37 protein-coding genes, 3 tRNA genes and 2 pseudogenes (1 of these 42 running past the window's edge) are annotated in these 42,645 nt (G+C 71.1%); 24 read left to right on the top strand and 18 right to left on the bottom strand.

The annotated features are described in order from the left end of the window. Positions 1 to 306 precede the first annotated feature (306 nt). Positions 307 to 1,344, top strand: coding sequence for a rod shape-determining protein (locus tag ACFZDC_RS19840; protein ID WP_391325442.1), 1,038 nt, complete (start codon positions 307 to 309; stop codon positions 1,342 to 1,344). Positions 1,345 to 1,457: 113 nt separating this feature from the next. Here the strand turns inward: ACFZDC_RS19840 and ACFZDC_RS19835 are convergent, their stop codons facing one another. From ACFZDC_RS19835 to ACFZDC_RS19820, 4 genes and pseudogenes are all read right to left on the bottom strand, one after another. Then, positions 1,458 to 2,402, bottom strand: coding sequence for an anti-sigma factor RsbA family regulatory protein (locus ACFZDC_RS19835; protein ID WP_391325440.1), 945 nt, complete (start codon positions 2,400 to 2,402; stop codon positions 1,458 to 1,460). Continuing rightward, entirely contained in the window at positions 2,399 to 2,758 is a 360-nt protein-coding gene (locus ACFZDC_RS19830; RefSeq protein WP_391325656.1) for an STAS domain-containing protein, read from the bottom strand. The genes ACFZDC_RS19835 and ACFZDC_RS19830 overlap by 4 nt, the downstream gene beginning before the upstream one ends. Before the next feature lie 986 nt (positions 2,759 to 3,744). Continuing rightward, on the bottom strand, positions 3,745 to 5,052 hold the full coding sequence (locus tag ACFZDC_RS19825; protein WP_391325438.1) for a protein kinase: 1,308 nt from the start codon (positions 5,050 to 5,052) through the stop codon (positions 3,745 to 3,747). After that, positions 5,009 to 5,355, bottom strand: a pseudogene (locus tag ACFZDC_RS19820) (hypothetical protein). Before ACFZDC_RS19820 ends, ACFZDC_RS19825 begins: the two are co-directional and overlap by 44 nt. Positions 5,356 to 5,404: 49 nt before the next feature. On the opposite strand from ACFZDC_RS19820, the gene ACFZDC_RS19815 reads away from it, so the two are divergent. From ACFZDC_RS19815 to ACFZDC_RS19805, 3 genes are all read left to right on the top strand, one after another. Continuing rightward, positions 5,405 to 5,662, top strand: a complete 258-nt coding sequence (locus ACFZDC_RS19815) for a type II toxin-antitoxin system VapB family antitoxin (protein WP_391325436.1) — start codon at positions 5,405 to 5,407, stop codon at positions 5,660 to 5,662. Further along, entirely contained in the window at positions 5,659 to 6,072 is a 414-nt protein-coding gene (locus ACFZDC_RS19810) for a PIN domain-containing protein (protein ID WP_391325434.1), read from the top strand. The genes ACFZDC_RS19815 and ACFZDC_RS19810 overlap by 4 nt, the downstream gene beginning before the upstream one ends. 565 nt (positions 6,073 to 6,637) lie before the next feature. Then, the gene (locus ACFZDC_RS19805; RefSeq protein ID WP_391325432.1) at positions 6,638 to 6,847 is read left to right on the top strand and encodes a hypothetical protein; all 210 of its coding nucleotides are present in this window, start codon (positions 6,638 to 6,640) and stop codon (positions 6,845 to 6,847) included. A 66-nt stretch (positions 6,848 to 6,913) separates the two neighbouring features. Here ACFZDC_RS19805 and ACFZDC_RS19800 read toward each other — a convergent pair whose 3' ends face one another. After that, positions 6,914 to 7,567, bottom strand: a complete 654-nt coding sequence (locus ACFZDC_RS19800; RefSeq protein ID WP_391325430.1) for a TetR family transcriptional regulator — start codon at positions 7,565 to 7,567, stop codon at positions 6,914 to 6,916. Between the two features lie 60 nt (positions 7,568 to 7,627). Here ACFZDC_RS19800 and ACFZDC_RS19795 point away from each other — a divergent pair, with 60 nt between their 5' ends. The 4 genes from ACFZDC_RS19795 (at position 7,628) to ACFZDC_RS19780 (ending at position 11,698) form a co-directional block, all read left to right on the top strand. After that, positions 7,628 to 7,969 (top strand): DoxX family protein, encoded by a 342-nt coding sequence (locus tag ACFZDC_RS19795; protein WP_391325428.1) that lies wholly within the window; start codon positions 7,628 to 7,630, stop codon positions 7,967 to 7,969. Positions 7,970 to 8,225: 256 nt separating this feature from the next. Further along, positions 8,226 to 8,468: a type II toxin-antitoxin system prevent-host-death family antitoxin gene (locus ACFZDC_RS19790; RefSeq protein WP_391325426.1), complete on the top strand. Its 243-nt coding sequence runs from the start codon at positions 8,226 to 8,228 to the stop codon at positions 8,466 to 8,468. Next, a complete protein-coding gene (locus ACFZDC_RS19785) occupies positions 8,465 to 8,905 on the top strand; it encodes a PIN domain-containing protein (protein WP_391325424.1) in 441 nt (146 codons plus the stop codon). Before ACFZDC_RS19790 ends, ACFZDC_RS19785 begins: the two co-directional genes overlap by 4 nt. Positions 8,906 to 9,172: 267 nt before the next feature. Further along, entirely contained in the window at positions 9,173 to 11,698 is a 2,526-nt protein-coding gene (locus tag ACFZDC_RS19780; RefSeq protein WP_391325422.1) for a CHAT domain-containing protein, read from the top strand. A gap of 282 nt (positions 11,699 to 11,980) precedes the next feature. Here the strand turns inward: ACFZDC_RS19780 and ACFZDC_RS19775 are convergent, their stop codons facing one another. Beyond that, entirely contained in the window at positions 11,981 to 12,646 is a 666-nt protein-coding gene (locus ACFZDC_RS19775) for a DUF6338 family protein (protein ID WP_391325420.1), read from the bottom strand. Positions 12,647 to 12,973: 327 nt separating this feature from the next. Between ACFZDC_RS19775 and ACFZDC_RS19770 the strand changes: the two genes are divergently transcribed. Continuing rightward, entirely contained in the window at positions 12,974 to 13,177 is a 204-nt protein-coding gene (locus tag ACFZDC_RS19770) for a hypothetical protein (protein WP_391325418.1), read from the top strand. A gap of 163 nt (positions 13,178 to 13,340) precedes the next feature. Here ACFZDC_RS19770 and ACFZDC_RS19765 read toward each other — a convergent pair whose 3' ends face one another. Both ACFZDC_RS19765 and ACFZDC_RS19760 read right to left on the bottom strand, forming a co-directional pair. Beyond that, entirely contained in the window at positions 13,341 to 13,988 is a 648-nt protein-coding gene (locus tag ACFZDC_RS19765) for a hypothetical protein (protein ID WP_391325416.1), read from the bottom strand. After that, entirely contained in the window at positions 13,985 to 15,406 is a 1,422-nt protein-coding gene (locus tag ACFZDC_RS19760; RefSeq protein WP_391325414.1) for a hypothetical protein, read from the bottom strand. The genes ACFZDC_RS19765 and ACFZDC_RS19760 overlap by 4 nt, the downstream gene beginning before the upstream one ends. 866 nt (positions 15,407 to 16,272) lie before the next feature. On the opposite strand from ACFZDC_RS19760, the gene ACFZDC_RS19755 reads away from it, so the two are divergent. Beyond that, positions 16,273 to 16,542 carry a type II toxin-antitoxin system prevent-host-death family antitoxin gene (locus tag ACFZDC_RS19755; RefSeq protein ID WP_391325412.1) on the top strand — a complete coding sequence of 90 codons (270 nt, stop codon included), beginning with the start codon at positions 16,273 to 16,275 and terminating at the stop codon, positions 16,540 to 16,542. Further along, the gene (locus ACFZDC_RS19750) at positions 16,532 to 16,990 is read left to right on the top strand and encodes a type II toxin-antitoxin system VapC family toxin (RefSeq protein ID WP_361780015.1); all 459 of its coding nucleotides are present in this window, start codon (positions 16,532 to 16,534) and stop codon (positions 16,988 to 16,990) included. Before ACFZDC_RS19755 ends, ACFZDC_RS19750 begins: the two co-directional genes overlap by 11 nt. A gap of 390 nt (positions 16,991 to 17,380) precedes the next feature. On the opposite strand, the gene ACFZDC_RS19745 is transcribed toward ACFZDC_RS19750, so the two are convergent. The 3 genes from ACFZDC_RS19745 to ACFZDC_RS19735 form a co-directional block, all read right to left on the bottom strand. Then, positions 17,381 to 17,457, bottom strand: a tRNA-Ile gene (locus ACFZDC_RS19745). Between the two features lie 175 nt (positions 17,458 to 17,632). Beyond that, positions 17,633 to 17,705, bottom strand: a tRNA-Asn gene (locus ACFZDC_RS19740). Positions 17,706 to 17,711: 6 nt separating this feature from the next. After that, positions 17,712 to 17,784: transfer RNA gene (locus ACFZDC_RS19735), tRNA-Asn, on the bottom strand. A gap of 158 nt (positions 17,785 to 17,942) precedes the next feature. Between ACFZDC_RS19735 and ACFZDC_RS19730 the strand changes: the two genes are divergently transcribed. The 4 genes from ACFZDC_RS19730 (at position 17,943) to ACFZDC_RS19715 (ending at position 23,583) form a co-directional block, all read left to right on the top strand. Then, positions 17,943 to 18,248: a YtxH domain-containing protein gene (locus tag ACFZDC_RS19730; RefSeq protein WP_391325654.1), complete on the top strand. Its 306-nt coding sequence runs from the start codon at positions 17,943 to 17,945 to the stop codon at positions 18,246 to 18,248. A gap of 84 nt (positions 18,249 to 18,332) precedes the next feature. Beyond that, on the top strand, positions 18,333 to 19,790 hold the full coding sequence (locus ACFZDC_RS19725; RefSeq protein ID WP_391325410.1) for an FGGY family carbohydrate kinase: 1,458 nt from the start codon (positions 18,333 to 18,335) through the stop codon (positions 19,788 to 19,790). Positions 19,791 to 19,921: 131 nt separating this feature from the next. After that, the gene (locus ACFZDC_RS19720) at positions 19,922 to 21,655 is read left to right on the top strand and encodes an ABC transporter transmembrane domain-containing protein (RefSeq protein WP_391325408.1); all 1,734 of its coding nucleotides are present in this window, start codon (positions 19,922 to 19,924) and stop codon (positions 21,653 to 21,655) included. Then, positions 21,655 to 23,583, top strand: a complete 1,929-nt coding sequence (locus tag ACFZDC_RS19715; protein ID WP_391325406.1) for an ABC transporter transmembrane domain-containing protein — start codon at positions 21,655 to 21,657, stop codon at positions 23,581 to 23,583. Before ACFZDC_RS19720 ends, ACFZDC_RS19715 begins: the two co-directional genes overlap by 1 nt. Positions 23,584 to 23,620: 37 nt before the next feature. Here ACFZDC_RS19715 and ACFZDC_RS19710 read toward each other — a convergent pair whose 3' ends face one another. The 5 genes from ACFZDC_RS19710 to ACFZDC_RS19690 all read right to left on the bottom strand — a co-directional run bounded on the left by ACFZDC_RS19710 (position 23,621) and on the right by ACFZDC_RS19690 (position 30,751). Beyond that, on the bottom strand, positions 23,621 to 24,946 hold the full coding sequence (locus ACFZDC_RS19710; RefSeq protein ID WP_391325404.1) for a sigma-70 family RNA polymerase sigma factor: 1,326 nt from the start codon (positions 24,944 to 24,946) through the stop codon (positions 23,621 to 23,623). 160 nt (positions 24,947 to 25,106) lie between these two features. Continuing rightward, positions 25,107 to 27,014, bottom strand: coding sequence for a DNA primase (gene dnaG / locus ACFZDC_RS19705; protein ID WP_391325402.1), 1,908 nt, complete (start codon positions 27,012 to 27,014; stop codon positions 25,107 to 25,109). Positions 27,015 to 27,061: 47 nt separating this feature from the next. Beyond that, positions 27,062 to 28,327, bottom strand: coding sequence for an FAD-dependent oxidoreductase (locus tag ACFZDC_RS19700; RefSeq protein WP_391325400.1), 1,266 nt, complete (start codon positions 28,325 to 28,327; stop codon positions 27,062 to 27,064). A 104-nt stretch (positions 28,328 to 28,431) separates the two neighbouring features. Beyond that, positions 28,432 to 29,706 carry a deoxyguanosinetriphosphate triphosphohydrolase gene (locus tag ACFZDC_RS19695; protein ID WP_391325398.1) on the bottom strand — a complete coding sequence of 425 codons (1,275 nt, stop codon included), beginning with the start codon at positions 29,704 to 29,706 and terminating at the stop codon, positions 28,432 to 28,434. 175 nt (positions 29,707 to 29,881) lie between these two features. Continuing rightward, a complete protein-coding gene (locus ACFZDC_RS19690; protein WP_391325396.1) occupies positions 29,882 to 30,751 on the bottom strand; it encodes a CbiX/SirB N-terminal domain-containing protein in 870 nt (289 codons plus the stop codon). Between the two features lie 153 nt (positions 30,752 to 30,904). On the opposite strand from ACFZDC_RS19690, the pseudogene ACFZDC_RS19685 reads away from it, so the two are divergent. The 3 genes and pseudogenes from ACFZDC_RS19685 to ACFZDC_RS19675 all read left to right on the top strand — a co-directional run bounded on the left by ACFZDC_RS19685 (position 30,905) and on the right by ACFZDC_RS19675 (position 34,868). Beyond that, a pseudogene (locus ACFZDC_RS19685) lies at positions 30,905 to 31,580 on the top strand (vancomycin high temperature exclusion protein). 138 nt (positions 31,581 to 31,718) lie between these two features. Then, positions 31,719 to 33,980 (top strand): molybdopterin-dependent oxidoreductase, encoded by a 2,262-nt coding sequence (locus ACFZDC_RS19680; protein WP_391325394.1) that lies wholly within the window; start codon positions 31,719 to 31,721, stop codon positions 33,978 to 33,980. A 57-nt stretch (positions 33,981 to 34,037) separates the two neighbouring features. Next, positions 34,038 to 34,868 carry an arylamine N-acetyltransferase gene (locus ACFZDC_RS19675; protein ID WP_391325392.1) on the top strand — a complete coding sequence of 277 codons (831 nt, stop codon included), beginning with the start codon at positions 34,038 to 34,040 and terminating at the stop codon, positions 34,866 to 34,868. Here ACFZDC_RS19675 and ACFZDC_RS19670 read toward each other — a convergent pair whose 3' ends face one another. Then, positions 34,869 to 35,303: a gamma-glutamylcyclotransferase gene (locus tag ACFZDC_RS19670; protein ID WP_391325390.1), complete on the bottom strand. Its 435-nt coding sequence runs from the start codon at positions 35,301 to 35,303 to the stop codon at positions 34,869 to 34,871. A gap of 136 nt (positions 35,304 to 35,439) precedes the next feature. On the opposite strand from ACFZDC_RS19670, the gene ACFZDC_RS19665 reads away from it, so the two are divergent. Then, positions 35,440 to 37,089, top strand: coding sequence for a M4 family metallopeptidase (locus ACFZDC_RS19665; RefSeq protein WP_391325388.1), 1,650 nt, complete (start codon positions 35,440 to 35,442; stop codon positions 37,087 to 37,089). 62 nt (positions 37,090 to 37,151) lie between these two features. Here the strand turns inward: ACFZDC_RS19665 and ACFZDC_RS19660 are convergent, their stop codons facing one another. Next, positions 37,152 to 37,301 (bottom strand): hypothetical protein, encoded by a 150-nt coding sequence (locus ACFZDC_RS19660; protein WP_391325386.1) that lies wholly within the window; start codon positions 37,299 to 37,301, stop codon positions 37,152 to 37,154. Here ACFZDC_RS19660 and ACFZDC_RS19655 point away from each other — a divergent pair. From ACFZDC_RS19655 to nirB, 5 genes are all read left to right on the top strand, one after another. Then, positions 37,291 to 37,683, top strand: coding sequence for a TetR family transcriptional regulator (locus ACFZDC_RS19655; RefSeq protein ID WP_391325384.1), 393 nt, complete (start codon positions 37,291 to 37,293; stop codon positions 37,681 to 37,683). The two genes, ACFZDC_RS19660 and ACFZDC_RS19655, sit on opposite strands and share 11 nt — an antisense overlap. A 314-nt stretch (positions 37,684 to 37,997) precedes the next feature. Continuing rightward, positions 37,998 to 38,642: a hypothetical protein gene (locus ACFZDC_RS19650; protein ID WP_391325382.1), complete on the top strand. Its 645-nt coding sequence runs from the start codon at positions 37,998 to 38,000 to the stop codon at positions 38,640 to 38,642. Between the two features lie 152 nt (positions 38,643 to 38,794). Further along, positions 38,795 to 39,427 carry a class F sortase gene (locus ACFZDC_RS19645; RefSeq protein ID WP_391325380.1) on the top strand — a complete coding sequence of 211 codons (633 nt, stop codon included), beginning with the start codon at positions 38,795 to 38,797 and terminating at the stop codon, positions 39,425 to 39,427. A gap of 163 nt (positions 39,428 to 39,590) precedes the next feature. After that, complete coding sequence (locus ACFZDC_RS19640; RefSeq protein WP_391325378.1) at positions 39,591 to 40,805, top strand: FAD-dependent oxidoreductase; 1,215 nt, start codon at positions 39,591 to 39,593, stop codon at positions 40,803 to 40,805. Then, positions 40,806 to 42,645, top strand: partial view of a nitrite reductase large subunit NirB gene (nirB, locus tag ACFZDC_RS19635; RefSeq protein WP_391325376.1) — the 5' portion only. 770 nt of this gene lie beyond the right edge of the window; 1,840 of the gene's 2,610 nt are visible here — the first part of the coding sequence; the start codon lies at positions 40,806 to 40,808; its stop codon lies beyond the right edge, outside the window. It begins immediately after the preceding gene.

The raw sequence follows: 42,645 nt of genomic DNA, 5'->3' as shown, positions 1-42,645 counted from the left end.
CCTACCGTGCCGTGTCCCGGACGCTGATCGCCCACCAGTGGGTGCAGCTGGAGGCCGCCTCGGCGCACGGGCAGCCGCCGGCGCGGTTTCAGCGGGGCGGCGCCCTGCCCGACGACCGGGTGGTCGGCCCGGCCCCTGTGACACCCCGACACACCGCGTTTCCGCCGCAAACCCCCCATTCAGCGGCACCCCACCCGGCCCCCTCCAAAAGGCGCCCGCCCTGCGCCCCGCAGCAGGATGCAGACAGAGGAAGAGGCCCGCCAACCGGTCGGCCGCACAAGGACTGCGCACTCGGGAGGATCCGCCGTGACCGTCAGTCTGGAGCAGTTGCGCCGCTGCCACTTCGCCGTCGACCTGGGCGCGGCCCGCACCCGCGTGTATGTGAAGGGTGCCGGTCTCGTCGTCGACCAGCCCTCGACCGCGGCCGTGAACGCCCGCAACGGTGCGCTCATCGCGGTGGGCGACTTCGCGGAGAAGATGACGGGGCGGACGCCGGAGTACATCAGGGTCGTACGGCCCATCGCCGGTGGCACGGTGGTCGACATCGAGATGGCACAGCGCATGCTGCGGCACCTGCTCGGCGACAAGTTGCGCCGTACGCTGCGCCGCAAGCCCCGGCTGCGCGCGGCGGCCTGCACCCCGCACGACGCGGACCCGCTGGCCCAGCGGGCGACGATCGAGACGCTGGTGGGGCTGGGGGCGCGGCGGGTGGAGCTGGTGGACACGCTGATCGCCGCCGCCGTGGGGTGCGGGCTGCCAGTGGAGCGGCCGGAGGCCACCATGATCATGGTGTGCGGGGCGGCGGCCACGCAGGTCGCCGTGCTCTCCCTGGGGTCCATCGTCACCGCCGCCCGGATCCCGGTCGGCGGCGAGGCCGTCGACCACGCGATCGTGCAGCACCTGCGGCACGAGCACGAGCTGATGCTGCCCAGTCAGTCCGTACGGCCGCTGCAGATCGCCCTGTCCGGCAACGGGCTCACCCCGCACGGGCCGGCCTTGACGGAGATCCACGGCCGGGACGTGGCCACCGGGCTCGCCCGCAGCGTGCGCGTCAACACCGCCGCCGTGCGTGACGCCATCCAGACCCCGCTGACGGCCGTCCTGGACGGGATCGGCAAGGTGCTGCGCGAGTGCCCGCCCGACCTGGTGGCCGACCTCGCCGATCGTGGGATCATGATGGTCGGCGGCTCCGCCCTGCTGCCCGGCCTGGACCAGATGGTCCGCGAGGCGACCGGCGTTCCGGTGTACATCGCCGAACGGCCCGACGTGTGCGCCGTACAGGGTCTCGGCGACATGCTGGAGGGCCGCATCGACCCACTGCTCCTCGACCCGCTGGCCGCCTGAGGCAGCACGCGCAGAGCGGGCCCGGCACGCCGCCCGCCGTGGAGCAACTCCCCGGCGGACGCCGGCTGTTCGTCCGGAGCGGCAGGCCGGCGCCGCCGTGCGGACGCGGACCCTCAAGGCGTCACGTAGCTCCGGATGGTCGTACCGTCCGCACCGGTGTGCACCCGCACCAGGTCGGCCACGAGGTTGACCAGGAGCAGGCCCCGGCCGCCGCGCTGGTCGCGGGAGGCGGGGCGGCGGCCGGCCAGGGGGTCGGTCAGCCGGCCCTTGTCGCGTACCTCGCACAGCACGTACCCGCCCTCGGCCCACACCGTGAGCGTGCCCGTGCCGCCGCCGTGGACCACGCTGTTGGTGGTCAGCTCGGCCGTGATCAGGGTCAGGTCCTCCAGCCGCAGGCCGCTCAGGCCGAGCCGGGCGCCGTGCTCGGTGGCGAGGTGCCGGGCGGCGGAGAGGGAGTCGTCGTCGAAGGTGAGGCAGAGCACCCCGGAGTCGGCGTCCGGCGCGGGCGGCAGCGGCTCGTTGTAGCGGGCGACGACGCCCTCGGGGTCGTAGCCCGCGCTGGGGCGGTGCGCGGTGCCGCCCGGCGGGATGACGACCGGGTGGGTGGCGTGGGCGTCGGCGAGCGCCCGCTCGTCCAGGCGGGTGGTGTCGTAGGGGCAGAGAATCGTCACCTCGCGCCCCTGGAACGCCGCGTTGATCAGCGCCTCGTGCTGGGCGCAGGCGGGGTACTCGGCCGGGGTGCGGCCCGCCCAGACCGGCTCGCCGATGATGTGGACGCGCCGGCCGGGCGGCTGGGCGTCGGCGAAGGGGCGCAGTACGCCCGGGATGATCCGGCCGGGGTTGCGACCGGCCTCCCGCATGTCCAGGAACCGCACGGCGTCGGCATCGGCGCCCAGGGCGTCCCGGACGACCCGCAGGTTCTCGCCGGGTACGGCGACCGCGACCGGCTCCTCGGCGGCGAGGGCCAGGCGAACGAAGGGCACGGTGCCGGCGAGGTACTGCTCGGCGTCCGCGTAGAAGAGGGCGGGGTGCACGAAGGGTTCGGCCGTCGCGGTCATGGCGTCGACACCTCGACCGCCGGAAGTCCCGGCCACAGCAGACCCAGCATGCGGGGCAGAGCGGGGGGTGGCCGGTCCAGCACGAGCCGCCGCTCGCCGAACCGCCGGGCGGCGTCGGCGAGCGCGTCGGCGCCGGCCACGTCGACGAAGGTCAGTGCGGAAAGCTCCAAGTAATACACGTCCTCGCCCTCGCGAACGGCCTGCTCCAACGCGCGCTCCCAGATACCGCGCGTGGGCAGGCTCACCTCCCCCGCCGCCCGGACTCCGGTCCGTCCGGTCAGCGGGAACACCTCGAGCCACGGCACAGCGGGCCCCGGCACTACGGCCGCCCTCAGGGGCCGCACCGACTCCGGCACGCTCAATCCGTCTCCTGGTTGCACATGAACACGGGTGCCCAGTATGCGCCCCGCCTCTCCCCCGCCGGTGCGGAGGGGAGGGATGAACTCAGCGGCACGAGCACCGCACACCTGGCGGCCCGGACCCCGTCGTCGCGCCGGGCCGGGCAGGACCGGGCCCTCCTGGGCGGGCGGAGCGCTGGTCCACGGCTGCGCGGACACGCCGGTCGCGGTCCTTGGCCGCCCTCCCGGCAGGCGTCGCCGGGATGGGGCAGGCCGTGGCCGGGTGTCCTTCCCGGGCACGGTGGTCCGGGCGTCCTGGAGCACCGACCGTGTGCGGCCGCCTGTACGGCGTACCGGTCGCGTCCACGGGCCGGCGGCGCCGGGTCCTGGCACTGGTCGGCCCGGGCGCCGCCCAGCCGCCGGGCACCGCACCGCCCGTCGAGTCCGCGCCCGCGCCGCCCGTCGACTCCCCGCCCGCGCCGCCTCCGCGCCCTCGACTCGCGACCGGTGGTCGACCAGGCGCGGTCTCCTGACGGCCGCCCACGCCCACGCCCGCGGCCCCGGCCCGGCCTGGGACACACTGTGGGCAGCCTCCCCGCGGTCCCACACCGAACTGCGCGAGGTGGCGACGGCGGTCACCGCGAGCACCGCACCCGACGGCCCAGCCACCCGATGACCTGGGGACGGCCTGCGCCCCGCGGTGGCCCGCCGCACGCCGCCGCACGCCGGCCCGGCGACCGGCGATGATGATCAGTACGGCAGGATGCGCCCCGAAGGCGTCCTGCGATCGATCTCCTGCCCGCGCGGGGCGGCCGGCCGACGACTCACACGCACCCGGATCCGACGGTCCATGACGCCCTCCTCCTGCCGGCACCGCCCCGCGGCGGCTCCCCGTAGGAGGTCCGTGCCCAGGAGAGGGCATGTCCAAGCCAAGTCGGGACCAAGTGACGACGCAAGAGCGGCTATTGGCGAAACGGCTTGACGGACCCGGACCGACCGGTCCGCTAGCGGCGGGCCACGTCCCGCCCGAGGACGTGGTCCAGCTGTGCGATCCATTCGGCGAGCCGGGCCGACCGGCGTGCGTTCAGCTCGCAGTCGTACACGCTGCCGTCCCACAGCTGCACGGTCACCGTGAGCCGGGTGCCGCGCGAGGAGGGCGTACGCCGGACGACGGCGATCTCCGCCCACTCGAAGTCCGCGGCGACACCATCGATTTCGAGGATCACCCCGGCCGCGTTCACGACGACGCGAGCCTCGCCGTCGCCGAGCACGGCTTCCGGCGCACCGTACGGCACAGGCGGCCCGAACCCGTACGCCACCTGCGGCAAAGCCCCGGGCGCCGCCGGGAGATGCGGGGGTGCCGAGGGGGCCGGGGGGGTTGCGGCGAGGCGCGGGGGCGTCGAAGGGGTCGCCGGGAGATGCGGGGGCGTCGAGGAGGTCGCGGGAAGATGCGGGGGCGCCGGAGGCACCTGCTGCGGTGCCGGCCGGGCCGCGAGCGTCGGGGTGTACGACGGCGCACCCGGCCGGGCCGTGCCCGCCGGCTCCCCGGTGAGGCGGTCCAGCAGCTCGGTGGGCGTCGGCCGGGCCGCGGGGTCCTTCGCCAGGCACGCGGCCACCAGCTCCACCAGCCCGGCGGGTACGGCGGACACGTTCGGCGGCTCGTGGACGGAGCGGTACATCAGTCCCATCGGTGTGCCCTCGCCCCAGGCGCTTCCGCCGGCCGCGGCGACCAGGACGGCACCGAGGGCGAACACGTCGGCGGCGCCGGTCACATCGTGGCCGAGGGCCTGTTCGGGGGCGAGGAAGCCGGGCGTGCCGAAGGCGGTGCCGGTGGCGGTGAAGCGGGTGGACTCCACGGCCCGGGCGATACCGAAGTCGAGGACCCGTGGCCCGTCCTCGGCCATGATGATGTTGCCTGGCTTGAGATCGCGGTGCACCAGACCACAGGAGTGAATGGACTCCAGCGCCTCGGCGAGCGCGGCGGCCAGCGCCCGCAACCGCGGCTCGTCCATCGCGCCCTCGGCGGCGAGCCGCGCCGCGAGGGTCGGTCCGGGAATGTAGGCGGTCGCCAGCCACAGCGGATCACCGTCGACGTCCGCGTCCACCACCGGCGCGGTGTGGAACCCGCCGACCGCGCGGGCCGCCGCCACCTCACTGCGGAACCGCTCACGGAAGACCGGATCCGCCGCCAGCTCCGCCTTGGCGACCTTCAACGCGACGGCACGCCCCCCACGCGTCCGCGCGAGAAAGACGGTCCCCATCCCACCCTCACCGAGCTTCCGCTCGACGAGGTAGCCCCCTATGCGTTCCATGCGCACAGTATGGCGGCGGGTAAGTCACCGTGATCGGGAACCGCCCCACGATCCTGGTCGGAGCGGGTGAACGGTGGCGCCCCTTCCGGTGCGGCAACCACCACACCGTCGAGAGCCGGCACAGCGCATCCAGCTCCTCGGCAAGCTCGTCGCGGTGCGCCGGGCCCGTGGCGGAGTGGGAGGAACTCCGTCCTCGTGGGCTCACAGATGTGGAAGACACCGGCGGCAGTGATGCCCTTCGCACGGCCGGATCGCCCGGGGAGCGCAGGCGCCTCGGAACAAGCAATCCCCACCGCCAGGCATACCTGATCATATATATTGATATATAACGTCGTATACACAAGGGGGCGCCATGAGCCGCACCGTGATCGATCTCGACGACGAGGCACTGGAAGCCGCCGCCAAGGAGCTCGGCACCACGACCAAGCGCGACACCATCAACACCGCCCTGCGGGAGGTCACCGCCCGCTACCGGCGACTGCGCGCTCTTGGAGAAGCCCGCGAACTGGTCGCCGAAGGCGCCCTGGACATCGACATCCTCCTTGACAAGAGCAAGTACCGGCCCACCGGCGGGCCGGACGGTGTCCGCGACGCAGGAGCGGATCAGTGACTGTCGCCGACTACCTCATCGACACCTCCGCGCTCGCCCGCGTCCTCCTCGGCCGGACCACGGCCGAGTGGGACGACAGGATCGGCGCTGGACTCGTCGCACTCTGCGACATCACCGAACTCGAAGTCCTTCATTCCGCACGCTCGGCGGCAGACCGGGAACGCGTAAAGCGCACACTGGACGCCCACTACACCTGGTGCCCCATGCCCGACGGCGTCTTCCGACGCGCACGCGTCGTCCAGGAACTGCTCACCGCCAAGGGCGAGCATCGCAGTGCGGGGTCCGTGGACCTGCTGGTCGCCGCTGCCGCGGAAGAGGCGGGGCTGACCCTGCTTCACTACGACCGCGACTTCGAAACGATCGCCCGTACGACCGGACAGCCGGTACGGACGCTCGACCTCAAGGACTGATCGGTCCCAGGGACTGACAGACGCCATCCAGCACGCAGTGAGCGGGCGCTGGGGCCGCCCACCTACACATCTCGTGCCGGTCCAGGATGCTCATCAGCTCCGCCTGCGTTTCAGTTCCGTCCGCAGGCCGGCGAGATACCGAGATACACGGTGAATGCCTCCTCCGTCCCCGGCACACAATGACGGGCACGGGCCCCGGTCGGCTCCTTCGACCTCTCGACTGTGTGGCGGTGGGGCTGACTGTGCTGCGGCGGGCGAAGACGATTCCACACCAGCGAGCCGCGGCACGGGCCCGAGCTTCCCGACCGGAAGGGTGGCTGTCGGCGCTGACACGTCACGAACTCCTGGCGCTGGTGCGGGAGCAGATCACCGAGGACCGACAAACCGCTTCCGGAAAACGCCCGCCGTCAGACCGAGCGAGTACTCAGCCTGTCGGGAAGCCCTGCGTCGACTCCAGAGAGATCAACAAACTGTCAAACGCGGGCCCTCGGCCGGGAACGGTCAGTAATCCACACGGACCGGACGCTCACTTGCTAAACGTTCAGCCAGTTTCTACCCTGAGCCTATGGACGACGCCACGACGGAAGTACCTGACGCACCTCACAGCAACGTCCCGAGTGGCAACTGCTCCCCCGCCGTCGAGCCGCTGCCGGTGGACCGCTGGGACGCGCGGTTGCACGGGCTTCTGGCCACCGCTCCACGGAACCCGGGAGGCGGGGTGCCCCACATCACGGGCCGGCAGGTGCTGGTGGACGGCGGCCTGAGTGCGGTCTGACCGCGGTTCGGCAGCCATCCGGCCGGTGTGCGCGCAGACTCCCGCAGACGACCCCGGCCACCGGCGTCAGCCGGTCCTCCGGTCCGCAGCGAGTGCCAGCAGCACCATGTCGTGGGCCGCGCGGCCGATCTTCTCCAGACGGGCGCGCGAGGAGTCCAGCTGGAGCAGGACGCCGCGCGCCAGACTCTCCAGCAGGAATGCCTGCGCGCGGGGGTCCAGGTCGGAGCGGATGCTGCCGTCGGCGACGCCACGCCGGATGTCGTCCTCCACGCCGGTGCGGACCAAGTCGAGTTGGCCGCCCAGGGGCCCCTTGGCGGTGTGCCCCGGGCTGCCGACCGCCTCGACGAGCAGCACCAGCAGCGCACGCGCCCGGACACTGGGACCCGGCTCGGCCAGACTTGAGAAGTACTGCTCCAGCTTGGCCAGTACGGCCTCGAGCCCGGTCATCCGGTCGTATCCGGGGAGCGCCCGGAGCCGGTCGACAAAGACCTCGCGGATGTCGTTGATGACCGCCTCAACGAGCCCAGCCTTGGACTCGAAGTGGTAGTTGACCATGCCCCGACTGACCCCGGCCCGATCACCGACCTTCTTGACCGTGAGGCCGCGGTAGCCCTCCTCGGCGAGGATCCCCAGTGCCCCGTCCAGCAGTCTGCGCCGGGAAGCCTCCCGCTGGTCATCGCGCATCGTCGGGAGGGGGCCGGTCGTCGTGGGATCGGTCATCGCCCCAGCAGTATCCCATCCGCGACTGCCCCACTGCTCGAAAGGTGACCTGTGGACGTCTTGCGCAACATCCTGGCTGTAGCCCTCGGCCCGATATTTGTCTTCACCGGCGGGATCAAGATCTATGGGCTGCGCCGGTCCCTGCAGTACCGCGACCACTTCGGCATGTCGCCCTCGCTGTGGCGGGCGATCGGCGTGCTGGAAGCCGCGGGCGGCCTGGGGCTGCTTGGAGGGCTGGCGGCCCGGCCGCTTGGCATCGCGGCCGGCGCGGGACTGTGCGCGTTGATGTTGGGCGCCGTGCTGACGCATCTCCGGGCCAGGGATCCGATCGCCGTGGTGGCCTCTGCCTCAGGCGTTCTCCTGCTCACTTCGACGTCCCTCGTGTGCGGCATCGCCGCGTGACCCCCACGAACTGGACCGGCTGCGGTGGGGAAATGCCCCGCCGTGCGCAGGCCGCGTAGGCAAGCGGCTGCGCCAGCGTAGTGGTGGGCGCCGCCGCCGGCCTGGCTCTGCTGGTCACGTCGCGCACGGACGGCGCTTTGCGGGGCGGAGGCCGCATGCACCGCTGTGACAGCAGCACTCGCACTCCATCTGTTCCGCTGGACACCGATAAGCGGCACCCGCCGTCACCGAGAGCCAGGGTAGTAACATGTACTACATGGAGACCACTGCCCGCGAGTTCAACCAGAAGGCCTCGCAGATCCTCGCCGCCGCGGCCCGTGGCGAAACCGTCACGGTCACCAAGAACGGCACCCCGGTGGCTCGGGTCGTACCGATAAGCGACAGCGACATCCCCCCGTACCCGACCGACCCCATGGGTGACATCGACCTTCCCGACCTAGGCCTGCCCGATCTCACCGACGACGAGATCGAGGACACACTCAAGGGGATGGGCGCGTGACGATGATCGCCATCGCCGACACCAACGGCCTGTACCGCCTGCTCGACCCGAACCTCACCGGACACCAGGAGCACAGAAGGGCCCTGGCAGCGACCAGCCACCTGGTCATCTCCCCCCTGGTTCTGGCCGAACTGGACTACCTGATCGCGACACGCGCCGGAGCCCGCAAAGCTCTGGCGGCGGCCCGGTTCATCGAACGCAACGTAGCGACGCGCCGATTCGAGATACCGCCTGTCAGCACGCACCTGAGTGCGGCGATCGCGGTCGCAGAGGGGTATGCCGACGGCGGCAAAGGCATCGGGCTGACCGACGCCATGAACGTCGCCCTGGCCGCCGCCTACCGCACCGACGCCCTACTCACCACCGACCATCACTTCCGCATGGTCCGCCCCCTGACCGGCCATCCCGCCTTCCGGCTCCTACCCGACGACCTGTAGGCCGCACCGCTGGCGCGACACCCAGCACCAGCACAAGCCGATCACGTCGGTGTCGGCACTAAGCGTGGTTCGGCTCCAGTTGGGGAATACGTGGTACGGGGGCGGGATACCGGGCGGGATGTATGACTCCAGGGCTGGAAACGATCACCGATGGGGTCGGCCGGGTTCTGTCGAGGGGTCTGCCTGGTGCGGCTCGGACCGCAGAGGAGCGCGCTGCATGGGCACCGTCGCCAATTCTGCGTGCACGGGTCAGTATCAGTAAAGGAGATGCTGCTGATGATTGACCCAGGTTTGGCCGCCCAGGCGCGGCGGCTGCTCGCCGATCATCCGCAACAACTCTCCGATGATGAGTTCCTCTCCCAAGCCATTGAGCTCCACGATCTCATCGAGGACCCTCCCCCGGAGCAGCCGGCCTACGAGCCGGTCTTGTTGCGGCGCCGGATGACGGAGATCTGGTCGCGGTCCGGGCACACCGCGGCAGTGCCTGTTGAGTTCCGGTATCGGCTCTTCCATGCGGGGCACCTGGACGAACCTGGGCCGTTGCGGCAGCTGTGGGGTCACGTCTACTGCGGGACGGTCCAGTTCTATCGCGCGCTGAGCGGGGAGCGGTCGTGCCTGCAGTTGGCCGAGAGCCACTGTCGGGAGGCCCTCCTGATCCGGGGGCAGAACAGCGGGCGGCGGCACCCGAGCTGGACCGAGGCCAGGGACGAGAGCACGATGACGCTCGCGGCCATCCTGTGTTGCCTCTACGAGCAGGATCGTGAGCTCCTGGCCGCTGGCGGCCCGACGGCCCAGCGCATCCGCGCCTACGTCGACGAGGCGATCGAACACACCAAGCAGCCCCCGGCCACTCCCCAGGTGATCCACTGGTGGCGTGCCGTGCGTGCGCGTGCGCTTGTGTACCGCTGGTGCGACGCCGACCCCGCAGACCGTGATCCTCTCGACATCGACGGGGCGATCTCGCTGCTGGAGTCCGCTGCGGCCCAGCCGGGCAATGAGGGGCTCGGAAGCCAGAAGCTGCTTGCGGATGCCCTCATCGAGCGCCGCGGCCACGGCGACTTGGTGCGGGCCATTGACATACTTTCTGTGTGGATCGGCGAGGTACCAGCGGATATGGCTGCCGCAGGGAGGCAGAGCCTCGCCCAAGCCCGTATGTTCCTCGACGGCGACGATCACCTCTTCGACGCGTCATACAGGGACGCCCTCGCAACCGGTCGGCTGCGCATCGCGTGGGACACGAAGACGCAGCACGCTGGCTGGCTGCGGAAGATGGGCAGGACACGCGAAGCGGCACATGCCTACCTCGCTGCTTTCCGGGTGCTGCCCGGGCTCGTCGGGCTCCAGGGGGAGCGCCCGGACAAGGAGGCGGTTCTCTTCCACACCGGTCGGGCTGCGTCCACTGCCGCCACCGACCTGATCCGCTCCGGCAGCTCTGGCGATCTCATCGCCGCGGTCATGGTGCTGGAGGCATCCCGGGCGGTGATGCTCGGCGAGATGCTGGACCTGAACAGCCCACGAGCAGCACCGGGGGGCGGCCCGGAACAGGCTCGGCCGGCACAGCTGTCGGCCCATATCGCTGCCTTGGAGAACGCCGCCATCGGTGGGCAGCTCAACCCCCAGCAGGACCACCGGCTCGATCGCGCATACCACGAATACGCAGCACTCACCGGGAACAGCGCACACAGCCGACCGACGGTGGAGGTTGCGGGGCTGCCGACGTGGCGTACCGTGTGCTGGGCTGCGCGACCGGCGCCGCTGGTGTATCTGGCCGCCGGTGACAGCGGCGGTGGCGCGGTGATCGTTCCCCACGGCCCCTCCGACGAGAAACAGCCCATCGGGATCAGCCTCCCCCGTCTCGACCATCCGACCGTGCTCGAGCTGGTTGCCCTCCTCCGGCGGATGGACGAGATCGAGGGGCAGAACCTGGACCCGCAGACCGGCGAATCTCGGATTCAGATCATGACGCGTGTCCTGGAAACGCTGTGGGACTGCGCCATGGAGAAGGTCGTGGAGGAACTGGGCGGTGTGCGGCTGGCGGTTCTCCTCGCCGGTGGTCTTCTCGGCATGTTACCGCTGCATGCCGCTGGCAAGATGCCGCAGGATCGGCCGAAATCGTGGCGCTTCGCGCTCGACTCCGTAGCGTTCACCTACGCGCCGAGCATGGCGTCCGTGGCCTGGGCACGCACGCACCGCAAGGATCCGTCCCAGTGGAACAGCCTTTTCGTGCTTGCGCCCCCGGATGACCCAACCGATAAGCCAATGAAGCGGGAGGCCGAGTTCGAGGTCCTCAGCCAATTGGGCCTGGCCTACGAAAAGATCGACACGCTGGTGGACCTGGGGACGCTCACGCGGGCGTTGAGGCGCGATGTCTTCCACTTCGCCGGCCACGGCTCCCCGTCCACGACGGACCCGTTGTCCGGCGGCCTGTACCTCTCCGGGAAACAGACTCTCACGGTCGCATGGTTCCTCGAACAACCACCACACCCGGGCCGCGTAGCGGTGATCCTGGGATGCGAGACGGCCCTGATCGGGGACCATCTGCCGGAGGAGAGCGTGGGGCTGCCTGCGGCCCTGCTCCAGGCGGGGTTCACCGATGTCATGGCGACGCAGTGGAAGGCTGTGGGCGGAGTGTTGGCACGCCTGGTCGACGGGCTCTACCGTCGGTGGCGCAACCCGGGAATGCACCCCGCCATCGCTCTCGCCGGGATCCAGCGGGAGCTGTCCCGCACCGGCGACAACGGTCGGCGCCTGCACCCGTTGTACTGGGCGCCGTTCACGCACACCGGGGGATGACCACTCCACTCGCTGGCTGCCCGGGCCGTCTTGGCGCCGGACAGTCAGCGTCCCGTCACTGCGTGGCTGCGCCTTCGGAGGCGTCCAACTGAGGCTGGGGCGGAGCCTCGTGGGCTGGTGGCGGCGGTGTGGCCGCTGGGGGTGCCACGGCCGCCGGCGGAATGGAGGTCATCTCCGCAGCGGTCTTCTCGGACCGTCCGTGGCCACGGACGTCGCCATCGTCGTCGAAGCTGGCGAAGCCTGGCGCGCGGTCGTCGTCATCGCTGCTCGTGCTGTTCTGGGTCATGGTCCCGGCTCACTCCAAATCACTTCCATGAAACTGATCTCCTCCCTGGAGATCAGGATTCCGATGTTCCTCAGCTGCGGCCGCTGGTCCGTCCCGAGGACGAACAGGCCGTCGCCGTTACACATGGCCGTGTCGCAGAGGTAGAGATCCTGCGGCTCGGGATACCCGGAGGCGCGGGAGTCCAGGAGTCCCCGGGGGTCGCGCGCGAACGCTCCCAGGACCCAGCCGTTGCAACCAGCCGCCGTGTCCTTGAGCCGTAGCCGCAGCCATAGGCTCGGCTGGTGTCCGAACAAGGCATCCCAGGCCTGCGGCTCGCGCGTCTGCCCGTGGACGACAAGCGCCCAGCGCCGGTTCCTTCGGATACCCGCCCCGACCACGCTGCCCGCGAGAAGTGGAAGGACCAGGTAGGGCAGCGGTGCCCACCACAGCATCCACGGCACAGGGGACCGCGTCAGCCGTCCGTCCGCCCAGGCATCCTGGTAGAGCCACACCGTCAGCGGCGCCAGAACGAAGTGGAAGACAGCCGACACCGCAGCCACGCGCAGCGCGCGATCGGCGAGGCCAGCGCGCGTGATCCCCATCTCCCGCTCTGCGGCGAAGGTGTAGAGGGCCCCCGGAAGGACCGCGATCACCGTTACAGCCAGTGCCTCGAACGTGTTCACAACACGGCCCCCCGCTCTGGAGCCCCCTCCGACTCCGGCCACGCGTGCATTCGGCTCAACGTTACTGCCCTGGTGCTCCGCGCGAGGCCCGAATCCCGGACTACTGCTGATCAGCAGCGGGCCTGAACGTCCACCGGACACCGTCCCACCGGCCGTCCTACTCGACGGTTCCCCATGGTGTGCAGACGATCCCGCGAGGATCTCGGCAGATACATGCCGGTCAGTCAGATCCGCGGTTGTCGACTGTCGTCCGCATGAGCCTGCCACTGGCGATACGGATCCGCGACTGACAGTCCCCCAGCGGCCCAGAACGGGCATGTGCACTGCATGGGCTGGCTGACCGAGCACCAGCTCGACGGACTGCGGGCGATGCAACGGGTGGAGTGGGACCGCCGCCGCAAGCTCATCGAGAATCTCCAGCGCGTGTACTGGGAGCCCGGCGACACCAAGGTCGGAGACGAACGCACCTACGCCTTGAGGCTCTCCCAACCTCCTGGTGAGATATGCCAGTTGGTTCGCCCCGCAGCGTGAAGAAGCTCCTGGTAGACGGTTCCACGACCACGATCCACCGTGCTCCGCCTGAAGCTTCGCTTGTCTGTCGCAAGGAACAGACCGAGAAGCTTCGACGGGGTCCGCCGACACAGCACGCTCCGCGAGAAAGTACTCCCCGTCGGCGGTCAGCCAGAACCAACCTTCAGCGAACCGTGCGACGGAAGCGGGCCTCACCGAGCGAGCGCATACGGACGGTTCCGTCGTCCTCGAGGTCGGCCACTCCGGCCAGGTGGAAGTTCTCCAGAAGATCTTCGAAGTCAATCCGGGACAACTCGTTCCTCACCTGGTCCGGAAGGGTCGCGTACAACTCGGAGGCTGTCATACCTCCGGTCCTCGCCTCGGGGGTAAGGGTTAGTTCGGCGAGCACCTGGCGCTGACTGCGGGTGAGACGGACCTTGCGAAGATCGAACAGCAAGGGCACGACGGCGGGTACGACGCCGGTCGCGAGCCCGATCCCGAAGAAGGCCAGAATGCCGGCAAGCACCGCCGCCGCAACGGCCGTGTTGGCCGCGCCCTTGCTCAGGTCGACGGTCCAGCCACCGGGGCGGTAGTCGAGGTCGCCGCCCCGCTGTTGCGCCACGCCGTCCGCCTGGGACAGCGTAGACAACAGGACGCGATACCCGCGCCGGGCCGCCGCGTCGTCGTGCGGGAACAGCTCGAACCACGCGTCGCCGATCTGTTCTGACGAGGTGTTCTCGCCAAGGGTGCGCAGCCAGTCGGCCGGATCACCGTCCAGCAGCACTTCGCGGGGCACCTCGTCCGTCCCCTCGCCTACTGTCTTCTCGTTCATTGCGGTGCACCATTTCCGTGAGCGGCTGCGTCGTCCGTTCGGTAGGCCATGGTGTCGAACCATGGTTCCTCGGTCAGCAGATGAGTCAACACCTCGGCGAGCAGCTGGCGGCGCTGCGGTCGCAGGCGCGGGCTCAGCAAGCTCGGCTTCTCTCTGCTCGCGGGCACGTTGCGGCGGAGGTGATCCACGAGCAGCCGGGCCGTCACGCGAGTAGTGGGAAGCAGCAGGGGAAAGTGCAGATGGTCCGGCCGGACAGCCAGCACGGTCATGGGAATGCCCCCGGGGGCCACCACGTCCGAGGTTGCGTAGCGGACGCGCCGTCCCTCGGTTCGCCACAGCCCGAAGTTGGCGATGGGATCGAGATCGAACAGACCGAAGAGCGTGGTGCGCTGGAGTACGCCACCCCACATCCGTACCCAGGCGTGGTCGCCGAGCGCCGAGAGGGACACACAGGAGACCACTCCCCGATTGCCCGGGCGGGACCCCACGATGACGGAAAGTTCCTGAGGGCTCGACAACTCCACCATGTCGATGTCGGCCCGGAGACCGTCACAGCGACGGATGACCGCGACGGGGGTGTCACCTCGGTCGGCAAGCTCCACGGCCGTCCCGCTGTCGAGGACGTACTGCTGCAGCAGTCGGCCGGCGGGGCGTACCGCCACGAAGACATGCCGCTGCGACCGGCGTCCGCTGACCACGCGCAGCGTGGGATCGTCGACGAAATCCACCAGCCGTGCCCAGCGCGCCCGAAGACGGGGCGCGGAGGGGCTCCCCGCGACCACCGGGTCATCCTGTCCGACCCGGCGCAGCACGAGGCGTTCCCGGTGCATGGAGTCCAGCGCCTCGTCCACCACGCTCAACGAGGGGTCGGGCAGCACCATCCTGCCCCTGGTCTTGGGCGAGGCAGCCTCCACGGCCTCGATGACCGAGGGCACCAGCGGTCTGTGACCGTCGTAGGCAAGCGTGGGTGAGCGTTCCCGGTCCAGGAGGGCGGCGACTTGAGCGTACAGGGCGCGATCCAGAGCCGCCCGAATCGGCCAAAGACGGTCGTCGTCCGGGCATGCGCACTGAGCGTGGGTGCGCGCGCCACTGAACAACGCGTCCCAGCCGGGCATGGCAGCGCACTCGGACCGGCATCTCTCCCAGGCCGTCCTCCACAAAACGCCGTCCGCGCCGTCCAGGACCATCTGCAACCGCCGGTCGGGCAGCAGACGTGACGGGAAACGGCCCCGCGGGTCCACCGGCAGATCGGCGTCGAGCAGAGCAGGCAGGAAGTCCGGCTGCATGCAGGCCAGCAGAGCCGATCTGACCGCCATCAGCCGCAGGCCGGGACACTCCACGCCCGCCGCAAGCCCTGCCGCGTCCTTGTAGTAGCCGGTGTACTCGCCACCCGTGGCATCGAGGACCCCGGTCGGCACGCCACCGGACGTCGGCGACGGTACGTCGGGCGTCGTCCCGGACGCCCGGCTTCCCGCTCTCGGTGAGCAGCACGTCCATCGCCCGGTCGGCGAGCGCCAACCACTCCTGCTGCCGATAACGGATAGGCATCGCGCGGCCGGCCCCGCTCACATCCCGTCGCCGTCGGCAGCACGTCGCGTGCGCATGAGTGAGCCAACGGTGCGGACTGTTGCCCGACCTCCTTGGGTAGCCCTCGTGCCGCAGCCGACAGGGCCCATGTGGCAGCCCACTACCACCCATTGCATGGCGCCCTGTGCGTTGAACGCACACTCCTGCCCGAAGTCCGGGCAAGACTCCCCTCTCGTCTTCTGCCGTCGCCTGCGGCCCCGCACCCAGCTGTCCGTCCGATCGGACATCTCGCTCGGCGGTCAGATATACGAATAGCCCTGCACGCAGAGGCCGTCGGCCGCTTCTACCCCCACCCGGACGTCCGGTTCGTCCCGCTCGACGGATCGCCCGTGGAGATCGCCGTCGCCACCCGCACCACCGACGACCGACATGCCATCACCGCCACCCGTCACGCGCCTTCTCGGCGGAGTCGGTGAGTCGGCCAGCAAAATCCGCGGCGCCGTTCCGCCAGCGCATCCCGGCACGGGCTCGGGGCTCCCGTCACCATGACCAGCGAGGACGGCTTTGCGATTCAGATCCCGCGCGAGCGGGCGTACTCGTAATCGCACGCGGAACCACGAGGGCCCCGCAAGCCGCTCAACGCTGGACCGGTATTCCGCTCTCACAAAGCGCGGTGCACGAGATCCGCCGACCTCGATGGAGCACCCGATGTGCTACAGGGTGGCACCAGATAGCACGCAATGGTTACCCTAGACGTATGACCGCCCAACCCGAGATCACCCAGCGCGACCTGCGCACCAAGTCCAAAGAGATCATGGACGCCGTCCAGAGCGGCCAGTCCTTCACCGTCACCCGCGACGGCCACCGCATCGGCGAGCTCATCCCCCTGCGCCGCCGACGACGCTTCGTCCCCCGCGGCGAGTTCGCCGCCATGTCCCGCAGCGCCCCCGACATCTCCCTGGACGCCTTCCGCGCCAACCAGGACGTCACCGCTGAACAGGGCATGGACGATCCCTATGCCCGGTGAGCACCAGCAGGGTCTTCTCGACACCAACATCATGATCCTGCGCAAGTGGATCATCCCAGAGGAGCTGCCCGCCGAGATGGCCATCACCACCATCACCCTCGCCGAGCTCTCCGCCGGACCCCACCAGGTGCGCAGCAACGCCGAACAGGACGACTACGACGAACACGCCGAACGCGCTCGACGCACCGACATCCTCCAGCGCGCGGAGAACGAGTTCGACCCCATCCCCTTCGACGCCGACGCCGCCCGCATCTACGGCCGTGTCTGTGCCGCCGTCATCAGCACCGGCCGCCAACCCCGCCGCCGCATCGCCGACCTGATGATCGCCTCGATCGCCATCGCCGAAGATCTCCCTCTGTTCACCACCAACCCTGACGACTTCAAGGGCCTGGACGACCTCCTCACCGTCGTCCCCGTAACCCGCCCGAAGGTGCTCCACGACCGGTAGAGGCAGACGGGCGCCGTGCGTTCGCTCCGACCATCACAACCAGTGGCCACCGCTCTCGCAGGTTGGGGTGAGCGCCGCGGGCATGCCCAAAATCCATCAGAGGGCTCCTCACTCCGACCGGCCACAGCCTGGGGGAGACGGCCGCGCAGCCACCCTTCGCAATACCTGCGTCCTCACAGCGTCCTCAAGTTCGCCTCCGGCTCCCTCGCGGAGGCCGTGGGCGCGACTCGACCACACCATGGTCCGACACATTCACGCAGGTCAGCGCAGTGTCGAACCTCGTCGGCGCAGGAATACCCTGAACTCGTCAGCAGCGGATTCAATCCGTTGAGCCCGAGTTGGGGTTCTGGCGCCCCGGAAGGGACGTTTCTGCAGGCCAGAGACGTCCACTGGTGGGGCGGGTGGGACTCGAACCCACGGCCGACGGATTATGAGTCCGCTGCTCTAACCGGCTGAGCTACCGCCCCATAGCGGCGTGTCGCGTACGTGTGTGCGCGCCGTCTGCCGCAGCATAGCCGCTCATACGATCTCCTGCTTCGGATGGTCGGCTTCTGCGCTGCTTCCTGACCTTGAGACTTGGCCGTGTCCGCGGCGGTTCCCGCGGACATGAAAAAGGACCCCGAAGGGTCCTCGTTCAGCGTGCTCCCCCGACTGGACTCGAACCAGTAACCTGCCGGTTAACAGCCGGCTGCTCTGCCAATTGAGCTACGGAGGACCGAAGCTCCCCCGACTGGACTCGAACCAGTAACCTGCCGGTTAACAGCCGGCTGCTCTGCCAATTGAGCTACGGAGGATTGCCTCGTTGCATCGAACGTACCTACCTGGGTATTCGCCAGGGGGCGGGCGCTCGCTGCGACACATACATTAGCGCAAGCAGGGGGGTGCTCCGCCAATCGGTATCTCCCGGCCCCGACGCCGCACCAAAGACCCAGCAAGGAGAAGGGTGGCAGCCATGCGCTACCGGCTCACGTTCGTCGCCGGACTGGCCCTCGGTTACGTGCTCGGCACGAGGGCCGGCCGCGAGCGCTACGAGCAGCTGAAGAAGTCCGCTCGGCAGATCGCGCAGAACCCCGCCGTCCGCAACACCGCGGAGACGGCCGCCCAGCAGGGCCGGGTGTACGCCGGCAAGGCGTTCCACACGGTCAGCGACAAGGTCGGCGACCGGGTCCCCGAGTCGGTGGCCCAGCGGGTACGGTCCCTGCGCGACCGCAGCGTGAACGGCACGGCCGAGGACGACTGGGGCACCAGTAACACCTAGACAGGGATCACCAGGAGTAGCCGGGGGCGTGGGGAACCGCGCCCCCGGCCAAAGCAAGCGCTGCGGTACGGCAGAATTTTGGCCATGGGGATAGTCGCCGGGTTGGACAGCTCGCCCGATTTCACTCGCATCGTGGTCTGTGACACGGACACCGGAGCCGTGCTCAGGCAGGGGTATGCCCCGCATCCGGTGGAGGCACCGGAAGGCGGTGGCGGACGGCCCAGCGACGTGGATCCGCAGGCCTGGCTGCTGTCCCTGGGCGAGGCCGCGGGGGGCGGACTGCTCGAGGGCGTGCAGGCCATCGGTGTCTCCGCGCAGCAGAACGCACTGATCCCGCTGGACGCGCAGGGCAACACGGTGCGTCCGGCGCTGGTCGGCGGTGACAAGCGGGCGCAGGTCGCGGCGGCCGACCTGGTCGACGCGCTCGGCGGCCGCGAGGCGTGGGCGCAGGCGGTGGGGTGCGTGCCGCAGGCCGCGCAGCCCGTCACCAAGCTGCGCTGGCTCGCGAAGAACGAGCCAGAGAACGCCCGCCGGACGGCCGTTCTGCTCCAGGCCCACGACTGGCTGGTGTGGCAGCTGCTCGGGCGGCCCGTGCGCAGGACCACCGACCGTGGCGGGGCCTCCGGTACCGGGTACTGGTCCGCCGCCACCGGTGGCTACCGGCCCGACCTGGTCGAGCTGGCGCTGGGCCACCAGGCGATGCTGCCCGAGGTGATCGGTCCGGCGGACGCGGCCGGTACGACCCCGGAGGGGTTGCTGATCTCGGCCGGGACCGGGGAGACCATGGCCGCCGCGTTCGGGCTCGGGATCGGGCTCGGGGACGCGGTCGTCTCGCTGGGGGCGTCCGGGTCCGTGATGGCCGTGCACCGGGAGGCGCTCGCCGACCAGGCCGGGATGATCACGTCCCTCGCCGACGCCACCGGCATGCACCTGCCGGTCGTCACCACCCTGAACGCCGTGCGCACCCTGCGCGGCACCGCCGAACTCCTCGGTCTGCCGGATCTGGAGAGCCTGTCCGACCTGGCGATGAAGTCGACGCCGGGGGCCCACGGGCTGGTCCTCCTCCCCTATCTGGAGGGTGAGCGGACGCCGCATCTGCCGCACACCGCAGGGACGCTGGCGGGGCTGCGGCGGGAGTCGATGAAGCCCGAGCATCTGGCGCGGGCCTCGTTCGAGGGCATGCTGTGCGGGCTCGCCGACGCGCTGGACGTGCTGCGCGGGCGGGGCGTGGAGGTGCGGCGGATCTTCCTGCTGGGTCCGGCGGCCGAGCTGCCCGCGGTGCAGGCCGCTGCGCCCGCGCTGTTCGGCGCGCAGGTCGTCGTACCGCAGCCCGCCGACTACGCGGCGATCGGCGCGGCCCGGCAGGCCGCCTGGGCGCTCGGCGTGTCGCAGGGCGCGCTCGACCCGCGGACCCCGCCTGCCTGGCGGGGGGCGGCCGCGCAGGTTTTGGAGCCGGGTGACGAGCTGGCCGTGGGTCAGGCCGTGCGGCAGCAGTTCGTGTCGGTGCGGGAGCAGACCCATCCCGGGGCGTTTCGCCCGTAACTCCGCAAACCCTGAAGGCCGCAGGAGCACGCTGTTGGATTAATGGGTTGAGGTAACGCGGGTGGAGTGTCCGACGATAGGGGCCAAGGGCACACCGACCAGCCCTCACCGCCGACTCCGAGAGACGTAGCGTGCTCATACGACTTCTGCGGACCTATCTCAGGCCCTACAGGAAACCCATAGCGATCCTGGTGCTGCTGCAGTTCCTGCAGACCTGCGCCACCCTCTACCTGCCCACTCTGAACGCCGACATCATCGACAACGGTGTCGTGAAAGGCGACACGGACTACATCCTGTCCTTCGGCGCCCTGATGATCGGCATCTCGCTGGCGCAGGTCGTCTGCAACATCGGTGCCGTGTACTACGGCGCCCGGACCGCCGCCGCGCTCGGCCGGGACGTGCGCGGCGCCGTCTTCGACCGGGTGCAGTCCTTCTCCGCCCGTGAGGTGGGTCACTTCGGGGCGCCCTCGCTCATCACCCGTACGACCAATGACGTACAGCAGGTCCAGATGCTGGCCCTGATGACGTTCACCCTGATGGTTTCGGCGCCCATCATGTGTGTCGGCGGGATCGTGCTGGCGCTCGGCCTGGACGTGCCGCTGTCGGCGGTGCTCATCGCCGTCGTGCCCGTGCTCGGCATCTCCGTGACGCTGATCGTGCGCCGGCTGCGGCCGCTGTTCCGGTCCATGCAGGTCCGCCTGGACACGGTGAACCGGGTGCTGCGCGAGCAGATCACCGGCAACCGGGTGATCCGCGCCTTCGTCCGGGACGAGTACGAGAAGGGCCGGTTCGGGAAGGCGAACGGCGAGCTGACCGAGATGCAGCTGGCCACCGGCCGGATGCTCGCGCTGATGTTCCCGATCGTCATGACGGTGGTGAACCTGTCGTCGATCGCGGTGGTCTGGTTCGGCGCCCATCGGATCGACAGCGGCGGGATGGCGATCGGCGATCTGACCGCCTTCCTCGCCTATCTGATGCAGATTGTCATGTCTGTGATGATGGCCACCTTCATGTTCATGATGGTGCCCCGCGCGGAGGTGTGCGCCGAGCGCATCCAGGAGGTCCTGGACACCGACTCCAGCGTCGTGCCGCCGCTCGCGCCGGTCTCCGAGCTGCACCGGCACGGCCATCTGGAGATCCGGGGCGCGGGCTTCCGCTATCCGGGTGCCGAGGAGCCGGTGCTGAAGTCCATCGAGCTGGTGGCCCGGCCCGGTGAGACGACCGCCGTGATCGGGTCGACCGGCAGCGGCAAGTCGACGCTGCTGGGTCTGGTCCCGCGGCTGTTCGACGCCACCGAGGGCGAGGTACTGGTGGACGGCGTGGACGTCCAGGAGGTCGAGCCGAAGCTGCTCGCGAAGACCGTCGGGCTCGTGCCGCAGAAGCCGTACCTGTTCGCGGGCACGGTCGCCACCAACCTGCGCTACGGCAACCCGGACGCCACCGACGAGGAGCTGTGGCACGCGCTGGAGGTGGCGCAGGCCAAGGACTTCGTGCAGAAGCTGGAGGGTGGTCTGAACGCGCCGATCGCGCAGGGCGGCACGAACGTGTCGGGCGGTCAGCGGCAGCGGCTCGCCATCGCCCGCACCTTGGTGCAGCGTCCGGAGATCTACCTGTTCGACGACTCCTTCTCCGCGCTCGACTACGCCACCGACGCGGCGCTGCGCACCGCGCTCGCCCGCGAGACCGCCGAGGCGACCGTCGTCATCGTGGCCCAGCGGGTGGCGACCATCCGGGACGCGGACCGGATCATCGTGCTCGACGAGGGCCGGGTGGTCGGCTCCGGCCGGCATCACGAGTTGATGGCGGGCAACGAGACCTACCGGGAGATCGTGCTCTCCCAGCTCACGGAAGCGGAGGCTGCCTGATGGCCGGGCCCATGGGACGCATGATGGCCGGGGGCGGCCCCGACCAGCGCTCGATGGACTTCAAGGGGTCGGGCAAACGGCTCGTCTCCCAGTTCAGGCCCGAACGGGTCACCATCTACGCCCTGCTGCTGTGCGTGGTCGTCAGCGTGGGGCTGAACGTGATCGGCCCGAAGATCCTGGGCAGGGCCACCGACCTGGTGTTCGCCGGCATCATCGGCCGGCAGATGCCCGCCGGGGCCACCAAGGAGCAGGTGCTCCAGTCGATGCGCGAGCACGGCCGGGGCCGGATCGCGAACATGTTGAAGAGCACCGACTTCACCCCCGGAAAAGGCATCGACTTCGATGCGGTCGGGAACGTCCTGCTGCTCGCGCTCTGTACGTTCCTGGTCGCCGGTCTGCTGATGGCCGTCGCCACTCGGCTGGTCAACCGCGCCGTGAACCGCACGATGTACCGGCTGCGGGAGGCCGTGCAGGGCAAGCTGTCGCGGCTGCCGCTGTCGTACTTCGACAAGCGTCAGCGCGGTGAGGTGCTCTCGCGCGCCACCAACGACATCGACAACATCGGGCAGACACTGCAGCAGTCGATGGGCCAGCTGATCAACTCGCTGCTGACCATCATCGGCGTGCTCGCGATGATGTTCTACGTCTCCTGGATCCTGGCACTGGTCGCGCTGGTGACCGTACCGCTGTCGTTCGTGGTCGCCACCCGGGTCGGCAAGCGGTCGCAGCCGCACTTCGTGCAGCAGTGGCGCTCCACGGGCAAGCTGAACGCGCACGTCGAGGAGATGTACACCGGGCACACCCTGGTGAAGGTGTTCGGGCGGCAGGAGGAGTCGGCGCAGCAGTTCGCCGAGCAGAACGACGCGCTGTACGAGGCCTCGTTCAAGGCGCAGTTCAACAGCGGTGTGATGCAGCCGCTGATGATGTTCGTGTCGAACCTGAACTATGTGCTGGTGGCGGTCGTCGGTGGCCTCAGGGTCGCGTCGGGCGCGCTGTCCATCGGCGATGTGCAGGCCTTCATCCAGTACTCGCGGCAGTTCTCGATGCCGCTGACGCAGGTCGCGTCGATGGCGAACCTGGTGCAGTCGGGTGTCGCGTCGGCCGAGCGGATCTTCGAACTCCTGGACGCGGAGGAGCAGGAGGCGGATCCGGTGCCGGGCGAGCGGCCGGCGGAGCTGCGCGGCCGGGTGCGGCTCGAGCACGCGTCGTTCCGGTACGACCCCGAGCGGCCGCTGATCGAGGATCTGTCGCTGACGGTGGAGCCGGGGCAGACGGTGGCGATCGTCGGGCCGACGGGCGCGGGCAAGACCACACTGGTCAACCTGCTGATGCGGTTCTACGACGTCTCCGACGGACGCATCACCCTCGACGGCGTGGACGTCCGGAGGATGTCCCGGGACGACCTGCGGGCCGGAATCGGCATGGTGCTCCAGGACACCTGGCTGTTCGGCGGCACCATCGCGGAGAACATCGCGTACGGCGCCTCGCGCGAGGTCACCCGGGGCGAGATCGAGGAGGCGGCACGGGCGGCCCACGCGGACCGGTTCATCCGTACCCTCCCCGACGGCTACGACACCGTGATCGACGACGAGGGCACGGGCGTCAGCGCCGGTGAGAAGCAGCTCATCACCATCGCGCGGGCGTTCCTGTCCGACCCGACGATCCTGGTGCTGGACGAGGCGACCAGCTCGGTCGACACCCGTACCGAGGTGCTGATCCAGAAGGCGATGGCCAAACTCGCCGACGGGCGGACCTCGTTCGTCATCGCGCACCGGCTGTCGACGATTCGCGATGCCGACACGATTCTGGTGATGGAGAACGGGGCCATCGTCGAACAGGGCGCGCACGCGGAGCTGTTGGCGGCCGACGGGGCGTACGCGCGGCTGTACAAGGCTCAGTTCGCGCAGGCGGTCGCCGAGGTCGACTGATCCTCGAGGGGCCGCTCCCGTCGGGTGAGCGGCCCCTTCAGTCCAGGTAGCCCCGCAACTGGTCCGCGAAGGCATGGTCCCTGAGCTTGCCCAGGGTCTTGGATTCGATCTGCCGTATCCGTTCACGGGTGACGCCGAAGATGCGGCCTATCTCCTCCAGCGTGCGGGGGCGGCCGTCGGCCAGGCCGTAGCGGAGCTGGACGACCTTGCGTTCGCGTTCGCCGAGGGTGGAGAGCACGGCCTCCAGGTGCTCCCTGAGCAGCAGGAACGCGGCCGACTCGACGGGGCTCGTGGCGTCGCCGTCCTCGATGAGGTCGCCGAGTGCCACGTCGTCCTCCTCACCGACCGGGGCGTGCAGGGACACCGGCTCCTGGGCGAGTCGCAGCACCTCGGAGACGCGCTCGGGCGGCAGCTCGAGGTGGGTGGCGACCTCGTCGGGGGTGGGCTCGTAGCCGCGTTCCTGGAGCATGCGGCGCTGGACGCGGACGACCCGGTTGATCAGTTCCACGACGTGCACGGGGACGCGGATGGTGCGGGCCTGGTCGGCCAGGGCGCGGGACATGGCCTGCCGGATCCACCAGGTGGCGTAGGTGGAGAACTTGTAGCCGCGGGCGTAGTCGAACTTCTCCACGGCCCGGATGAGCCCGAGGTTGCCTTCCTGGACCAGGTCGAGCATGGTCAGCCCGCGGCCGACGTACCGCTTGGCGACGGAGACCACGAGCCGCAGGTTGGCCTCGATGAGGCGGCGCTTGGCCATCCGGCCCATGACCACGAGCCGGTCCAGGTCGAGCGCGAGCTGGCTGTCCAGGTCAGGGGTGTTGCCGAGCTTCTCCTCGGCGAACAGCCCGGCCTCGACCCGGCGGGCGAGTTCGACCTCCTCGGCCGCGGTGAGCAGCGGGATGCGGCCGATCTCGCGCAGGTACTGGCGGAACAGGTCCGAGGAGGGTCCGCCGGTCTCGGCGCGGGCGGCGACCGGGGCCTCGACGGGCTCGGCGGCCTCCAGCGGTTCGTCCTGCTCCTCGGGCTCCGCCGTGAGCGCCTCGGCCGGCGGCTCCGCCGGCTCGGCGGTCGCTCCCTCCGGGTGCAAGGCGGCACGGCTCTGCGGGGGCACGGCCACGAGGACCTCCGGGTCCGCGTCCGGCTCGTCCGCGGTGGCGCTGGTGCTGCTGTCGGTCTGGGTGAGGGTCTGGGTCTGCACGGGGGCGACCTCCAGGATGATCGCTGCTGAAGGTGTGCGGCAGCGGTACTTCGGGAGCGGAGAGCCGACGGACTGCGCTCCTGGGGCCTGTCCGACGATTCCCGTCGTCCGCCCGCAGCGCGGGGCAGGCGGGAATCGTCGGACAGGCCCCAGGGACTCGGGCACCGCACCCAGTGTGGAGTACGACACATCCCCGCCACGAGGGGCGTGCGGTGACTTTTTGCGTCCGGTCCGTGACCGGCTGGTGACCGGGCCCGGAAGTGCTCACCCTCGCCGGATCGGCGACCGCCCGGGTGCGGGCGGTGAGGGCCGCGCTTCCGGAGGGCTAGAGCGCTTCCGCGCCCCGCTCGCGCAGCGCCTGGTCGTACTGCTGCAGGACCCACATCTCGTTCTGTACGGCGGCCAGCTGGGCGGGGTCGCCGCCGGTGGACAGGCGGGTCAGCTGGGACTGGATGTCGCGGATGCGGCGCTCCACGGCCCGGCGGCGGATCTGCACCAGGACCGTGCCGGCGTACGTCTCGTCCACGGTGCGGCGCAGGATCGGCTCGACGGCCAGCTCGGTGACCATCGCGCGGACGGTGTCGTCGGCCGCGGCCTCGCGGACGCGGACCAGGTACTCCTGCGGGTCCTGGACGCCGAACTCGGCGCCGCCCGCCTCCGCGATCGTCTGGCGTACGGCGGCGTAGGGCGGGGCGGTGAACTCGTCGACGCCGTACGCGTCGAAGGCCGGGGAGACCAGTTCGGGCCGCTGGAGGGCGAGTTTGAGGAGTTCGCGTTCGGCGGCGTGGACGGGGTTGCGCAGGGTGAGGGCCGGGCCGGAAGGGGCCGCGGTGCGGGGACCGGTCTCCCACTGCTGGGAGGCGCGGGGCTGCTGCTGCGGACCGCCCTTGCCACCGCGCTCGCGGGCCCAGCGGGCCAGCTGGCCGACCCGCTTGACGACGAACTGGGTGTCGAGGATGCCGAGCATGCCGGCGAGTTCGACGGCGACCTCGTGCTGGGCGCCGCTGTTCTTGATGCGGGCGACGATCGGGGCGGCCTCGTCCAGGGCGGCGGCGCGGCCGGCGGGGGTGTCGAGGTCGTAGCGGCCCACGAGCTGGCGGAGCGCGAACTCGAAGAGCGGGGTGCGTGGTTCGACCAGGTCGGCGACCGCGTCGTCGCCCTTGGCCAGGCGCAGTTCGCAGGGGTCCATGCCGTCGGGCGCGATCGCGATGTACGTCTCGGCGGCGAACTTCTGGTCGTCCTCGAAGGCGCGCAGGGCGGCCTTCTGACCGGCCGCGTCACCGTCGAAGGTGAAGATCACGCGAGCCGAGCCGTTGTCCATCAACAGCCTGCGCAGGATCTTGATGTGGTCGCCGCCGAAGGCCGTACCGCAGGTGGCGATGGCCGTCGTCACACCCGCCAGGTGGCAGGCCATGACGTCGGTGTACCCCTCGACGACGACGGCCCGGCTGCTCTTGGCGATGTGCTGCTTGGCCAGGTCGATGCCGTAGAGGACCTGCGATTTCTTGTAGATCGCTGTCTCGGGCGTGTTGAGGTACTTGGGACCGTTGTCCGCCTCGTACAGCTTCCGCGCGCCGAAGCCGACGACCTCGCCGCCGATGTCCCGGATGGGCCACATCAGCCGGCCCCGGAACCGGTCGATGGGACCGCGGCGGCCCTCCTGCGACAGTCCGGAGAGGACCAGCTCCTTGTCCGTGAAACCCTTGCCGCGCAGGTGGCGGGTGAGGTGGTCCCAACCCTGGGGGCTGTAGCCGACGCCGAAGTGGACGGCCGCGGCCTGGTCGAAGCCGCGCTCGGCGAGGAAGACCCGGCCGGTCTCGGCCTCGGGGCTGGTGGCGAGCTGCTCGGCGTACCACTGGGCGGCGATCTTGTGTGCCTCGACCAGGCGGATGCGCTCGCCTCGCTGGTGGGCGGGGTTGTACCCGCCCTCCTCGTAGCGCAGCGTGATGCCGGCCTGGGCGGCCAGGCGCTCGACCGCCTCCGAGAAGGAGAGGTGGTCCACCTTCATGACGAAGGTGAGGGTGTCGCCGCCCTCCTGGCAGCCGAAGCAGTGGAAGAGTCCCTTGCTCGGGCTGACCTGGAAGGACGGCGACTTCTCGTCGTGGAAGGGGCACAGCCCCTTGAGGTTGCCGCCACCGGCGTTGCGCAGCTGGAGGTACTCGGAGACCACGGCGTCGATCGGGACCGCGTCCCGTACCGCCTTCACGTCCTCGTCGTTGATCCGTCCTGCCACGCCTGAATTCTACGGGGACGGTGTGACAGTCCTGGCTCCGCGAAAGGTCAGGAGGTGAGGCTGTCGAGCGGTACGTGCGGGTCCGCGAGCGCGTCCGTGTTCAGCCGGGCCTTGGAACGGATGAGCTGCTGGATCGGCTCTGTGACATCCCACACGTTCACGTTCATGCCGGCCAGCACCCTCCCTTCCCGCAACCAGAACGCGATGAACTCCCGTTTGCCCGCATCGCCCCGGATGACCACCTCGTCGTACGACCCCGCCGGCGCCCATCCGCTGTACTCCATGCCCAGGTCGTACTGGTCGGTGAAGAAGTAGGGCACGCGGTCGTAGGTCACGTCCTTGCCGAGCATCGCGCGGGCCGCGACCGGGCCGCCGTTCAGGGCGTTGGCCCAGTGCTCGACCCGGATCCGGGCGTCGAAGAGGGTGTGCGGGAAGGCGGCGACGTCACCGGCCGCGTAGATGTCGGGGTCGGACGTACGCAGCCGTTCGTCCACCAGGACACCGCCTCCGTGCGCCCGGTCGGCAAGCTCCAGCCCGGCGGCCTCCGCGAGAGCGGCCCGCGGTGCCGCGCCGATCGCCGCGAGGACGGCGTGTGCCGGGTGCTCCTCGCCGTCGTCGGTGCGAGCCGCGAGGACCATGCCGTCCTGGCCGACGATCTCGGTGAGCTGCACCCCGAAGCGGAAGCGGACCCCGTGCGCGCGGTGCAGCTCGGCGAAGACGTTGCCCAGCTCGGGGCCGAGGACGCCGTGCAGCGGGGTCGGCGCCGGTTCGATCACGGTGACCTCGGCGCCGTACTCGCGGGCCGCCGCCGCGACCTCCAGGCCGATCCAGCCGGCGCCCGCGATCACGATGTGCCCGTTGTCCCGGCCGAGCGAGGCGAGGACGCCCTTGAGCCGCTCGGCGTGGGCGAGGCGGCGCAGGTGGTGGACGCCCGCGAGGTCCGTGCCGGGGATGTCGAGGCGGCGGGGCTCGGCGCCGGTGGCGAGCAGGAGCTTGTCGTAGTGGACGAGGGTGCCGTCGTCGCCGAAGCGCACCGTCTTCGCGGTGCGGTCGATCCGGTCGACGGTCTGGCCGAGGTGCAGCTCGACGTCGTTCTGCGCGTACCAGGCGGGCTCGTGCACGAAGACGCTGTCCCGCTCCTCCTTGCCGAGCAGGTAGCCCTTGGACAGCGGCGGCCGCTCGTACGGGTGGTCGCGCTCGTCACAGATCAGTATCACCCGGCCGGTGAAGCCCTCCGCACGGAGCGTCTCGGCCGCCTTCGCGCCGGCGAGACCGCCTCCGACGATGACGAATGTCTGATCCGCGTCGACCACTTGATGCCTCCTCGTAAGGGTGCCGCCACATGCGAGCGTCCCGCACGCAGCGTGATGCGGGAAGAGGGAGTGACCCGATCAGGCCACCCTGGGTCACTTTCCCTTCACATATGCCCCGTCAGTCTCGCGTGCAGCGAGCGGGCTGAGGCGTCGGTCAGGGAGGCGATCTGGTCGACGATCACCCGCTTGCGCGCGTGGTCGTCGGGTGCCTGGTCGAACAGCGCCCGGAACTGCGGGTCCAGGCCCTCCGGGGCGCGGGCGGTGAGCGCCTCGGCCAGCTCGGCGACGACCACCCGCTGGTCGGCGCGCAGCAGCTCCTGCTCGGCGCGCTGCATGACGTACCGGTCGGCGACCGCCTTGAGCACCGCGCACTCCATGCGGGCCCCGCGGGGTACGACGAGTTCGGCGCCGTAACGGGTGAGCCGGCCGTTGCCGTGGGCGGCGCGCGTCGCGCCCTCGGCGGCCAGGCAGAACCGGCCGATCAGCTGGCTGGTGGCGTCCTTGAGGCGGGCCTGGGCGACCGCCGTGCCGTCGTAGCCGTGCGGCCACCACTCCTGGTCCTGGAGGCGGTCGAGGGCGGCTGCGAGCTCGGCCGGGTCGGTGTCCGCGGGGACGTACCGGCCGATGGCCACCTCGAACACCGCCTGCCGCTCGGGTTCGGCGTGCAGGCAGTTGGGGTCGATGTGGCCGGCGTGCAGGCCGTCCTCGACGTCGTGCACCGAGTAGGCCACGTCGTCCGCCCAGTCCATGACCTGGGCCTCGAAACAGGTGCGGGTGCCGGGGGCGGTGCTGCGGACCCAGTCGAACACCGGCCGGTCGTCCTCGTAGACACCGAACTTCCGGGACGCGGGGTCGGCGGGATGGGCGCCGCGCGGCCAGGGGTACTTGGTTGCGGCGTCCAGGGCGGCGCGGGTGAGGTTGAGGCCGACCGAGCCGTCGGCGGTGAACCGCTTGGGTTCGATGCGGGTGAGGAGTCTGAGGGACTGGGCGTTGCCCTCGAAGCCGCCGCAGTCGTCGGCGAACTCGTTCAGGGCCTGTTCGCCGTTGTGGCCGAACGGGGGGTGGCCCAGGTCGTGGGAGAGGCAGGCGGCCTCCACCAGGTCGGGGTCGCAGCCGAGGGCGGCGCCCAGCTCCCGGCCGACCTGGGCGCACTCCAGGGAGTGGGTGAGGCGGGTGCGGGGGCTGGCGTCCCAGACCTGGCTGCGGGTACCCGGCGTGACCACCTGGGTCTTGCCCGCGAGGCGGCGCAGGGCCGCGGAGTGCAGGACGCGGGCCCGGTCGCGTTGGAAGGCGGTACGGCCTGGGCGTTTGTCGGGCTCGGGGGCCCAGCGGTCGACGGACGTGGGGTCGTAAAAGTTCGGGGGTGCGGTGCCTTCCATGATTCGACAGTAAGCGTCGGCAGTGACAATCGGGTGCTGCCGGTGCGCCCAGTCGCCTGCCGGGTTCTGTTTTCCGGGCGCGTACGGGGTTCGCCGTGGCGGGGGTCGGGCCCACGCGGCAAAGCCGCCTGTCGCTACGGCCCGGCGCCCCTGGGGGTTTTGGCCGCCGCCCGTCTCAAGCCGAGGCCAGGTGCGGTTGTGTCGTCGCCGGGGTCGCCAGGGTCTGGTCGTAGCGGTGGAGGACCAGGCGGGCCATCGCCTCGTGGGCTCCCAGGGGAGCCGAGGCGATCCACGGCGCCTGTTCCGCGCACTGGGTCGCGAAGCGGCCCGGAGCCGTGAAGTACGAGGCGATCGCCACTCTTCGGCGGCCCCTCGTCGCCAGGGCGCGCAGGGCCGTCGTGACCGTCGGGGCCGCCGCCGAGGCGTACGCCGGGACCACCGGGACCCCCAGGCGGCCGGCGAGGAGGCGGGCCGTGCGGCGGGTGTCGGCTGCCGAGTCGGGGTCGCGGGAGCCGGCCGCGGCCAGTACCACCGCGGTCGCCCGGCGCGTGGTGTCGTCCATGGCCGTGCGCCAGCCGGCTTCGACGAGGCGGGCGTGCAGGGTCTCCACGAGCAGCGGGTGTGGGCCCAGCGGGGCGGCCACCCGCGGGCGTGCCTGCGCGGCCGCGGCCATCTCCGGGATGTCCTGCTTGACGTGGTAGCCGCGGCCGAGAAGGAGCGGTACGAGGACGGCGGGGGTGTCACCCAGGGCCGCGAGGGTGTTTGGAAGCAGGGGCTCGTTCAGCTCGATGTGGCCCAGGTGGACGGGGAGCCCGGGACGCAGCTCGCGTACTCGGTCCCCCAGGGCCCGTACGGTGTCCAGCGCGCGCGGGTCACGGCTGCCGTGGGCGACCAGGACGAGGGCGGGCGGGGCCGGGCGGCGGCGTCCGCTCAGCGAGACGAGCCTGAGCTGGCCGGCGAGCCGGCTGCTGATGCTGTTCATGAGGTTCGCCGTGCTGTCGAGGTGGAGGGTGGACTCGTCGCGAGGAGGGTTCGGCGCCGTCATGGAACGATCCTGCCGGGGGGAGGTTGCGCGGCCGTTGCCGGGTCGTCACGGGTATTTTCCGCGGGTTCACGTCGTACGGATGCGCGATGTGAGGTGAACCGGATCGCCGCTGATCGCGTCCCCATGGTCGGAACCGATCCGTGGGGGGACCGTATGAGGATCCGTCGACCGCGGCTGCCGCGCACCCGCACGGGGCAGCGGCGGCTGGTGCAGGCCGTGATGGCCGTGTGTGCTGGCGCTGCTGCCGGTCACCTGGCTGTACGTGTCGACGGCGGACCGGCTGCGGACGACGGCGGACGTGCCGCGCGCCGAGGTCGCCGTCGTGTTCGGGGCCGGGCTGTGGAACGGGGAGCCGTCCCCGTACCTCGCGCACCGGCTGGACGCGGCGGCCGAGCTGTACCGGACGGGCCGGATCAAGGTCGTGCTGGTCACCGGGGACAACAGCCGCAGGGACTACGACGAGCCGGACGCCATGCGCGCGTACCTCGGCAAAAACGGGGTGCCGGAGCGGCGGATCGTCAGCGACTACGCCGGTTTCGACACCTGGGACTCCTGTGTGCGGGCCAGGAAGATCTTCGGGGTGGACCGGGCCGTGCTGATCAGCCAGGGCTTCCACATCCGGCGGGCGGTGGCGCTGTGCGAGGCGGCGGGGGTGGAGTCGTACGGGGTCGGCGTGGACGCCAAGCACGACGCGACCTGGTACTACGGCGGCACGCGCGAGGTGTTCGCGGCGGGCAAGGCGGTACTGGACACGATGGTCCGACCGGATCCGCGGTTTCTCGGGCCGAAGGAGCCCGGGGTGGCGCGGGCGCTCGCCGCGGGGCGCTGACCCGGGATCTCCCGGCGCTCGCCGCCGAGCGGTGACGGTCGCCTCACGGCGCTTGTGTCGGCACGGGGAGGTGGTCGTCCCGGCCGTGTAACCGGGAGCGGGCGCGGGCCGTAACACGCCCGAAGCACGCTGGTCCGCATGGAGACCACCTCGACGCCCACCCACTGCCCGTACTGCGCCCTGCAGTGCGGGATGAACATCACGCCCCTGCCGCAGGGGGGCGTCGAGGTGACCGAACGGCCGGACTTCCCGGTGAACCGGGGCGCACTGTGCGGCAAGGGCCGTACGGCACCGGCGGTGCTGTCGTCGGCGGTCCGGCTGACCTCGCCGCTGGTGCGGTCCGGTGACCGGCTGGTGTCCGCCTCCTGGGAGGAGGCGCTGGCCCGGATCGCCGGGGCGCTGGGGTCGACCCGGGAGCGGTACGGCGCCGACGCGGTGGGGGTGTTCGGCGGGGGCGGGCTGACCAACGAGAAGGCGTACGCGCTCGGCAAGTTCGCCCGGGTGGTGCTGGGCACCTCGCAGATCGACTACAACGGCCGCTTCTGCATGTCGTCGGCGGCGGCCGCCGGTACGAAGGCGTTCGGTCTGGACCGGGGGCTGCCGTTCCCGCTGGAGGACATCCCGCGGACCGGGTGTGTGATCCTGGTCGGCTCCAACCTCGCCGAGACCATGCCCCCGTCGCTGCGCTTCTTCAGCGAACTGCGGGCGAACGGCGGCACGTTGATCGTGGTGGACCCGCGTCGCACGAAGACCGCCGAGCAGGCGGACCTGCACCTGGCGCCCCGCCCGGGCACGGATCTCGCCCTCGCGCTGGGCCTGTTGCACCTGGTCGTGGCCGAGGGCCGCACGGACGAGGAGTACATCCGGGAGCGCACGGCCGGCTGGGCGGAGGCCCGGGCGGCGGCGATGGGTCACTGGCCGGAGTACGTGGAGCGGATCACGGGGGTATCCGTGCCACAACTGCGCGAGGCGGTACGGCTGTTCTGCGAGCCGGAGTCGGCGATGGTGCTGACGGCACGGGGGCCGGAGCAGCAGTCCAAGGGGACGGACACCGTGGGCGCGTGGATCAATCTGTGCCTGGCGACCGGCCGCGCGGGCCGCCCGCTGTCCGGGTACGGCTGTCTGACCGGGCAGGGCAATGGGCAGGGCGGGCGGGAACACGGCCAGAAGGCAGACCAGTTGCCCGGGTACCGCAAGCTGGACGACCCGGCGGCGCGGCGGCACGTGGCCCAGGTGTGGGGCGTGGACCCGGACAGCCTGCCCGGGCCGGGGCGCAGTGCGTACGAGCTGCTGGACGCCCTCGGCACGGACGTCCGGGCACTGCTGGTGATGGGCTCCAACCCGGTGGTGTCGGCGCCGCACGCGGCGCACATCGAGGAGCGGCTGCGCTCACTGGACTTCCTCGCCGTGTGCGACGTGGTCCTCTCGGAGACGGCGGAGCTGGCGGACGTCGTCCTGCCGGTCACCCAGTGGGCCGAGGAGACGGGGACGACGACCAGCCTGGAGGGCAGGGTCCTGCTGCGCCGCCGGGCGATCGCCCCGCCGACGGGCGTCCGCAGCGACCTGGAGGTACTGCACGCCCTGGCCGCCCGCCTCGGTGTGGAGAAGGGGTTCCCGGCCGACCCCGAGGAGATGTTCGAGGAACTGCGCCGGGCGAGCGCGGGCGGACCGGCGGACTACTCCGGGATCAGCTACCGCAGGCTCGCGGAGGAGAACGGGGTGTTCTGGCCGTGTCCGGCCGAATTCGCCGAGGGCGCCGAGGACGGTGGGGGCGTCGAGGACGGTGGGGGCGGAGAGCGGGCGGGGGCCCGGCGGACGGCGTTCCGCGCTCGCGGCGGCCCGGCGGCACGCGGGCTCGACGACGGCGAGGACGCGGTGCTCGACACGATGCCGGACGACGACCCGGCGGGGGATGCCGAAACCGCCGTGCACCCGGGAACCCCCCGTCTCTTCCTGGACCGGTTCGCCACCGAGGACGGCCGGGCCCGGTTCGTCGCCGTGGCGCATCGGGCGGCCGCCGAGGAGCCGGATGCCGAGTACCCGCTGCTGCTGACGACCGGCCGGGTGGTCTCGCAGTACCAGTCGGGAGCGCAGACCCGGCGGGTGCCGGAGCTGAACGCGGCCGCGCCCGGCCCGTTCGTCGAGCTGCATCCGCGCCTCGCGGCGCGGCTCGGGGCGGCCGAGGGCGACCCGGTGGCCGTGGTCTCCCGGCGCGGCCGCGCCGTGGCCCCCGCCCGCATCACCCCCGCCATCCGCCCGGACACCGTGTTCATGCCCTTCCACTGGCCGGGCGAGGGCCGCGCCAACACCCTCACCAACCCGGCGCTCGATCCGACCTCCGGCATGCCGGAGTTCAAGACGTGCGCGGTGCGGGTGGAAGCACTGGGTCCACAGGAGTAGCGCGGTTTTGCCGGTGAAGGGCGGTGGCGGCGGGCGGCCCTGGCATAGGTTCGAGGTATGTCCGACAGCGAGCGGTTCGACCTCGACGCCTATCTGGAGCGCATCGGATGGGAGGGCGGCCGGCAGGTCCGTCTCGGGACCCTGCGGGGTGTGCACCTCGCGCACGCCCTGAGCATCCCCTTCGAGAACCTGGACGCCCTGGGCGGGCAAGCGCCGTCCCTGGCCCCGGCCGATCTGCTGGCCAAGCTGGTGCGCGGCCGGCGCGGTGGCTACTGCTACGAGCACAACACCCTGCTCAGGCTGGCGCTGGAGGCGCTCGGCTTCCGGGTGACCGGGCTCGCCGGCCGGGTCGTGCTGGGGGCGCAGACGCCCGAGAGCCGGCCGCGTACGCACATGATGCTGCGGGTGGAGGTGCCGGGTGAACCGCAGCCGTATCTGGCGGACGTCGGTTTCGGGGCGGCCGGGGCGCTGCTGGCGCCGGTGCCGCTGACCGTCGGGGAGGAGTTCGAGGGCGCGGGGCGCCGGCACCGGCTGGTGCACCTGCCGTACGACGGGCCGCTGGAGCTGTGGGCGCTGCAGGTGTACGACCGGGATGCGCGGGACTGGGTGAGCCAGTACGCGTTCACGCTGGAGCCGTTCGGCGCCCCCGACTTCGAGGTGTTCAACTGGCACGTCGCGACCAACCCCCGCTCCCCCTTCACCCGCCGCCCCTATCTGCAGCGGACCACCCCCGAACGGCACCTCGCCCTCGACGGTGCCCGGCTGGTGGAGACCCGTACCGACGGCACGGTGACCGAGCGCAGGCTCACCGGGGAGGCGGAGGCACGGCGCGTGATGGCGGAGGAGTTCGGGATCACGGTGCCCGACGGGCTGACGCTGCTGGACTGATCAGCGGCGGGACAGCCAGTCGCCGTCCTCGATGCGTGTGCCGCGTGCGCGCAGCCGGGCGGCGACGCGCGGGGCCGCGACGTACACCCACGCCCGGACGGTGCTGCCGTCCCGGCGCTCCACGTCCCGGTCGACGCGCTCGTAGAGGTTGCGGGGGTCGCCCGGCACGTACTCCTCCAGCCGGTCCAGTTCCGCGAGCAGGGGGCCGTATGTCTGCGGGAGTGCGGTGACCAGCTCGCCGCTTATCGCCCCTGCTCCGGGCTCCTCGACGGCGTAGGGGTAGCCGGGGCCGTCGTAGAGCGCCGCGTCCGGGAGGCGGGCCGGTTCCTCGGACTCCGTGCGCCCCCGCAGGAACACGTCGTGGTTGGGCTCGCCGGGGCGAAGGGTGCCGTAGACGAAGAACGGCAGGGGGTGTCGGCCGTCCGGAGTGATCACGGAACCGATTCTGTACCCCCTCCGGCTCCCCACACATCTCCATGGGGGCGCTATGGACATGACATGTCATGAGCTCTTAAATCTCAGTCACGTCCGCGCCACCCCACGCCTCGAAGGCGCCTCCCCAAGGAGACAGATGAGTCGGATACGTCAGCACGTCCGAGGAACCCGTCGTCTCGCCACCGCCGGCATCGCCGTCACCACCGCGACCCTGCTGGCCGCCACCCTCTCCCCCGCCGCGCACGCCGCCGGCCGGCCGACCCGGGCCACCGCCGTCGAGAACGCGGCCTCCGCCCTCGTGGCGCACGCGGCGAGCCTGGGTCTGACCGCCGCCCAGGACACCAGCGTCCGCGATGTCATCGTGGACAAAGACGGCACCCAGCACGTCCGGTACGACCGCACCTACCACCGGCTCCCGGTGCTCGGCGGCGACTTCGTCGTCCACCTGGCCCCCGACGGCGCCTACCACAGCGCCAACCGGGCCACCAGGAGCCCCATATCGCTCTCCTCGATCATCCCCCGGGTGTCGGGCCCCAAGGCCGCCGGCCTCGCGGTGAGCGCCCTGCGTGCCGCCAACCTCGGCGAGACACTGAAGCAGGTGAAGGTCAAGCCGGAGCTGGTCGTCGACGCCCTGCACGGCGCGCCGAAACTCGCCTGGCGCACCAACGCCGTCGGCCTCGACCCGCTCGGCAACCCGGTCGCCCGGACCGTGCTGACCGACGCCCGCACCGGCGCCCAGATCGACGCCTGGGACAGCATCGAGACCGCCGCCGGCGACGGCCAGTCCCTGTACAGCGGGACGGTGCCACTGGAGACGGCCCAGTCCGGATCGTCGTACCAGCTGAAGGACCCGACGCGCGGCAACACGTACACCGGTGACGCCGCCAACAAGACCGACCTGTGCTTCTTCGGCATCTGCTTCAGCCGGGCCCCCGCGACCCTGTTCACGGACGCCGACAACCACTGGGGCACGGCAAGCAACTCCGACCGCTCCTCGGCCGCCGTCGACGCCCAGTACGGCACCAACGAGACCTGGGACTACTACAAGAACGTCCACGGCCGCAGCGGCATCGCGGGCGACGGCAAGGGCTCGTACAACCGCGTCCACTACGGCAGCAACTACAACAACGCCTTCTGGGACGACAGCTGCTTCTGCATGACGTACGGCGACGGTGACGGCAGCACCTTCGGGCCGCTGGTCGCGCTGGACGTGGCCGGGCACGAGATGAGCCACGGGGTGACCTCGAAGACGGCCGCCCTGACCTACTCGGGTGAGTCCGGCGGGCTCAACGAGGCCACCTCCGACATCCTGGGCACGATGGTCGAGTGGTACGCGAACAACCCCTCCGACCCCGGTGACTACCTCATCGGCGAGAAGATCGTCCGCTCCGGTTTCGGCAAGCCCGCCCTGCGCTTCATGGACAAGCCGTCCAAGGACGGCAGCTCTGCGGACTACTGGAGCAGTTCGGTCGGCAACCTCGACGTCCACTACTCCTCGGGCGTCGCCAACCACTTCGCGTACCTGCTCGCGGAGGGCAGCGGCGCGAAGACCATCAACGGGGTGGCCTACGACTCGCCGACCTCCAACGGCTCGACAGTCACCGGCATCGGCCGGGACAAGGTCGGCAAGATCTGGTACAGGGCGCTGACGGTCTACATGACGTCCTCCACGAACTACGCGGGAGCGAGAACGGCGACCCTGAACGCGGCGAAGGACCTGTACGGCGCGGGGAGCACGGAGTACAACGCGGTGGCGGCGGCGTGGAGCGCCGTCAACGTCAACTGAGCCCACAAAACGCCACAGGGCCGGTGCCCGGACGGGCACCGGCCCTGTGCCGCGCACGGCCGTCAGGCGACCGGTTCCGGCTCCTCGGCCACGGACGCGGCGGCCTGTTCCGGCTTGCCGTCCCGCATCACCACCGTGGCCCGCATCACCACCGTGGCCCGGACCGCCGCCGCCGGGACGCCGAGGGCGCTGAACGCGCGGGTGGTCGCCAAGCTGGACGCGGACGGCATCGAGGCGCTGAGCATGCGCAAGCTCGCCGCGCGCCCGAACGCCGGCGCGACCTCCCTCTACCGGCACGCCGCCACCAAGGACGAGCTGATCGAGCCGGCCGTGGACGAGGTCGCCACGGAGATCCGCGTACCGCCCTGCCACGGTCCGGACCGGCGGGCCGCCGTCACCGAGGCGGCGGTCTCCTCGCGCGCGACCGCCCTGCGACACCCCTGGGTGTCCTCGGTGCTCGGCCGGCCCGAACCCCACCACCGAGGCCGGTGCCGCGACCGCGGACCCCGCCGCGTTCCGCGCGGCCGGGTTCAGGTACGCCCTCGAGATCGTCCTCGACGCACTGGCCCTGCGGCTGCCCGGCCAGTGCTGTGACCGGTGTCAGGCGCCCGTGCACCGGCGGAGGCCGGCGAGGGCTGACGGTCTCTCGGTCGGCTGGTGGGCGCCGCGTGCGCCGGTCACCCGTTCACCGGTGGCCGGGGCGCCATTCGTGTTCTTTTCACCGCCGCCCTCGCGCACGCCCATGACCTGCCGGAACGCGGTCCCGCTACGCCGTGTGGGGGCCGCGGGAGGCACCCGTTCACCGCATTCCTGACAGAGTTTCAGGAAGCGGACCGGGCCGAGTGCCACTTACCTCAAAAGGGCAGGGGCGCACCCCTGAACGAGTCGGACAAGCTCTGGGGAGCACCATGCGACGCACCGCCCGTCTGCTGACCGGTACCGCGCTCGCCGTAGCTACGGCGGGACTCGCCACGGCACCGGCCCGCGGCGCCGAAGCAGTACAGACGGCAACCCGCCTGCGGGACGCTCCGGCCGGTGCCGAGACCACGGCCCTGCTCGGTCCCGGGGGCCTCCACACGCTCGCGCTCTCGCCCCCGGCGCGGCCCTTCGGCTCCCTCACCGACAGCCTGCAGGTGTACCCGTCGATGACGGTGCCGGGCAGCCAGGTCACCGTGAACACCGCGGCGTGCGGGGACAAGGGCACGGCGATCGGGGACGCGGGCGCGGTCGGCGCCGGGACCTTCACGCTGGCGCCCAGTACGCACGAGGGCGAGGCGATCGGCCAGTTCCGGGTGCCGCCGAGCGCGCAGCCGGGGACCTACGAGATCGTCGCCCAGTGCGCCGAGGGCTCCAAGCAGGTCACGGGCGACCTGGTGGTGACATTGACCGCGGCGCACGCGCAGGTGCAGCCGCGGGGAAGTGTGAAGACGGGGGTCGGTGGCGCACTCGGCACCGACCCCGCGCAGACCGCGGCGGGTGTGACGGCTCTGGCCGTCGCCGCCGCGGGCGGTACCTGGCTCCTGCATCGCCGGGCGAGAGGCGACGGGATCTGACGGACACCCTCCGCTGTCCGTCCGCCGGTACCGCAAGTCCCCGCCTCCTTCGGGTCCGATGCCCCTCGCGGCCCGGAGGGGGCCGGGGCCCACCTCGGGGACCCGCCCGGGTCCCGCCTCGCAGGGGGTCCGCCTCCGGGAGAGGGGTTCGTATGCGCAGGATCGGGGACACCGCCATAGCCGCGGTCACCGTCGTCGCCCTCGGCTCGGCCGTGTGGCTGCTCGGCGCCGGGACCGCGACACACGCGCCGCCGCAGCCGGCGGCCGCCGAGGGCCGGCCCGACCCGGGTGAGGAACGGCTCACGGCCTCCGCGCTCGAGCCGTCCCCGCCCACCCGCATCCGCATCCCCGCGATCCGCGTGAACGCCCCCCTGATGGGCCTGGCACTCACCCGCTCCGGAAGCCTGGACGTGCCGCCCGCCGAGAAGAAGAACCTCGCCGGCTGGTACGAGGCCGGCACCGCACCCGGTGAGACGGGTACCGCCATCGTCGCGGGTCATGTCGACAACGCCGAGGGCCCTGCCGTCTTCTACGACCTCGGCGCGCTCAAGCGGGGCGCCGTCATCGAGGTGGACCGCGAGGACGGCTCCGTGGCCGTGTTCACCGTGGACGCGGTGGAGGTGTACGCGGCCCGCAACTTCCCCGACGAGAAGGTGTACGGCGCGGCCAAGCGCCCCGAGCTGCGCGTCATCACCTGCGGCGGCGGCTATTCGAAGACCACCGGCTACCAGGGCAACGTGGTGGTGTTCGCCCATCTGACGGGCAGCCGGGCTCTCCCGTCCTAGGGTCTCGGCTGGTTCGTATCGCCTGGTCCGGGCCATCTCACAGGCCTCCCGGGCGCGCGCACGGGACCCTCACACCCTCCGGCCGCCGCCGCTGAGGGCAGCGTTCCTCGTGGGAAACAGGAGTGATGCGGCCGGGTAACGTCGGGGCCGCACGCTGCGATACATGACCTCGAAAACGCGTGTGGTGGTGATCGGCGCCGGCCTCGCGGGCGTACGGCTCGCCCGGCGGCTCGGCGAGCTGGGCACGCCCGCGCTCCTCGTCGGCGACGAGGAGCACCCGCCCTACAACCGGGTCCTGCTCGCCGAGGTGCTGGCCGGCCGGTACGCCCCGGAGGTGATCGCCCTCCCCGCGCCCGGCGGCCACGTACGCACCCGGATCACCGGCATCGACCGCGCGGCACGGCGGCTGCACCGCGCCGACGGCTCACCGATCGCATACGACACACTGGTGCTGGCCACCGGCTCCAACCCCGTGCTGCCGCCGCTGCGCGGCCTGTTCACACCCGGTCGGCAACTCCCCGAGGGCATCCACGCGTTCCGCACGATGGACGACTGCCTGGGGCTGTCCAAGGCGGTACGGCCGGGCGTGCGGGCGGTCGTCGTAGGCGGCGGCCTGCTCGGGGTCTCCGCGGCCCGCGCGCTGGCCGTGCGCGGCGCGCAGGTGGTGCTCGCCCAGCAGGGCGAACGGCTCATGGAGCGCCAGCTCGACCCCAACGCCTCCCGGCTGGTGCTGCGGCACCTGAAGGACCTCGGCGTCGAGGTGCACACCGAGTGCCGGGTGCGGGACGTGCGCTCGGTCGGCGGCGCGGTCCGCTCCGTGGAGCTGGCCGACGGGTACGCGCTCGACGCCGACGTCGTGGTCCTCGCCTGCGGAGTACGGCCGCGCACGGGCCTCGCCGAACAGGCGGGCCTCGCCGTCCACAAGGGCATCCTCGTCGACGACGAACTGCGCACCTGCGACCCGCACATCCACGCCATCGGCGACTGCGCCCAGCACGACGGGACGCTGTACGGTCTCGCCGCCCCGGCCCTCGAACAGGCCGACGCCCTGGCCGAGCTGCTCGCGGGCGACCCGAACGCCCGCTACACCGGCACCCGTTCCCTGACCCGGCTGACCCTCACCGGTCCCGGCTCCCCGTTCGACCTCGCCGCGTTCGGTGAGACCGAGGCCCGCCCGGGCGACGACGTGGTGCAGCTCACCGACGCCACCCGGGGCACCTACCGCAAGGTGGTCGTCCGCGACGACCGCCTGGTCGGCGGGGTGCTCGTCGGCGAACTCGGCACCGTCGGCGCGCTCGCCCGCGCCTGGGAGGGAGCAGAGCCGCTCCCGTCGGACGGCCCCTTGCTCCACCTGCTCACCAACGATGGAGGCTCCTGAATGACCGCCACCCCGGGGGCCACCCCCACGATCGTGCTCGTCGGCCACGGCATGGTCGGCCAGCGCTTCCTCGAAGCGCTCGCCGAGCGCGGCCTGACCGCCACGCACCGCGTGGTCGTGCTGTGCGAGGAGCCGCGTCCTGCCTACGACCGCGTCCAGCTGACCTCGTACTTCTCGGGCAAGACGCCCGAGGACCTCTCCATGACCGACCTGGAGTTCATCAAGGACCACGGCATCGAGCTGTACGTCGGCGACCCGGCGGAGACCATCGACCGCGAGGCGAAGAAGGTGACCGCCCGCTCGGGCCTGGTCGTCGACTACGACGTCCTGGTCCTGGCCACCGGCTCCTACCCGTTCGTGCCGCCGGTGCCGAACAAGGACGCCACCGGCTGTTTCGTCTACCGCACGATCGAGGACCTGCTCGCCATCGAGGAGTACGCCCGGACTCGCGCCACGACCGGTGCGGTGGTCGGCGGCGGTCTGCTCGGCCTGGAGGCCGCGGGTGCGCTCAAGGGTCTCGGACTCACCTCGCACATCGTGGAGTTCGCGCCGCGCCTGATGCCGGTGCAGGTGGACGAGGGCGGTGGCGCGGCCCTGCTGCGAACCATCGAGGACATGGGCCTGACGGTCCACACCGGCGTGGGTACCCAGGAGATCGTGACGGACGCCTCGGGCGCCGTCACCGGCATGAAGCTGTCCGACGGGTCCGAACTCGCCACCGATCTCGTGGTGTTCAGCGCCGGTGTCCGCCCCCGCGACCAGCTGGCGCGCGACTGCGGCCTGGCGGTCGGCGAGCGCGGCGGCATCACCGTCGACGAGCAGTGCCGTACGGTCACCGACCCGCACGTGTTCGCGATCGGCGAGTGCGCGCTGGCCGCGGACGGCCGGGTGTACGGCCTGGTGGCCCCGGGTTACGAGCAGGCCGGGACGGCCGCCGCGACCATTGCGGAGGACGAGGCGTCCTTCACCGGCGCCGACCTCTCCACCAAGCTGAAGCTGCTCGGCGTGGACGTGGCGTCCTTCGGCGACGCGCACGGCACCGCCGAGGACTGCCTGGACGTCGTCTACTCCGACTCCCGCGCCGGCCTGTACAAGAAGCTGGTCATCGGCCGCGACGGCACGCTGCTCGGCGGCATCCTGGTCGGCGACGCGGAGGCGTACGGCACCCTGCGCGCCCTGACCGGTTCGGTGCCCCCGATCTCCCCCGAGTCCCTCGTCCTGCCCGCCGGAGCGGACTCGGGGGCCCAGCTCGGGCCGTCCGCCCTGCCGGACGAGGCGATCATCTGCTCCTGTCACAACGTCAGCAAGGGCACGATCCGGGGCGCGGTCACCGAGCACCGGTGCACGACCGTGCCCGAGGTGAAGAAGTGCACCAAGGCCGGTACCGGGTGCGGCAGTTGCGTCAAGGTGCTCGGCCGGCTCGTCGACGCCGAGCTGGAGGCGAGCGGCGTCGAGGTCGACAAGGGCCTGTGCGGCTGCTTCGCGCAGACCCGCGAGGAGCTGTACGAGATCGTCCTGACCCTGCGCATCACGTCGTACCAGGACCTGCTGGACCGGTACGGCCGCGAGGGCGCCCGGGGCGGCGACGGCTGCGAGGTCTGCAAGCCGGCCGTCGGCTCGATCATCGCCTCCCTCGCCCCGACGATCGGCGCGAGCGGCTACGTCCTGGACGGGGAGCAGGCGGCCCTGCAGGACACCAACGACCACTTCCTCGCCAACCTGCAGAAGAACGGCTCGTACTCGGTCGTGCCCCGCATCCCCGGCGGGGAGATCGCGCCCGAGAAGCTGATCGTGATCGGTGAGATCGCCCGCGACTTCGGCCTCTACACGAAGATCACCG

The sequence above is a fragment of the Streptomyces sp. NPDC007905 genome, assembly GCF_042959345.1.
Lineage (GTDB): Bacteria > Actinomycetota > Actinomycetes > Streptomycetales > Streptomycetaceae > Streptomyces.
Note: the sequence above shows the minus strand (reverse complement) of the source record. Positions and strands in the feature narration are given on the sequence as shown.

Coding starts and splice junctions, on each gene's coding strand:
- ACFZDC_RS19690 (WP_391325396.1), bottom strand. CDS start 30,751: ATGACGGCGCCGAACCCTCCTCGCGACGAGTCCACCCTCCACCTCGAC.
- ACFZDC_RS19790 (WP_391325426.1), top strand. CDS start 8,226: ATGGAGACCACTGCCCGCGAGTTCAACCAGAAGGCCTCGCAGATCCTC.
- ACFZDC_RS19665 (WP_391325388.1), top strand. CDS start 35,440: ATGAGTCGGATACGTCAGCACGTCCGAGGAACCCGTCGTCTCGCCACC.
- ACFZDC_RS19770 (WP_391325418.1), top strand. CDS start 12,974: ATGGGCTGGCTGACCGAGCACCAGCTCGACGGACTGCGGGCGATGCAA.
- ACFZDC_RS19750 (WP_361780015.1), top strand. CDS start 16,532: ATGCCCGGTGAGCACCAGCAGGGTCTTCTCGACACCAACATCATGATC.
- ACFZDC_RS19645 (WP_391325380.1), top strand. CDS start 38,795: ATGCGCAGGATCGGGGACACCGCCATAGCCGCGGTCACCGTCGTCGCC.
- ACFZDC_RS19640 (WP_391325378.1), top strand. CDS start 39,591: ATGACCTCGAAAACGCGTGTGGTGGTGATCGGCGCCGGCCTCGCGGGC.
- ACFZDC_RS19715 (WP_391325406.1), top strand. CDS start 21,655: ATGGCCGGGCCCATGGGACGCATGATGGCCGGGGGCGGCCCCGACCAG.
- ACFZDC_RS19730 (WP_391325654.1), top strand. CDS start 17,943: ATGCGCTACCGGCTCACGTTCGTCGCCGGACTGGCCCTCGGTTACGTG.
- ACFZDC_RS19825 (WP_391325438.1), bottom strand. CDS start 5,052: ATGGAACGCATAGGGGGCTACCTCGTCGAGCGGAAGCTCGGTGAGGGT.
- ACFZDC_RS19675 (WP_391325392.1), top strand. CDS start 34,038: ATGTCCGACAGCGAGCGGTTCGACCTCGACGCCTATCTGGAGCGCATC.
- ACFZDC_RS19695 (WP_391325398.1), bottom strand. CDS start 29,706: ATGGAAGGCACCGCACCCCCGAACTTTTACGACCCCACGTCCGTCGAC.
- ACFZDC_RS19780 (WP_391325422.1), top strand. CDS start 9,173: ATGCTGCTGATGATTGACCCAGGTTTGGCCGCCCAGGCGCGGCGGCTG.
- ACFZDC_RS19805 (WP_391325432.1), top strand. CDS start 6,638: ATGGACGACGCCACGACGGAAGTACCTGACGCACCTCACAGCAACGTC.
- ACFZDC_RS19835 (WP_391325440.1), bottom strand. CDS start 2,402: ATGACCGCGACGGCCGAACCCTTCGTGCACCCCGCCCTCTTCTACGCG.
- ACFZDC_RS19680 (WP_391325394.1), top strand. CDS start 31,719: ATGGAGACCACCTCGACGCCCACCCACTGCCCGTACTGCGCCCTGCAG.
- ACFZDC_RS19765 (WP_391325416.1), bottom strand. CDS start 13,988: ATGAACGAGAAGACAGTAGGCGAGGGGACGGACGAGGTGCCCCGCGAA.
- ACFZDC_RS19650 (WP_391325382.1), top strand. CDS start 37,998: ATGCGACGCACCGCCCGTCTGCTGACCGGTACCGCGCTCGCCGTAGCT.
- ACFZDC_RS19815 (WP_391325436.1), top strand. CDS start 5,405: ATGAGCCGCACCGTGATCGATCTCGACGACGAGGCACTGGAAGCCGCC.
- ACFZDC_RS19725 (WP_391325410.1), top strand. CDS start 18,333: ATGGGGATAGTCGCCGGGTTGGACAGCTCGCCCGATTTCACTCGCATC.
- ACFZDC_RS19800 (WP_391325430.1), bottom strand. CDS start 7,567: ATGACCGATCCCACGACGACCGGCCCCCTCCCGACGATGCGCGATGAC.
- ACFZDC_RS19755 (WP_391325412.1), top strand. CDS start 16,273: ATGACCGCCCAACCCGAGATCACCCAGCGCGACCTGCGCACCAAGTCC.